The 56,726-nt window shown below is 44.9% G+C and carries 60 protein-coding genes, 1 pseudogene and 4 riboswitches (2 of these 65 cut by a window edge); of the genes and pseudogenes, 39 read left to right on the forward strand and 22 right to left on the reverse strand.

The features are described from left to right. A pseudogene (locus BLQ53_RS13895) lies at positions 1-187 on the forward strand (GNAT family N-acetyltransferase) (it extends 347 nt beyond the left edge of the window). A gap of 168 nt (positions 188-355) precedes the next feature. Further along, positions 356-769 (forward strand): hypothetical protein, encoded by a 414-nt coding sequence (locus tag BLQ53_RS13900; RefSeq protein ID WP_093727903.1) that lies wholly within the window; start codon positions 356-358, stop codon positions 767-769. Positions 770-779: 10 nt separating this feature from the next. On the opposite strand, the gene BLQ53_RS13905 is transcribed toward BLQ53_RS13900, so the two are convergent. Beyond that, positions 780-1,196, reverse strand: coding sequence for a DUF6508 domain-containing protein (locus tag BLQ53_RS13905; protein ID WP_093727904.1), 417 nt, complete (start codon positions 1,194-1,196; stop codon positions 780-782). Between the two features lie 341 nt (positions 1,197-1,537). Between BLQ53_RS13905 and abnB the strand changes: the two genes are divergently transcribed. Further along, complete coding sequence (gene abnB, locus BLQ53_RS13910; protein ID WP_093727905.1) at positions 1,538-3,883, forward strand: arabinan endo-1,5-alpha-L-arabinosidase AbnB; 2,346 nt, start codon at positions 1,538-1,540, stop codon at positions 3,881-3,883. Between the two features lie 204 nt (positions 3,884-4,087). Here abnB and BLQ53_RS18975 read toward each other — a convergent pair whose 3' ends face one another. Beyond that, positions 4,088-4,231, reverse strand: a complete 144-nt coding sequence (locus tag BLQ53_RS18975; protein WP_170829703.1) for a hypothetical protein — start codon at positions 4,229-4,231, stop codon at positions 4,088-4,090. A gap of 369 nt (positions 4,232-4,600) precedes the next feature. On the opposite strand from BLQ53_RS18975, the gene BLQ53_RS13915 reads away from it, so the two are divergent. Beyond that, entirely contained in the window at positions 4,601-5,062 is a 462-nt protein-coding gene (locus BLQ53_RS13915; protein WP_093727906.1) for a hypothetical protein, read from the forward strand. 99 nt (positions 5,063-5,161) lie between these two features. Here BLQ53_RS13915 and BLQ53_RS13920 read toward each other — a convergent pair whose 3' ends face one another. Further along, entirely contained in the window at positions 5,162-5,389 is a 228-nt protein-coding gene (locus BLQ53_RS13920; protein ID WP_139180882.1) for a hypothetical protein, read from the reverse strand. Between the two features lie 289 nt (positions 5,390-5,678). On the opposite strand from BLQ53_RS13920, the gene BLQ53_RS13925 reads away from it, so the two are divergent. Both BLQ53_RS13925 and BLQ53_RS13930 read left to right on the forward strand, forming a co-directional pair. Next, positions 5,679-6,047 carry an iron chaperone gene (locus BLQ53_RS13925; protein WP_093727908.1) on the forward strand — a complete coding sequence of 123 codons (369 nt, stop codon included), beginning with the start codon at positions 5,679-5,681 and terminating at the stop codon, positions 6,045-6,047. A 117-nt stretch (positions 6,048-6,164) separates the two neighbouring features. Further along, on the forward strand, positions 6,165-7,373 hold the full coding sequence (locus BLQ53_RS13930) for a CynX/NimT family MFS transporter (RefSeq protein ID WP_093727909.1): 1,209 nt from the start codon (positions 6,165-6,167) through the stop codon (positions 7,371-7,373). Positions 7,374-7,420: 47 nt separating this feature from the next. Here BLQ53_RS13930 and BLQ53_RS13935 read toward each other — a convergent pair whose 3' ends face one another. The 8 genes from BLQ53_RS13935 to BLQ53_RS13970 all read right to left on the reverse strand — a co-directional run bounded on the left by BLQ53_RS13935 (position 7,421) and on the right by BLQ53_RS13970 (position 15,788). Further along, a complete protein-coding gene (locus BLQ53_RS13935; RefSeq protein WP_093727910.1) occupies positions 7,421-8,407 on the reverse strand; it encodes an aldo/keto reductase in 987 nt (328 codons plus the stop codon). A gap of 97 nt (positions 8,408-8,504) precedes the next feature. Continuing rightward, entirely contained in the window at positions 8,505-8,852 is a 348-nt protein-coding gene (locus BLQ53_RS13940; RefSeq protein ID WP_093727911.1) for a hypothetical protein, read from the reverse strand. A 281-nt stretch (positions 8,853-9,133) separates the two neighbouring features. Further along, positions 9,134-10,021: a hypothetical protein gene (locus BLQ53_RS13945; RefSeq protein ID WP_093727912.1), complete on the reverse strand. Its 888-nt coding sequence runs from the start codon at positions 10,019-10,021 to the stop codon at positions 9,134-9,136. Between the two features lie 173 nt (positions 10,022-10,194). Next, positions 10,195-11,541 (reverse strand): MBL fold metallo-hydrolase, encoded by a 1,347-nt coding sequence (locus BLQ53_RS13950; RefSeq protein ID WP_093727913.1) that lies wholly within the window; start codon positions 11,539-11,541, stop codon positions 10,195-10,197. Positions 11,542-11,590: 49 nt separating this feature from the next. After that, positions 11,591-12,871, reverse strand: a complete 1,281-nt coding sequence (locus BLQ53_RS13955; protein ID WP_093727914.1) for an ABC transporter substrate-binding protein — start codon at positions 12,869-12,871, stop codon at positions 11,591-11,593. 102 nt (positions 12,872-12,973) lie between these two features. Further along, positions 12,974-13,798 carry a carbohydrate ABC transporter permease gene (locus BLQ53_RS13960; RefSeq protein ID WP_093727915.1) on the reverse strand — a complete coding sequence of 275 codons (825 nt, stop codon included), beginning with the start codon at positions 13,796-13,798 and terminating at the stop codon, positions 12,974-12,976. 12 nt (positions 13,799-13,810) lie between these two features. Next, positions 13,811-14,701: a carbohydrate ABC transporter permease gene (locus tag BLQ53_RS13965; protein ID WP_093727916.1), complete on the reverse strand. Its 891-nt coding sequence runs from the start codon at positions 14,699-14,701 to the stop codon at positions 13,811-13,813. Beyond that, complete coding sequence (locus tag BLQ53_RS13970; protein ID WP_093727917.1) at positions 14,670-15,788, reverse strand: ABC transporter ATP-binding protein; 1,119 nt, start codon at positions 15,786-15,788, stop codon at positions 14,670-14,672. Before BLQ53_RS13970 ends, BLQ53_RS13965 begins: the two co-directional genes overlap by 32 nt. A 749-nt stretch (positions 15,789-16,537) precedes the next feature. On the opposite strand from BLQ53_RS13970, the gene BLQ53_RS13975 reads away from it, so the two are divergent. The 4 genes from BLQ53_RS13975 to BLQ53_RS13990 all read left to right on the forward strand — a co-directional run bounded on the left by BLQ53_RS13975 (position 16,538) and on the right by BLQ53_RS13990 (position 19,912). Next, positions 16,538-17,323, forward strand: coding sequence for a putative bifunctional diguanylate cyclase/phosphodiesterase (locus tag BLQ53_RS13975; protein ID WP_093727918.1), 786 nt, complete (start codon positions 16,538-16,540; stop codon positions 17,321-17,323). Positions 17,324-17,388: 65 nt separating this feature from the next. Further along, positions 17,389-18,678 (forward strand): diguanylate cyclase domain-containing protein, encoded by a 1,290-nt coding sequence (locus tag BLQ53_RS13980; RefSeq protein WP_093727919.1) that lies wholly within the window; start codon positions 17,389-17,391, stop codon positions 18,676-18,678. A gap of 89 nt (positions 18,679-18,767) precedes the next feature. Continuing rightward, positions 18,768-19,067 (forward strand): DUF3139 domain-containing protein, encoded by a 300-nt coding sequence (locus BLQ53_RS13985; RefSeq protein WP_093727920.1) that lies wholly within the window; start codon positions 18,768-18,770, stop codon positions 19,065-19,067. Between the two features lie 275 nt (positions 19,068-19,342). Further along, positions 19,343-19,912 carry a GNAT family N-acetyltransferase gene (locus BLQ53_RS13990; RefSeq protein ID WP_093727921.1) on the forward strand — a complete coding sequence of 190 codons (570 nt, stop codon included), beginning with the start codon at positions 19,343-19,345 and terminating at the stop codon, positions 19,910-19,912. A 72-nt stretch (positions 19,913-19,984) separates the two neighbouring features. On the opposite strand, the gene BLQ53_RS13995 is transcribed toward BLQ53_RS13990, so the two are convergent. Both BLQ53_RS13995 and BLQ53_RS14000 read right to left on the reverse strand, forming a co-directional pair. Beyond that, positions 19,985-21,151 (reverse strand): MFS transporter, encoded by a 1,167-nt coding sequence (locus BLQ53_RS13995; protein ID WP_093727922.1) that lies wholly within the window; start codon positions 21,149-21,151, stop codon positions 19,985-19,987. A 98-nt stretch (positions 21,152-21,249) separates the two neighbouring features. Beyond that, positions 21,250-21,564, reverse strand: coding sequence for an ArsR/SmtB family transcription factor (locus tag BLQ53_RS14000; RefSeq protein ID WP_093728003.1), 315 nt, complete (start codon positions 21,562-21,564; stop codon positions 21,250-21,252). Between the two features lie 119 nt (positions 21,565-21,683). Here BLQ53_RS14000 and BLQ53_RS14005 point away from each other — a divergent pair, with 119 nt between their 5' ends. From BLQ53_RS14005 to BLQ53_RS14120, 24 genes are all read left to right on the forward strand, one after another. Continuing rightward, entirely contained in the window at positions 21,684-21,869 is a 186-nt protein-coding gene (locus tag BLQ53_RS14005) for a hypothetical protein (RefSeq protein WP_093727923.1), read from the forward strand. 65 nt (positions 21,870-21,934) lie between these two features. Beyond that, positions 21,935-22,034, forward strand: a riboswitch (purine riboswitch). Between the two features lie 54 nt (positions 22,035-22,088). Then, positions 22,089-23,252: an MFS transporter gene (locus BLQ53_RS14010; RefSeq protein WP_093727924.1), complete on the forward strand. Its 1,164-nt coding sequence runs from the start codon at positions 22,089-22,091 to the stop codon at positions 23,250-23,252. A gap of 150 nt (positions 23,253-23,402) precedes the next feature. Then, positions 23,403-23,717 carry a putative quinol monooxygenase gene (locus tag BLQ53_RS14015; protein WP_093727925.1) on the forward strand — a complete coding sequence of 105 codons (315 nt, stop codon included), beginning with the start codon at positions 23,403-23,405 and terminating at the stop codon, positions 23,715-23,717. A 214-nt stretch (positions 23,718-23,931) separates the two neighbouring features. Continuing rightward, complete coding sequence (locus BLQ53_RS14020) at positions 23,932-24,933, forward strand: serine hydrolase domain-containing protein (protein ID WP_425288307.1); 1,002 nt, start codon at positions 23,932-23,934, stop codon at positions 24,931-24,933. A gap of 54 nt (positions 24,934-24,987) precedes the next feature. After that, positions 24,988-25,455 carry an NUDIX hydrolase gene (locus BLQ53_RS14025; protein ID WP_093727927.1) on the forward strand — a complete coding sequence of 156 codons (468 nt, stop codon included), beginning with the start codon at positions 24,988-24,990 and terminating at the stop codon, positions 25,453-25,455. A gap of 224 nt (positions 25,456-25,679) precedes the next feature. Beyond that, the gene (locus BLQ53_RS14030; RefSeq protein WP_093727928.1) at positions 25,680-26,438 is read left to right on the forward strand and encodes an SDR family NAD(P)-dependent oxidoreductase; all 759 of its coding nucleotides are present in this window, start codon (positions 25,680-25,682) and stop codon (positions 26,436-26,438) included. Between the two features lie 22 nt (positions 26,439-26,460). Next, entirely contained in the window at positions 26,461-27,243 is a 783-nt protein-coding gene (locus BLQ53_RS14035) for an SDR family oxidoreductase (protein WP_093727929.1), read from the forward strand. A gap of 111 nt (positions 27,244-27,354) precedes the next feature. Continuing rightward, positions 27,355-27,466: riboswitch (TPP riboswitch) on the forward strand. A gap of 102 nt (positions 27,467-27,568) precedes the next feature. Further along, the gene (locus BLQ53_RS14040; RefSeq protein WP_170829704.1) at positions 27,569-28,183 is read left to right on the forward strand and encodes a thiamine phosphate synthase; all 615 of its coding nucleotides are present in this window, start codon (positions 27,569-27,571) and stop codon (positions 28,181-28,183) included. Then, on the forward strand, positions 28,167-29,288 hold the full coding sequence (thiO, locus tag BLQ53_RS14045; RefSeq protein ID WP_093727931.1) for a glycine oxidase ThiO: 1,122 nt from the start codon (positions 28,167-28,169) through the stop codon (positions 29,286-29,288). The genes BLQ53_RS14040 and thiO overlap by 17 nt, the downstream gene beginning before the upstream one ends. After that, on the forward strand, positions 29,285-29,488 hold the full coding sequence (thiS, locus tag BLQ53_RS14050) for a sulfur carrier protein ThiS (RefSeq protein ID WP_093727932.1): 204 nt from the start codon (positions 29,285-29,287) through the stop codon (positions 29,486-29,488). The genes thiO and thiS overlap by 4 nt, the downstream gene beginning before the upstream one ends. Positions 29,489-29,493: 5 nt before the next feature. Further along, the gene (locus tag BLQ53_RS14055; protein ID WP_093727933.1) at positions 29,494-30,258 is read left to right on the forward strand and encodes a thiazole synthase; all 765 of its coding nucleotides are present in this window, start codon (positions 29,494-29,496) and stop codon (positions 30,256-30,258) included. Next, the gene (locus tag BLQ53_RS14060; protein WP_093727934.1) at positions 30,258-31,268 is read left to right on the forward strand and encodes a ThiF family adenylyltransferase; all 1,011 of its coding nucleotides are present in this window, start codon (positions 30,258-30,260) and stop codon (positions 31,266-31,268) included. The genes BLQ53_RS14055 and BLQ53_RS14060 overlap by 1 nt, the downstream gene beginning before the upstream one ends. 71 nt (positions 31,269-31,339) lie before the next feature. Beyond that, a riboswitch (SAM riboswitch) is annotated at positions 31,340-31,435 on the forward strand. An 85-nt stretch (positions 31,436-31,520) separates the two neighbouring features. After that, the gene (locus BLQ53_RS14065) at positions 31,521-32,648 is read left to right on the forward strand and encodes a homoserine dehydrogenase (RefSeq protein ID WP_093727935.1); all 1,128 of its coding nucleotides are present in this window, start codon (positions 31,521-31,523) and stop codon (positions 32,646-32,648) included. 239 nt (positions 32,649-32,887) lie between these two features. After that, a riboswitch (SAM riboswitch) is annotated at positions 32,888-32,991 on the forward strand. 122 nt (positions 32,992-33,113) lie between these two features. Continuing rightward, positions 33,114-34,043, forward strand: coding sequence for an ABC transporter permease (locus BLQ53_RS14070; RefSeq protein ID WP_093727936.1), 930 nt, complete (start codon positions 33,114-33,116; stop codon positions 34,041-34,043). Positions 34,044-34,058: 15 nt separating this feature from the next. Then, a complete protein-coding gene (locus BLQ53_RS14075) occupies positions 34,059-34,910 on the forward strand; it encodes an ABC transporter permease (protein ID WP_093727937.1) in 852 nt (283 codons plus the stop codon). Between the two features lie 24 nt (positions 34,911-34,934). Further along, entirely contained in the window at positions 34,935-36,749 is a 1,815-nt protein-coding gene (locus tag BLQ53_RS14080) for an ABC transporter ATP-binding protein (RefSeq protein ID WP_093727938.1), read from the forward strand. Next, complete coding sequence (locus tag BLQ53_RS14085; protein WP_093727939.1) at positions 36,746-38,092, forward strand: LLM class flavin-dependent oxidoreductase; 1,347 nt, start codon at positions 36,746-36,748, stop codon at positions 38,090-38,092. The genes BLQ53_RS14080 and BLQ53_RS14085 overlap by 4 nt, the downstream gene beginning before the upstream one ends. An 8-nt stretch (positions 38,093-38,100) precedes the next feature. After that, positions 38,101-39,714, forward strand: a complete 1,614-nt coding sequence (locus BLQ53_RS14090) for an ABC transporter substrate-binding protein (RefSeq protein WP_093727940.1) — start codon at positions 38,101-38,103, stop codon at positions 39,712-39,714. A gap of 44 nt (positions 39,715-39,758) precedes the next feature. Then, positions 39,759-40,019, forward strand: coding sequence for a hypothetical protein (locus tag BLQ53_RS14095; RefSeq protein WP_093728004.1), 261 nt, complete (start codon positions 39,759-39,761; stop codon positions 40,017-40,019). Further along, positions 40,016-41,311 (forward strand): O-acetylhomoserine aminocarboxypropyltransferase/cysteine synthase family protein, encoded by a 1,296-nt coding sequence (locus BLQ53_RS14100; protein WP_093727941.1) that lies wholly within the window; start codon positions 40,016-40,018, stop codon positions 41,309-41,311. Before BLQ53_RS14095 ends, BLQ53_RS14100 begins: the two co-directional genes overlap by 4 nt. A gap of 14 nt (positions 41,312-41,325) precedes the next feature. Continuing rightward, positions 41,326-41,709, forward strand: coding sequence for a NifB/NifX family molybdenum-iron cluster-binding protein (locus tag BLQ53_RS14105; protein WP_093727942.1), 384 nt, complete (start codon positions 41,326-41,328; stop codon positions 41,707-41,709). A 13-nt stretch (positions 41,710-41,722) separates the two neighbouring features. Further along, positions 41,723-43,051, forward strand: a complete 1,329-nt coding sequence (locus BLQ53_RS14110) for an LLM class flavin-dependent oxidoreductase (protein WP_093727943.1) — start codon at positions 41,723-41,725, stop codon at positions 43,049-43,051. 17 nt (positions 43,052-43,068) lie between these two features. Continuing rightward, positions 43,069-43,206, forward strand: coding sequence for a YezD family protein (locus BLQ53_RS14115; RefSeq protein ID WP_093727944.1), 138 nt, complete (start codon positions 43,069-43,071; stop codon positions 43,204-43,206). Between the two features lie 109 nt (positions 43,207-43,315). Then, on the forward strand, positions 43,316-44,170 hold the full coding sequence (locus tag BLQ53_RS14120) for a zinc ribbon domain-containing protein (protein ID WP_093727945.1): 855 nt from the start codon (positions 43,316-43,318) through the stop codon (positions 44,168-44,170). 44 nt (positions 44,171-44,214) lie between these two features. Here the strand turns inward: BLQ53_RS14120 and BLQ53_RS14125 are convergent, their stop codons facing one another. From BLQ53_RS14125 to BLQ53_RS14140, 4 genes are all read right to left on the reverse strand, one after another. Next, positions 44,215-46,011 (reverse strand): zinc ribbon domain-containing protein, encoded by a 1,797-nt coding sequence (locus BLQ53_RS14125; RefSeq protein WP_093727946.1) that lies wholly within the window; start codon positions 46,009-46,011, stop codon positions 44,215-44,217. A 163-nt stretch (positions 46,012-46,174) separates the two neighbouring features. Next, positions 46,175-46,627 carry a GNAT family N-acetyltransferase gene (locus BLQ53_RS14130; RefSeq protein ID WP_093727947.1) on the reverse strand — a complete coding sequence of 151 codons (453 nt, stop codon included), beginning with the start codon at positions 46,625-46,627 and terminating at the stop codon, positions 46,175-46,177. Between the two features lie 62 nt (positions 46,628-46,689). Next, positions 46,690-47,106, reverse strand: a complete 417-nt coding sequence (locus tag BLQ53_RS14135) for a universal stress protein (RefSeq protein ID WP_093727948.1) — start codon at positions 47,104-47,106, stop codon at positions 46,690-46,692. Between the two features lie 14 nt (positions 47,107-47,120). Next, on the reverse strand, positions 47,121-48,593 hold the full coding sequence (locus tag BLQ53_RS14140) for a SulP family inorganic anion transporter (RefSeq protein ID WP_093727949.1): 1,473 nt from the start codon (positions 48,591-48,593) through the stop codon (positions 47,121-47,123). A 147-nt stretch (positions 48,594-48,740) separates the two neighbouring features. Between BLQ53_RS14140 and BLQ53_RS14145 the strand changes: the two genes are divergently transcribed. Next, complete coding sequence (locus BLQ53_RS14145) at positions 48,741-49,262, forward strand: recombinase family protein (RefSeq protein WP_093727950.1); 522 nt, start codon at positions 48,741-48,743, stop codon at positions 49,260-49,262. A gap of 159 nt (positions 49,263-49,421) precedes the next feature. On the opposite strand, the gene BLQ53_RS14150 is transcribed toward BLQ53_RS14145, so the two are convergent. Genes BLQ53_RS14150 through BLQ53_RS14165 form a run of 4 tightly spaced genes read right to left on the reverse strand, consistent with a single transcriptional unit; the run spans position 49,422 to position 52,080 of the window. Then, positions 49,422-50,294 carry an ABC transporter permease gene (locus BLQ53_RS14150; RefSeq protein WP_093727951.1) on the reverse strand — a complete coding sequence of 291 codons (873 nt, stop codon included), beginning with the start codon at positions 50,292-50,294 and terminating at the stop codon, positions 49,422-49,424. After that, on the reverse strand, positions 50,260-51,195 hold the full coding sequence (locus BLQ53_RS14155) for an ABC transporter ATP-binding protein (RefSeq protein ID WP_093727952.1): 936 nt from the start codon (positions 51,193-51,195) through the stop codon (positions 50,260-50,262). Before BLQ53_RS14155 ends, BLQ53_RS14150 begins: the two co-directional genes overlap by 35 nt. After that, on the reverse strand, positions 51,182-51,625 hold the full coding sequence (locus tag BLQ53_RS14160) for a DUF3021 family protein (RefSeq protein ID WP_093727953.1): 444 nt from the start codon (positions 51,623-51,625) through the stop codon (positions 51,182-51,184). Before BLQ53_RS14160 ends, BLQ53_RS14155 begins: the two co-directional genes overlap by 14 nt. Further along, the gene (locus tag BLQ53_RS14165; RefSeq protein ID WP_093727954.1) at positions 51,622-52,080 is read right to left on the reverse strand and encodes a LytTR family DNA-binding domain-containing protein; all 459 of its coding nucleotides are present in this window, start codon (positions 52,078-52,080) and stop codon (positions 51,622-51,624) included. The genes BLQ53_RS14160 and BLQ53_RS14165 overlap by 4 nt, the downstream gene beginning before the upstream one ends. Positions 52,081-52,255: 175 nt before the next feature. Between BLQ53_RS14165 and BLQ53_RS14170 the strand changes: the two genes are divergently transcribed. The 3 genes from BLQ53_RS14170 (at position 52,256) to BLQ53_RS14180 (ending at position 54,522) form a co-directional block, all read left to right on the forward strand. After that, positions 52,256-53,098 (forward strand): aldo/keto reductase, encoded by an 843-nt coding sequence (locus BLQ53_RS14170; RefSeq protein ID WP_280137075.1) that lies wholly within the window; start codon positions 52,256-52,258, stop codon positions 53,096-53,098. An 80-nt stretch (positions 53,099-53,178) separates the two neighbouring features. Further along, positions 53,179-54,003: an aldo/keto reductase gene (locus BLQ53_RS14175; protein ID WP_093727956.1), complete on the forward strand. Its 825-nt coding sequence runs from the start codon at positions 53,179-53,181 to the stop codon at positions 54,001-54,003. Positions 54,004-54,198: 195 nt separating this feature from the next. After that, positions 54,199-54,522, forward strand: a complete 324-nt coding sequence (locus BLQ53_RS14180) for a DUF4136 domain-containing protein (protein ID WP_139180883.1) — start codon at positions 54,199-54,201, stop codon at positions 54,520-54,522. Positions 54,523-54,611: 89 nt separating this feature from the next. Here the strand turns inward: BLQ53_RS14180 and BLQ53_RS14185 are convergent, their stop codons facing one another. Continuing rightward, positions 54,612-55,343 carry an excalibur calcium-binding domain-containing protein gene (locus BLQ53_RS14185; protein ID WP_093727958.1) on the reverse strand — a complete coding sequence of 244 codons (732 nt, stop codon included), beginning with the start codon at positions 55,341-55,343 and terminating at the stop codon, positions 54,612-54,614. A 454-nt stretch (positions 55,344-55,797) separates the two neighbouring features. Between BLQ53_RS14185 and BLQ53_RS14190 the strand changes: the two genes are divergently transcribed. After that, on the forward strand, positions 55,798-56,726 hold the 5' portion of the coding sequence (locus tag BLQ53_RS14190) for a GNAT family N-acetyltransferase (protein ID WP_170829705.1). 223 nt of this gene lie beyond the right edge of the window; 929 of the gene's 1,152 nt are visible here — the first part of the coding sequence; it begins with the start codon at positions 55,798-55,800; the stop codon falls past the right edge of the window.

Consider the following 56,726-nt stretch of genomic DNA (forward strand, 5'->3'; position numbering starts at 1 on the left):
GTTTTGTCAGTTAGATTTAAACAAGATTTGGTTAAGAGTAGAGATTGATAATCTAAAAGCTATTAAATCATATAAGTGTATTGGATATATTGAAGAAGGTATCTTAAGGCAAGACCGGTTGCGAAATGGAGAATATGTGGAACGGCTAAGGATGAGTATGCTTAGAAGTGAGTTTCTCTATAAATGACACTAAACTATAGCGTTGCAGTTTCTTTATGTTCGCAATAGGAAAACGCTTTGTGCCGGAAAATAAGTGAGCGTAAAGGCATTAATTAAATAGAGATTTAGAGCCTTTTTAGTGATCGTTGTCTGGTCATTAACAGAATCCTGTATACTTGTGAAAGGAGCAAGCCTTATGAAAGTGCATGGACCAAATCGTGCAGATCGAAGGCCACCCAAACCAAGTAGTACGCCATTCGATAGAAAATATGTGTCAGAAGCCTATCTAGTGGGATTACCAATGTGCTTAGTGAGTTTGGTGATTTTATATCTTACGGATGATCATGATTTGTCATCTGTGTTTATAATTTCATATGTGTTATATCCTTTTGCGAAGTTTTTTTACGATTTGGTTATGGGTTTTTGGTTGGGTCGTAAAATAAAGAATGCATCAAACTGGGCAATAGGAAGTTCATTAGATCAGATCCAGTATGCTGTGTATGGTTTTTTCGTGTTTTTCCTAAGTATATTGCTAGCGCCCCTTGGTATGCTGTTCTTGCTGGCAAGATATCTTTTGAGAGTTTATCGAGTTAAAAAGAAAAATTATTAAAGGGGTGTATTTATTCCATGTCATACCATTTAATCAAGCTATATAAAATGCTGTCGAGCAATCCAATCTTAGCAGCCCTTGCAATGGCTCCATCGCCAAATCGTTCGCTACGTACAATGTAAGTGGCAGCGCGAATGGCATCTGCAACACTTAATTCCATAGAAGGCGAATATTCTGGCAATCCGTTACGTCCCCAATTGTATAAAGGGGTTATGGCGCCAATAGTATATAGCAGACTCGTGGCTTTGTTTATACGTTCACTATAGGCTGGGTAGCTTAATGATTGCTCGTTTCCTCCATTCGTCCATACTACATTACGATCTTCAACTGTCATCTCTTCCCCTACAGAACGCAATTCCTCCCAGGCATCTGTTTTCGTCCTGTCTAGTTCGTTAATGAGTTGCGCATTATCTGGATTTTCGCTCATAAACACCCTCCTTTTTTAAGATTATATCGCATTCCCAGTAGACGTTGAATCGCAAACATGAGATCGGTAACGATGGTATTAGAATGCTCTCAAATTCTACTACTGGACTAAAGTAACCTTAAATCTAAACACGGCCCCAGTCTCTCAAATGACAACGCGGTATATTTTTTATTTGTACGTATAAGTGTAAATATCTACTGTGAAAGCATAAATATTCTTCTGGTGTTGATAAAGAATCTGTTTATAAAACAGGGATTTTATACTTATTGACAACTTTATCTATTCCTCTTAATCTAAAATCAGCAATATGAAAGCGTTATCAATTATAAAGGAGGAAAGAGATGAAAGCTAACAAACGTATACTCATAACGTCGATGCTGTCTGCTGTCTTACTTATACCTGCCTTGCCAGGGGCTGATATCCTGGCAAAGGAAAAAGGGAGTCAAGGGAAGACGCCTGTCTTTGAAAATGCCTCTGTCCATGACCCATCCTTTATTGAGGTGGACGACCAGTACTATGTCTTCGGCTCTCACCTAGCGGCAGCAAAAACAAACGACCTCATGAAATGGAAAATGATCGACTCAGGCGTGCGTGATGGCAATAAGCTGATTCCGAATGTAACGGAGGAACTAAAGGAGGCGTTGGAATGGGCGCAGTCGGATACGCTTTGGGCAGCGGATGTAATTCAGTTGGCAGATGGGAAGTTTTATATGTACTACAATGCGTGTAAAGGGGATTCGCCGCGGTCTGCAATGGGTGTGGCAGTGGCGGACGATATCGAAGGACCATATAAGGACACCGGAATCATCCTGAAGTCGGGCATGTGGGATGAGCCGAGTGAGGACGGTACGATTTATGATGCGACGAAGCATCCGAATGTAGTGGATCCGGATGTGTTTTACGATGAGGACGGCAAGCTGTGGATGGTATATGGTTCATACTCTGGCGGTATTTTCATCATGGAGATGGATGAGGAGACAGGCAAGCCGCTTCCAGGCCAAGGGTATGGGAAGAAGCTAATGGGCGGAAACCATAGCCGGATTGAAGGACCGGCAATGATGTACAGCCCGGAAACAGACTACTATTATATGTTCCTTTCATTCGGCGGACTGGATGCTGTTGGCGGATACAATATTCGTGTAGCGCGTTCCAAGTCGCCGGATGGTCCGTTTTATGATGCGGAAGGAAATGACATGATAGATGTGAAAGCTGATCCGAATCAGCCGCTGTTCGATGATAAGTCGATCGAGCCTTATGGGGTGAAACTGCTGGGGAATCACTTGTTTGAAAAGAAAGTCGGTGATCCAGGGGAGGAACCAGGTATTGGCTATGTGTCACCGGGACATAATACCGCTTTTTATGATGAGGATACGAAAAATCATTATTTGATTTTCCATTCTCGTTTCCCTGATCGCGGTGAAGAGCATGAGGTGCGGGTACATCAGATGCATATGAACGAAAAAGGCTGGCCGGTCGTCGCCCCGTCCCGTAATACAAATGAGAAAGAAGCGAAAATCAAACGGAAGGATATGACCGGAGACTATCAGTATGTGAACCATGGAAAAGATATATCTGCTGATGTGAAAACTTCCGAACAGATTACCCTGAAAGAGAATGGAAAAGTCGAAGGTGCTGTAAAAGGAAAGTGGAAACAGGGCAAGGATAATGAAGTCACCCTGACGATTGATGGCGAGAATTATAATGGTTTCTTTCTGAGGCAGTGGGATGAAGCGGCGCAGGAATATGATACGACGTTCACCGCTTTGTCTGACAAAGGCGTCGCAGTCTGGGGAAATCGAATGGAGGATATGAAAGATAAAGAAGTGGTTGCAGTTGTTAAGAAGGATCTTACTATCACGAATAGCGATAATTTGTATCAAAGTGTGGAGCTGCCGACAGAAGGTACTCGCGGATCTGTAATTAAATGGACTTCCTCCAATCCAAAAGTGATAGAAACTGATGGTACGATTCACCGGCCAAAGGCAGGGAGCGGAGACGGCAAAGCTACGTTGACCGCTAGTATTCAAGCAGGAAAAAAGAAAGATACGAAAACATTCCAAGTGACAGTGAAGCAGCAAGCCTCCGAGCCGGAAATTGCGCACTATAGTTTCGACAATCCTGGCAGTCAAGAAGCGGCGGATTCCTCCGCCGGCAATCTGCCAGCTCAGCTGAAAGGCGCTGCCATCCAAACAGATGAGGGCAAGCTGGCATTGGATGGCAAGGATGCTTATGTGGAACTTTCCCCGTTAGTTGCCGATGCGGAGGATTTCACCTTCTCTGCCTGGGTGAATTGGCAAGGCGGAAGTGCGTGGCAGCGAATCTTTGACATCGGTGAGAGCAACGGCAAGAATATGTTTTTCACCCCATATGACGGTAGCGGCAAGCTTCGTTTTACGATTCATGATGGTGTTGATCAGAACATAACGGCTGATGAAGCATTGGCCGCAGGTGAGTGGGTGCATCTTGCGGTGACACTTGAAGGTAATACAGGAAAGCTGTACGTGAATGGCGAACTAGCAGGGGCGAATGAAAATATTACTGCTAATCCAGCCGATATTCTCGGAGATACAAATTATTTAGGGCGAAGCAGATATGGCGCGGATCCGTTCTTTGGCGGACAGATGGATGATGTGCGCATTTATCGGAAGGCGTTGAGTGAATCAGAAGTTAAGGAATTAGCTCATTAAAAATGGGACCTGACAATTTTGTCGGGTCTTATTTTGTAAATCTCTTCTTGGATACTTGATCTATTTAATGATATTGAAATATGCTTAATGAGAAAGACTCGAATTGTTCGCCTTGATCAAAACTTACAGAAAACCCCGGTCTTTATGTTGAAAGGATAAAAAAAGAAGACCACCATTTGATGATCTTCATCCTTGTTCTCCGTTTTATTTATTTAGAATATTCAGGGATAAAACTGCGCTGCCAAGATCAGTTTGCTTTTCACTTGTACTGTCCTGATTAGCGAATCCGAGCAAGCCACTTACAACAATCACACCAACTAGCACCAATGAGTAGACGATTTTTTTCATAGAAAATCCCTCCCGTTTATATTAGAGCCAACAGATAATACTTTGTTGCAAGTTCATGCTGCTTATTTCTAGTATAGTACTGGGCGAGTTCTTTTGAAAAGAGTCTTATATTGTAAAAATCTTTAACTCTTTGAAAATAGTCTATTCCCTCTTGCCATACGCTTTCAAAGTTCAATTTATCTTCATATTTCTTCGTTACATTATCTCCTTTGATGCTGGTTTCAATCCTTCATAGACTTCGATGACTTTTGAAGATTGATTGTACAGGCTTCCTCTTCTCACGCATGTAAAAACTAGGTCTTAAGAGATAATAAAGGTTATGATAGAAGAAGGAATTGATTTTCGGCTACACATAAGGAGAGATTGCTAATGACGCAATATTATTACATATCCTCACCAAGAAAGCTTCCTGAGGGCGATTTTGGTGCAAAGCCTATATCAGAAGATAAGCCATATATATTCAGCAATGAATTGGATTTTACAAGTTTGTTTTTTGAAAATAACTATGACTCGGATGAGAAAAAAAGATTCAGCTATGTTCCTAGCTTCCATTATAAGCACCAAGTCGCTGTTTATCACAATTTCCTTCCTATCAAATCCGAGGAAAGAGGTAATAATCCCATAGAAAGAAAGTGTTTGAAATTGTTCTATGACTATATAAGCAACGCTGTAGAGGAAAGTGGCATGATAGAATATTGTACTTGCTGGAATGGAACGGAAGAGCGAGGGAATTGGACGAGGAAAACACTTTACTGGGGAGATGTCGAATCGCACGATGACCTTGTGTTGAACGATAGGGAAATTTGTGAGATTGTGACGTGGAAGGGCTAGCGAAGGCAGTGGCTATAGTGTGCAGAACTATTAATGATCTTCAGTAGTCCATCTAGAACACCGTTTTCACAAATTCTTTTTGCGTAGCAGGATAACCCATTAGCCGAACTCGGATTTTACGATTCGTTCTAATTCTGATTTATACTTTTGGAGGTTGATGTCTTCAGCATATTCCGTAATTTTGGCTCTCACAGCTAGATTCGTTAAAAATACAGATCTATGCTCTTTCATCAAGCTACGGAACCATTCTAGCTTTTTTAGTGTCTTTAGATTTTTTTTGTATCTTTTGCCTTTCCGGGAGGGGATTAAATTTTCAATAAATAACATTGCCAATTCCCCTAAAATCTCTAAGAGAAAATTCATTAATTCACATTCCTTTATACTTACTAGATAAAAAACCACTGCACTCATTTTAACATATTCGCGGATTTTCAAAAGGATAATATTACTTTATTGTATTAAATAACCAAATGGAGAAGAAGTGTTAGGATGAGGTCGGCTTTTCTTTTTTATCGCTTGTGGTTATAGTAGTGATAGACCAACCATCTATCTCCTCATGGAGGAGGGCGCCAACCGTATTGATATTAATAAACTGCTATTGATAGGGGGAGATGATATGGAAGTATTTGCAGACTATTTAGCCAAGATCGGTAACCCAGAGCATCGAGCTCGTACGGAAGAAGTGCTCACTTGGGTAGCTGGGGAATTTCCGGATTTAGAGCCGAAAATTGCATGGAATCAACCGATGTTCACTGATCATGGAACCTATATTATTGGCTTCAGTGTGTCCAAACAGCATTTGGCTGTTGCTCCGGAGAAGGCTGGGATAGATCGTTTTTCCGAGGAAATTGTCCAGTCTGGATATGAGCACACGAAGCAGCTGGTACGGATTCGCTGGGATGGTCCTGTTGATTACTCATTACTGAAACGCATGATCGAGTTCAATATCATGGACAAGGCTGACTGTTCTACCTTTTGGCGATAATGAAAGAAATTGATTCCTAGTACAAGAGCCGAGACACCTCTTTCAAAAAGGGTGTTTCTTTGTTTAGTATGGTAATTTAAGATACTTGACCTGCTCAAAGAAATAAGGAGAAAAAACATGGAACAATCCGATCAAATAAAACACCAATCGACTCGTGTCGGGGTCGTATTACTTGTATTAAGCATCTTGCTTGTCGGTGCTAATCTGCGTGCACCGATAACGGGGTTAAGCCCATTGATCGACAATATCCGTTCAGATACCGGAATCGGCAATGCTTCCACTGGTATGCTGACTACATTGCCTTTGATTGCATTTGCTGTTTTTGCACTCGTTGCGCCAAGAATTGCAAAGCGCATCGGTATTGAAAGAACTTTATTCGCGGGTTTATTTATTATTTCCCTTGGACTTATACTCCGCTCTTTCTCACCTGTATGGATGCTTTTTACTGGAACGGCATTGGCAGGAATCGGAATTGCTATGGGGAACGTACTGCTGCCAGGCTTGATTAAGCGGGAATTCCCCGAAAAAGTAGGCATGATGACAGGTGCTTATGCCATGACGATGAATGGGATGGCTGCACTTGCTTCGGGCATAAGTATCCCTCTATCTGAAGGACTAGGGCTAGGGTGGCATGGCTCTCTCGCTGTCTGGGTGCTGTTGGCACTTGCAGCCTTGATTGTATGGATTCCGCAGCTGCGCCTTCGCGTCACTCCATCGATTGCCATCCCTGAAAGGGGGAAAGGATTGTGGTCATCTGGTCTAGCTTGGAAGGTTACAGGTTTCATGGGATTACAATCTTTGCTGTATTATATAATGATTACGTGGCTGCCTACCATACTCCAAAGTCAAGGTTTCAGCGAGTCGACATCTGGCTGGCTTTTAGCACTCACGCAGCTTTGCAGTTTGCCGACTTCCTTTTTGTTGCCGATTTTAGCAGGACGTTTAGCGGGACAAAGGCTAATTGTAACCATGATAGCTGTGTGTTTCGCACTTTCTTTCTCAGGGTTGTTGACTGGCATTACATGGGTAAGTGTTATTAGTGTTTTGTTATTCGGACTTGCTGGAGGCGGCGTTTTTAGCCTCGCTACGATGTTCTTCGTGTTACGTACGAACACATCCCAAGAAGCAGCAGAATTATCAGGTATGGCGCAGTTTGTTGGGTATCTGTTAGCCGCTGTTGGACCAACTTTGTTTGGCTTGATACACGATATCACGTCGGGCTGGACAGTGCCCTTGGTATTATTGTTAGTGGTTGCTGCGTTACTGTGGAGCGTTGGTATGGGAGCAGGGAAAAATGTATCTATCAATCAGCGGCAAGAGAGTTGATCCAGTAGAAAAGGCAGCTAACATTAGTCGTTAGCTGCCTTTTTGAATCATTTCGGTAACGGTGCTTTAGCTGAAATCAGTTCTTTCTCAACCAACTCCTGCCAGAAATCGGCCGCAATTTCCTCTTTCATTGCTGCCATGTCTTCTTTCACCCGGCTCGGGCGAGTAGATCCGGGGATGACAGCTTGTACGACTGGATGAGCAGTCGAGAATTGAAGTGCGGCAGCTTTTAAGCTGACACCATGACGCTTGGCAATTTCTTCTAATTGTTTGACGCGCTGCTTGATCTGAGCAGGCGCTTCCGCATAGTCGAAATAGTCGCCGCCGAGCAGTGCGCCAGAGTTATAAGGTCCGCCAACAACAATGCCGACGCCTTTTTCCTGTGCAGTTGGCAGCATGCGCTGCAATGCCTGCTTGTGCTGCAATAGTGTATAGCGGGTCGCTGACAGATTTAGGTCAGGCTGAACTTCTTCTAATTCCATTGCCACTTCGATCGGCTGGGTCGTATTCACACCGAGCCCCCAAGATTGGATGACGCCTTCCTCGCGCAGTTGCGTTAATACACGAAAAGCCCCTTTTCTCGCTTCATCAAACTTGGAAATCCATTCATCACCATGGAAATCCGGGGAAAGGTCATGTACATAAACAATATCAAGTCGATTTGTCTGCAAACGCTCTAAGCTCTGTTCAATCGAACGTTTTGTCGCATCCGCGGAATAATCTGTAACCACTTTATTTTTGCGAGCTTGCTTGAATAGACCTTCCTTCTCTTCCTCTTCATCAAGAAGGTAGCGGCCTACTTTGGTGCTGATGACATAATCGACACGATTCTTTTGAGACAATACCTTACCCAGGCGAAGCTCTGCCAAACCTGCACCATAAAAAGGCGCTGTATCAAAGTAACGGATTCCTTCATCCCACGCCGTTTCAATAGTAGCTATTGCTTCAGCTTCCGGTACTTCACGGAACATATTGCCAAGCGGCGCCGTTCCCAGACCGATACGGTGGTTTAGTATTTTTTTAAAATCTGTCATATTGAAATCCTCCTTATTGCCGAAACTTGTTCTTATGTTACATTACCAATAGCTAAACTCGCTAAACAAAAGCTTGCAGGTACTGCTCACTAGTTAGTCAGTAATCACAGCTCTTCTCTTCACAAGCTTCCTTATATTCCGGAAACCCCTCTTCAAGACTCATCGAACCAACTGTAAAGTCGTTGTTTAAGCTTATGGAAAAACCGGATTGCCCGTCATTGACAGTTCCATCAACTTTCATGCTGCCCATTGGTGATTGATAGGGTTCTTCCAACTCAACAGATTCAATATTCCTGAAGTTATTTTCGACATAGCTTTTGGCTGCCGCTTCTGCCTTTGCGATTGTTTCTTCATCATAAGAATTATCACCCCGGATTGCCAGACATCCTCCTATTAGGGTAAAACAAATAAAGCAAGTTATTGCAAATACACGTGTTTTTCTCATATATAACACCTCGTAGATAATTGTACTAGTTGAGGAAGTGGGTTGTGAATCTATTATTTCTAAAGACCACTTCAGGTTCAGGGACATTTTATGGCGGCATTTATTCACAAATCTTATCTGCACATCCCTCTTTCTTTTCCGGAGAATATTTTATCTTCGGCCATTGTGGAAAATTCCAAAACCTCAGTTAAGTGGAAGGTGGTAAACAATGAAATGCGTGTTCTTAAACTAAAAAAGTGAGAATCCGCCCGAAAGGCTAGCGGTTTCTCTTTTTTATGTCACTACTCACTCGTAATCGGATACAGCTCATACTTCCACTTATGCGTACATTCCTCCAGCATGTAGTATTGCCGTTCTTCGTTGCGTACAATACGGGAGCATTGCTGTCTTGGAATTGGGGCTTGGTCGTTGGGATTCTGCACTTCAATCCAGTATTGACCTGATAACGTGTCGTATCGTGTAACGAATATGTTTCCATTGATGGATATTTCATCTCCGTCTGTTTTCTGTTCTGCCTTCTCGATAAATTGTTCAATTGTATTACTATCTATTAATTCGAAATCAGATGTGTTTCTATCTATTGAATCGGGCTCGGGTGAAGTTGACGATTTCTCATCTAAGCGGGACGGGTTTAAGTATAGTTCCTTGATTCCGTCATTAGTAGAAAAACGAACGATATCTTCCCCGACCCATTCGCTATTATTCATGCCTAGTATATCTTCCGCCTGTGAACGTCCGGGCTTACCTGCATGCCGTACAAGAATGCGAATGGATTGGTCTCTTAGTTCTCTGCCGATAATGCCGAACTTAGTTTTATAAAAATTATAAGAATAGGTTGTTTCGCCGAGTGTGAAATGTTGATATTCTACGACAAGTGCTTGCTGATTATTAGGAGAAGTTATTTTTTTATAACTTGATTCTCCTATCAAGATGAAGAAAGCATGTACTAACATGATCGCAGTTCCTAGCAATACACCTGCAACGACTAGTAAACCATTGATTCTAGGATGACGAAAACCGATTATTGCTAGTGTAACAATATTGAGTGCAATAGGTATGAGATAACCAGTCGGTTTCAAGAAGAGAAAATAATAACCAATCAGATGCATGATAATTAGTAACAAGTCTATGGAACCAATGATGATGAGAAACTTTTTCGTTTTTGTCATTGCGATTTCTCCAAACATAATTAGTCGATCTTTATGTATATTAACATAAATTTACATGTGTTAGGCTGGGGTCTTAAGATACATAGAGTAGGTGAGAAACCATGAGATGAATACAGCAGAAGAAGAAAAACAACCATCCTCATTGTGACAGATGGTTGTTTGGTCTCACATTATCAATCCGACGCGGGCACTAACGTAGGCTGCCATGTCTCCAGTTTCTCCGGGTAATACACTTCCTGTTTCGGATCAAGCGGCTTGATCAGTTCCGGATGATGGCTATGCCAAGGTATGAGTACGCCGGGTTTTATTCTATCGATGATATAAAGGATATCCTCGTTCTTGGCATGACCGGATACATTAAGAGATTGATAGGTGACGCCGAATCGATCTAGCAGCGCGTGCATCGTGCTGTGAGCAGGGTCAAACGATCCCAGCGGCATGCCGTTCGAATGCAGGTAAATGCTGCCCTTCAAATCTAGATCCAATAAGTTGTGGATAAGATGATAACTGTTTTGCAGCAAGTAGTTGGCAGGGTTCTGATTGATGTCTGCAGCAGTAACACCTTTGTATTGCGTCAGCAGCTGTTCGGCAATCTTGCTATGTTTGCTGCTGTCGTCCAAGTAGATTTCAAACTTTGCATCAGTCAGGAACTGCTTAGCTAAATAAGCAGTCGGTACTTCCAATACCGGAGTTCTGTCGGTCAATGCAGCCATCTGAAGGAATGTATTGATTCTATCGATATTCCGGTGATAGATGTTGAATAGGCCTAACCCGTTTTGTTTGGGCAGTGAATCAATTCCAGCTGTCAGGATATCCGCTTCTTCAGCTGTTTCTGCATCTTTTGTATCTGGTCTGAACGTCGTACCTTCGATAAGCAATACATCGATATCTCTGGATGCCATATTTGTCAGCCAGCCCTCTGTATATTGCGGGTTTGCGCCATGCATGCGCAAGTCGCCGGAGTTCACGATCGTTGCATCAGGTGTTTCGATCAAGAAGGAGGAAGCGCCGATGATATCATGATCGACTTGATACGGCGTAACAGAGATTTCTCCAATTTGTATCTTTTGCTCATACGACATTCCGATTGTCTCCCTATGCACTGATAATCCTTCGCCGACAATCTCCAGTGCGTCATAAAGCCGTTTCGAGCCTTCTGTCATGTGGATCGGAATATGGGGTGATAGTGTATCGATTGCTCCCATATGATCCAAATGCAGATGGGAAATGAATACAGCAGTTTGATAAGATGATTCTTCCACTGGAAGAGGCGTTTTAATGGAGAAGCCATCCCCTGTCAATACTTCTTTACTGTAAATACCATCAATTGCTGGTATTGCTCCTAATTTCAGCATATCCAGTACATAGGACTGCTTGCGTTCTTTTGTATCAATGATAGCGTTAGCGGGATTATAAACAAGTCCGAAATCAAAGATGATCCGGTCGTTTCCATAAGTCACTTCTGCAATATTGCCGCCGATCGTGCGCAGCCCGCCCCAAAATTTGATCGTTGTCTTCATGTCTGTCACCTCTGAAAAAAAAGCAGGGGATAACCCTGCCGTTCATTTATTATTGTAATTCAGCTTTCGCTCGGTCTTGTGCTTCTGTCAAACCTTCTTCGACAGACTTCATGCCTTGCAGGATGTAATCCATTTCTTCAAGTACAATGTTGCGCACTGCATCGCCGCCAGGAACACGGGCGATGAAGAAGCCGGCATCGAACTGTTCTGTACCTGCTTTATAAGCTGGGTTTTCTTCAAGGAATGTTTGATATTCTTCTGTATCCAATGCTGATTGACGAATAGGCAAGTAGCCGGAAAGCATGGACCATTCGGAAGTTACTTCCGGGCTAGTCAAATACTTCATGAATTCCCAAGCTGCTTTTTGTTCAGCTTCTTCGCTTTGGTTGAAAATCACGACGTCATTTCCGGCAAATGTTGTCGCTGCTTGACCGTCCAAAGTAGGAATCGGAGCAGTGGACCATTCAATGCCATCTTCCATAGCGCCATCAACATGCGGAATGCCTGCAGAGGAACCAATGTACATCGCAACATCCCCGCGGCCGAATGGGTTCGACATGTACTCATCTTCACCAGCTGTCCGCGCGATGCCGTCGTCAATCATGTCTTTGATGAAAGTCATTGCTTCCTGGCCTTCTTTGGAAGCAAATTGCGGTTCGCCAGTTTCCTCATCCATGTACGTACCGCCCATTTGTTTCAAGATGCCTTGGAACTCTGCTTCGTAGGAGTTCTCGAAGCCCATTCCGACAACGCCGTCCTTCGTTACCGTTTTTGCGACTTCCTGCAGTTCGTCCCATGTTTTCGGAACTTCCAGCCCATTTTCTTCAAGCAGTGTCTGGTTGTAGTAAAGCACGCGGGTACTCTTGCTGAAAGGCAGGCTGTAGTAAGTGTCATCCCATGTACTGGAATCACGGAATACCTCGATATAGTCATTCAATTCATCCTCAGACAAGCCGATTTCCGGATCTTCGATGAAGTCATTCAAGGAAGTGATGAACTTATTATCGATGTATTCTGGGATGACATTTGTTGTGGCTTGAGCCATGTCAGGCAGATTACCAGCTTTGGCTGCGGCCATGATTTTTTGCTGCAGATCATCATAGCTGCCTTGGTTGACGGGCTTGATGGTAATATCTTCATGCGCACTATTGAAATCATCCGCAAATTTTTTGATTGCTTCTTCATGCGGGCCGCTCATGGCATGCCAGAACTCAATTTCAACTGGTCCATTTGCGTCACTATCTCCATTGGCATTGGCACCGGAACTATTATTGCAGGCAGCTAAAAAGAGAACCAAAAATAAGGACAGGACAGCTATTACTTTTTTCATATTTGACTTCCTCCTTAAAGGGATTTGGTGTTTTTCACTAATGACTGTTACCGTGTTCTGCAGCAGTTTCCCTGTGCATCACCTCCAATAAGCGCTTCATGATCAGCCTTTCAATCCGCTTCGGGCAACACCGGAGATGACATATTTCTGCATGACGAAAAAGAGGAGCAGCATGGGCAGGATGACCATTGTCGAAGCCGCCATAAGCAATTCGTATTTGATGCCGGCCTCGGTTGTGAATGCAGATAGTCCGACAGGCAGCGTCCGGAGTTCTTGTGAATTGGTGACAATCAGCGGCCAGAGAAAAGCATTCCAGCTGCCGATGATCTTCAGTAAGGCAATGGTGATGAGCGCAGGCTTCGCTAAAGGCACCATCACATACCATAGGAACTTGAAATCACTGCATCCATCCACTTTTGCCGCGTAGGACAATTCTTGCGGTACTGAAAAGAAATACTGGCGCAATAGGAAGATGGAGAAGATGCTCGCAATCCATGGGATGACCAATCCCTCATAGGAGTCGATCCAGCCCAGGTTGGAGACGGTGACGAAATTCGGGATCAATAGCATCTCCCCAGGTACCATCATCGTTCCGAGCAACACAGCAAACACGACTCCCTTGCCATGGAAGTTGATCCGGGAAAAAGCATAAGCGGCAAGTATTGTCGTCAATAACTCACCAATCGTAGTCAGTACCGTGACAATGATACTGTTGAAGAAGTAGGTGCCAAATGGCGCTGCTTCACTTGCACTACTATAATTTTCGAACTGCCACTCAGAAGGAATCCAAACGGGCGGCATCGCCATCACTTCATTGGGAGCCTTCAGTGAGGTGCTGATCATCCAGACAAATGGCAGCAGCATGAGGATGGCGCCTAATGATAAAAGTACATAGATTGTTCCTTTGGATAAAGCTTCCTTACGCATCCCGATTCCTCCTTAGTTGTAATGGACAAATTTCTTGCCGACTATCAATTGGATGATAGTGAACAGGAAGATGATAATGAAGAGAACAAAGGCGGCGGCAGACGCCAAACCGAATTCCCATTCCTCATAGAATTTCTGATACACATAATAGACAACGGTCAGGGCGCTATTAGCTGGTCCGGGTCTGCCATTGAATAGGGCGAATATTTCATCAAAGACCTTGAAGGCATTGATGATGGAGATGATCGAGACAAAGAACATCGTCGGTGACAGCAATGGCAAGGTAATATGCTTGAACCGATACCAGGCTGATGCCCCGTCCACTTTCGCTGCTAAGTAGTATTGATTTCCAATATTCTGCAGTCCGGCCAAAAAGATGATGATATTGAATCCAAGGCCCTTCCAGATGCTTAAAATGATCAACGCAGGCATTGCGTAAGTCGGATTCGTCAGCCAATTGATCGGGTCGATGCCGAACAAGCCCAGCGCATAGTTCAAAAGCCCATAATCCGAATGGAAAATCCAGCTCCAGACAATCGCTACAGCTACAACGGAAGTGACGAATGGCAGGAAGTAGATGGTACGGAAAAATCCGCTGAGCTTGATTTTGCTATTCAGTAATACAGCAATTGCCAAGGAAATGATGATCGACAGCGGCACGACACCAATGACGAAAATACCTGTATTTTTCAGGGCAGTGATGAAGTTGGGATCTTGGAATAATTTTGTGAAGTTCTCGAACCCATAAGCATTGACTGTGTCATTGAAGAAGTCGTAATCCGTATAAAAGCTCATCAGGAATGATTTGATGATCGGGTAAATGCTGAACACAATCAAGATAAGCAGAGCAGGCAGCAGATAAAGATAGCCTTTAAGCGTGCTCTTCCACGTGGGCTTTTGCATGCCGCATCCCGCCTCTCTTTTGGAGTGGAAGTCGCTTCCCATGTTCCCGGTGGAAGTAATGGATGCTTTCAGGATGTACTCCCAAGCCGTGGATGTCGCCAATTTGAAGCTGCTGATTGGGATCGACTAGGGCTCGTACTGTAATGCCACCGACCTGCATGCGAATTAACGTATCGCGGCCGATTGTTTCAATGTGTATGATTTTCCCGTGGAAAATCGGATTATCTTCAGAGATGTATAAATCCTCCGCTCGAATGCCCAAACGGACTGTTTGCAGCTCTGTTGGTGGCAACGCAGGTAAATTAATCGTTTGATCCATATCTTCCAGTCGATAAGAATCTGCAACTTTTGATTTGGTTATGGTCATGAGATTGATAGGGGGGTTACCGAGAAATGATGCAACAAACTCATTTTCCGGCTTTTTGTACATATTCTGTGGAGCGGATTCTTGCTGGATGATGCCGTCCTTCATCAGCATGACTCGATCGGAAATGCTCAGTGCTTCCTCCTGATCATGTGTTACGAAGATGGCAGTAATGCCGATTTCCTGCTGAATCCGGCGAATCTCTTCCCGCATTTCCAGTCGCAGCCGCGCATCAAGATTGGAGAGGGGTTCATCAAGTAATAGAACATTCGGTTTTTTGACCAGCGCCCTGGCAATGGCAACACGCTGCTGCTGGCCGCCGGACAATTGACCAGGTTTCCGGTCAAGCAGATGGCCGATTTGGACGAGATCAGCCATTTCTTTCGCCCGTATTTCGGCTTCTTTTTTAGGTACTTTCTGCATCTTCAGTGGAAACATAATATTTTTAAGGACGGATAAATGCGGATACAAGGCATAATTCTGGAATACCATGCCGATCCCGCGCTTTTGTGCATCTAGCTTCGTCACATCTTTATCGCCGAAATAGATAGTGCCAGAAGTGGGCTTGTACAAACCTGAGAGCAGCATCAGGGTCGTACTCTTCCCGCAGCCGCTTGGTCCCAGTAAAGATACAAGTTCCCCATCCTGGATGGTTGTCGTCATTTCACGAACGGCTGTCGTTTTATCAAAAACCATTGAAAGCTGATCAATACGGATATCCATGTTTTTATCCTCCAAGGTTGTCTATTTGAAAATGTCAGTACGTGCTAATTTCAAGTAAATACTATCAGACTAGTATCAAATTACTATTAAGGTATTGTAAAAATAAACTTAACAGCGGAAAGCTGGCAGAATCGTGTGTTATTCTGTAATCTTGGGTGATTTTCGGCCATCGGAAATGCACAGTAAACAATGCATATTTAACACCTTCCATAAAATTAACGGCAGTTTTTTTGTGTAGACTAGTTGTCTGTATGGTAACTACACTGTTTATGCCATTGCCGTAAGGGGAGGAGAGGGCATGCATGTCCTATTGACTGAAAGAGATGGGAAATGTTGATTCGGATGAAACGGAGAGTATAACCAGCTGTTAACGGAATTAAAAACCATGGAAAGGGTCGGCCGCTCTATGCTCAACCCAGCCTTACCCGAATCGCAAACCATGATATTCTTAAGTGCCATCCTCGCCTCAAAAAGTTAGACTATTGTAAGGAACCGTCAGCCGCTACTGCTGGCGGTTTTTTGGTTCATGGCATCTGATTATATCTAACAGGGTATAGATACAGTAGTGGGTTTGTCCATTAAGGATCGATTAAGCGTCAACCCTGATGAATTCCCTGGAATTGGTATGTTGGAAAGTATCGTATACAGCAGTCTTTGGTTGTATAATCATGATGCATATAGCAAAAGGAGCTATCACTAAGCAGCCCAGCAACCATGCGTATAGACCTTAAATAACGAGGTGCAGTGATATGAACCAAAATATTATGAATCAACATATAGGAAAAGAAGACTTACTTCATGCACTTGATCGAGAGGAATTTCGTCTAGTTTATCAGCCGAAGCTCAGCTTGAAGACGGGCAGATTGATTGGGGCAGAGGCGTTGATCCGCTGGGAGCACCCTGAGCATGGGATGATTTCGCCGTTATCATTCATCCCCGCGGCTGAAGAAACAGGAATGATTTTGCCAATCGGGGAATGGGTGCTCCAGTCAGCTTGTGAACAGAACAAGGCGTGGCAGGAAATGGGGCTGGCACCTATGATCATGGCGGTCAATCTTTCTGCCTGCCAGCTGTATCAAGAAGATCTGGCAGAGAAGGTGCAATCCATTCTGGACACATCGAGACTTGCCCCTGAGTTTTTGGAGCTGGAAATCACCGAATCAATGACGATGAATGTCGATCATGTACTGCCTGTTTTGCAGAAGCTGAAACGGATTGGTGTCCGGATCAGCATGGACGACTTTGGGACCGGATATAGTTCCCTTTATCATTTAAAGGAATTTCCGATAGACATCGTCAAAATAGATCGATCATTTGTACAAAATTGTACGATTGATTCGAAGGATGCCACTATCGTCAAAACGATCATCGCGATGGCGCATCAATTGAAGCTTGAAGTCAATGCCGAGGGCGTGGAATTCAAGGATCACCTTGTTTTTCTCCAGCAAAATCTATGTGATGAAGCACAAGGATATTTCTTCAGTAAGCCTATTCCGCCGGATGAATTAGTGGCGAGTCGAGTATTCCGCATTTAGAAGAGATCATTCCGAATGAAGGCATTTCATCGGAGTCATGCAGGCAGTCATGGCTGCAATGGGATGTGGAAAAATCATATCAGGACTTGAAAGAAACTGTACGGAAACAGCAAGGGATGATTTTCAAATATAAGAAAGAAGCCGGAAAATTCATCCATGGCTTCAGTGATGGTGAACTGATTTATCGAATGCAGCTTACTCCGGAACAAATTATCGGTAAGGAATTGAAAGATTTTCTTCCGGAAGCAGAAGCAGATAGAAAAAGGAAGTACTACGAGCGCGCGTGGAATGGGGAAGGAAATGTCATATACCAATCGATTGTAAATGGATTAAGATATGTTACCTCCCTTCGTCCTATCATTAGGGGCGGAAAGGTCGTCGAAGTAATTGGATGTTCTGTTGATATCACAGCTAAAGAAGAATCGGCACTCCATTTGGATGATCCAGGAAAGGTAAATACAGAAGAAGCATTGCGGCAGAGCGAGGCGCGATACAGGCTGATTGCAGAGAACATGACTGATTTGGTCTGCATCATTGACTGGGAGGGCTATTTTAAATATGCTTCGCCATCGCATGTAACCGTGCTCGGGTTTCCATCAGTGGCGTATGAGGGGAAGCATGCAGGAGGTTTCATGCATGGTGATGACCGGAAAAAGGTACGGAAACAGCTGGATGCAATGGTTGCTGCCAAGGAAGGCTGTGAGCTGAAATTCCGCTTCAAAAATATCAGGGGTGAATGGATCTGGCTGGAAGGAAAAGCAAGTCCTATCTTCGATGAAAACGATTTGTTTGAGCATTTTCTTATTGTCTCCAGGGATATCACCGAAAGGTTGGTTTATGAAGAGAAACTGACGTATATGGCTTATCACGATACATTGACGGGGCTGCCAAACCGGAGGCTGTTCAAGGAAAAGCTTGAGCAAGCACTGGAAGAAGCGAAGCAGACGAAGGAGAAAGCAGCTGTCATGTATCTGGACCTCGATAATTTCAAGTATATCAATGATACACTCGGGCATGATGTAGGCGACGAATTGTTGAAGCAATTCGCTCGCAGAGTCAAGGGATGCCTGCGGGATCGTGATGTAATTTCGAGGCAAGGCGGAGATGAATTCACAATTCTGTTGTCAGAAATCGAGGAAGAGCAGGATGCTATTCAAATTGCAGAGAATATCCGGGCCTCGTTTCAGAAAGTTTGGAATATAGGCAGGAATTTGTTTAACACGACATCCAGTATCGGAATAGCCTTTTACCCTGCAAATGGGGCGAAGGGATATGAGCTGATGCGGAGTGCAGATACCGCTTTGTACCAGGCGAAAAAGGACGGCAAGAATATGTATCGGGTGTTTTTGGGGTAAGAACTTATTTTAATGTATAAAAAGTTAGCGACCTTCTTTCACTAATTATGTTAAATTAAATTATATTAGTTGAGATGGTGGATATAAAAATGAAAAAGAAGATAATGATTTCTTTTGTTCTGTTACTTCTAATTGCTTCTGGAATATGGGGGTTCTTCGCATATAAGAAAAATAGTGTTGCAAATGCTGTGCATGAGTATTTAATTGACAGCGGAAAACAGGAAAGCGACATCGTTAGCCTTGAGCCATTTATCGCAAATTTAAGCGGCAATGAAAATTATATGGTAGCTGTTAAGCTTAAAGACGATGCGAGAACTTACTATTATTATAAAAGTGATGATGGAAAGGTAATGCTGGAATCAACTAGAATAGGCAGTACAGTATATTAGCTGGACTAAGATAAATGCTAGAAAACAAATTATGAATCCCATGAAGTAGGATTGCTCTTTATACATTATTAGAATCATAAGGGTGCCACGCGCTTCGAGTGTACTTAATATCATTGAGAACTTCCTGTGTACAGTTATTGTATCCGGGGAGTTTTTTTATGGCATAACAAAGGAAATACAGGAGAATGTGTCGAATAGTAGGGGATAATGACAGTGAGGATGCCTTTTTTCATTAGCCATACATAATGAGTGCCTAGCAGTTTAGGAGGTTAGTTATGCAAAAAGAACACATACTTGAGAATCATCCAACCCTGGAAACGGAGCGGCTTCTTCTTCGTAAAGTGACACCATCGGATGCAGAGGCGATATATGCCTATGGATCTGATCCAGATGTATCGCAATTCGTTTTCTGGTCCGCGTATCAATCGATGGTGGATACCCAGCAATTCCTGGATAACGTGTTGAGTTTATATGAAAGTAATCAAGCCATTTTTTGGGGGATAGAGCTTAAAGAAGAGAAGCGTCTGATTGGCACGATCAATTACGTGTCCTGGCAGCAGAAGCACTACATCGGTGAAATCGGTTATGTACTTGCGCAGCCGTATTGGCATAAGGGCTATATGTCGGAGGCGGCCAAGGAAGTGATCCGCTTTGGTTTCGATCGGATGGAGCTTGAACGGATTGAGGCGAAATGCTTGGCTGATAATGAAGGTTCAGAGCGTGTCATGCAGAAAGCGGGAATGCAGTATGAAGGAACTTTGCGGAAGAGAATGTACTTAAAAGGAAAGCAGCATGACGTGAAACAGTACTCAATCATCAGAGAAGAGTTTAATAACAACAAATAACGTTTCACTACTTATAAATGGAAAAGAAAAGACAGGTTCCTTGGCCTGTCTTTTCCAATGATATAACCGAGTTCAATCTTCCATGCGATAACTTACAAACGACAGCGCAGAGGCAATAAGGGCACAAATTCCACCAACAATAGCGAGATTCGGCAGATTCCCATAGGCGACAACCAAACCTCCTAAAGCCGAACCGAGTGTAATCCCAATATTGACTGACACAGGCGTAAGGGAGGAAGCGAAATCCCTGGCTGCTGTCGAGTAGGCTGCTGCCTGGTCCATCAAGTAGATTTGGATGGTAGCATTCATGACGTAAATCATGACGGCCATGAGCATGATGCTGATTAGTCCAGCTATGGTAATATCCATTGTCACGTAAAGGGAACCAATGATGATCGCTTGGATGATGAATGCGTAACGCAAATCACCGATTCCATTCCGGCCGGCGATTTTACCCGCCAGGAAGTTGCTGCCGATGGAGAAGGCGCCATATGCGAGCAGTACGATCCCAACAGAACTGGAGGCAATGCCTAATTCTTCTTCGATGATCGGCGTGATATACGTGTAAATCGTATACGTTCCTGCAATACTGAATGTCGGGATAAAGAAGCCGACAAGGATTTTTGGATTTTTAAATAGGACAAGCTGTTTCAGCATGGAACTTTTCTCACCGGCAGCTGTTTTCGGTAAAATAAACAGACTGATGATGAAGGCAATCAACCCAAGCAGTGCTGTTGCCCAGAATGTCAGGTGCCAGGAACCTAATTGACCGATAAAGGTGCCAAGGGGCACGCCGAGGACATTGGCAATCGTGAAACCGGCAAAAATGAGTGCAATGACAGAAGAACGTTTTGCTGCCGGCATGGTATCACTTGCTATTGTCATCGCTAAAGCGGTGAGGACACCACTTGCTGCTGCAGTCACGATACGTGCTGTGAGCAGGATGCCAAAAGATGATGTCAATGCGCTGACGATATTACCTAGAATGAAAACAATAATCAGAGTCAGCATAAGTGGGTATTTCCCAAACCTGCTTACCCATCCAGTCAATAGAGGGGTACCGATTGCGTAGGCAATGGCAAAGCCGGAAACGAGTGTGCCAGCTGTCGCAACGGTTACGTTCAAATCAGCAGCCACTTCCGTCAATAAGCCGACAATGACGAATTCGCTTGTTCCCATGACGAACGTTAGTAATGTTAAGGTGAATGCTAAGAATGTTTGTCTTTTTGTTAAAGTCATCGTGTCACTCCATTTTATTGGTATATCTGTATATCGGGATAAATCGATATTAAATGTTGAAAGAAAAGAAATCCCTGAAAGGATCTCCCGCAATTCAATTACAACTCTTTATCTAAATATGCTGCGAGCTTCTGCAGCGTCTCTTCATTTCTGCGGTAATACGTCCATTGATTATGACGGATAGATTCCAGCAATCCAGCGCGCTGCATCATGGCCAAATATTGAGATACCGTGGATTGAGAAGCTTGGACTTTTTCCTGAATATCTCCGACACAGACACCGCCTTTATAATGAACCTCCTTCGGCAGATGTGCCTGCTGCTTGGGGAAATGCTTCTCTGGTTCTTTCAGCCAATGCAGGATTTGCAGTCGTTTCTCATTCGACAAAGCTTTGAATAGTTCGATTGTATTCATGAGTCCATTGTATATCGAGGTTTCTCGATAAAGCAATCATAAAAACTTAAATTTACTAAAATCCTTTATTTAGAATAGCTGATTAATAAGTTAAACGGCTTGATAAGAGGAGGTAATCTATGAATAAATATCTTGCGAATATGATTGCTATTACCGCCATCGTTGCTTTATTGCTAATAGTAGTTAAGAATTGGATAGACGTTAACCTATATGGATACGCAAGTATCATCGCGGCGGGAATCTATGGCATTTGTATAAACCTTCATGCTCTGATAAAAGGGTGGAAACAAAATAAATCTAGTTAGTAAATAGTGGGATCCGTTCGAATCTTGCAGATATGCCAGTATCTTGCTATAATGCTCTAAGAAAATGGAATACGTTCGTTTTACACTGTATAACCTCAATAATTTGGTTTGAGGGTCTCTACCAGGAGCCATAACTCCCTGATTACAGATATTCATCTGTAATCAGGGGGTTTTTTATGTTGCCATTTTCGAATATAGGATATAGAAAGGAAATGGAAATTGAATTTCAGAGTCTTTATATTAGCTATTTCTGTTATATCGGTAGGGTTAGTAGAATTGATCGTTGGGGGTATATTGCCGACAATCGCAGATGATTTACAAGTTTCAATCGGCCAGGCTGGCCAGCTCATTACTGTGTTTGCCTTGGTTTACGCGCTGTCCGGTCCGGTTTTATATACACTGACGGCGAATATCGAGCGAAAGAAGCTCTTGCTGTTGACGCTAGGCGTGTTCGTTTTGGGGAATGTCGTTACTTATGTGAGTCCATCATTTCTTTTTGTCATGATTGCTCGTGTCATTACAGCCATGAGTACCGCATTGATCATTGTTCTTTCTTTGACTATCGCGGCAAAGATTGTCCAGCCACAGCACCGGGCAAAAGCAATCGGTCTTATTTATATGGGGATCAGTTCCTCGCTTGTGCTCGGGGTGCCAATCGGTATTATCATCAGTGATGCTTTCGGCTGGAGAATGCTGTTTCTGTTCATTGGCTTGATGGCTTTGTTGTCCATGATTTTGATTGCTATCACGCTCGATCGCATCGAAGTCGAACAGGTCCAGTCCTTGAAATCCCAGCTGAAAGCACTGCGGAACAAAAAGATGCTGACAGCCCATTTGACGATGCTGTTCCTGCTTGCAGGTCACTATACGATTTACGCGTATTTCACGCCTTTCCTGGAATCTGAATTGAATCTGAATACACAATGGATCAGTATTTGCTACTTCATTTTTGGTATTGCAGCAGTTGCTGGCGGGGCCTTCGGGGGAAGCCTGGCGGATAAATTCGGTTCTAAAGTGAGTATCATCCTTGTAGTCGTATCGTTTGCCATCATTTTATTCCTGCTGCCGTTCTCGACGGCTTCCTTCCCATTGTTCCTAGTGGTAATGGTAATCTGGGCTGCTTTAAGCTGGAGTCTGGCACCGCCGTTGCAGAATTATATCGTCGAAACAGATGCGGAGACAGCTGGCATTCATCAAAGCTTCAACAACTCAGCACTGCAGATTGGTATTTCATTAGGATCATTAGTAGGCGGTGTGGTGAATGGAGCGACGTCTTCGATGCAAACGACAGCGCATGTCGGCAGTCTCTTGGTCATTATATCTTTCATTTTCGCAGTATTATCTTTGCGGAGTTCAGTTCGGAGGGTAGTTCAGAATCACTAATAGTTAAAGCGGACAAGTCAGATTGTCCGCTTTTTTGTTTTCCTCTTGATAATATTGTCATGATGGCCGCTCGTGATGGATAAAGGTTTTTGCTTAAGGCGTGTCGTATTTCTCATTTAAACTACTTCTTACAAGGAAAGGTTGGATCGGATGCAGAAGTTCGGCTTGTTTGGCAGATTCCTAGTAGATAACGAAGATAGAGAAGAATTGAGTGAGATTCTTTTGGAGGCAGCAAAGGCTATGGAGGATGTAGATGGATGCGAAGTATATCAGGTCAGTGTGTCCAATGAAGAACCGCGAGCAGTATACGTATATGAGGTATGGAAAGATGAAGCAGCTCACCAAGCCTCACTTGCCCTGGAAGTGACACAAACATTAATCCATCGGGCAAAGCCTCTTATAACTGGAATGGAACGAATGAATACCTTGCAAACATTAGGCGGATTGGGTATTGATACTAATTGAAAGGCGGACCATTCAATTGTCCGTCTTTATCTTTTTCTGCAGCTTTTTTATACAACCCCATTCATCATTTCTATATCCATTCTATATTTCCAATTATGATACCATGGAGTGAGGGACAGGAATAGAGTTGTTTCCGAGAATATGAATGGTTCAGGATTTGTAGGGTTAAGTTGTACTCCGAGTATTTTGAAGATTCGAAAGATGGGGAGGTTTTATGATGAATGGTTTGAAAAACAGATTGAAAAAGATAGCAGAGGAAATAGATTTCTCTGGTGTAGCTTATATCGAAGAAGGTCAGGAAAGCTATTTCTTCCAAAATGGGTATGCCAATAAGCAAGAAAAGCTGGCATTCGATAAGCAGACAAGATTCGGAATAGCATCAGGAGCAAAGATCTTTACAGCTGTGGCGATTGCCAAGTTGGTAGAACAAAAGAAATTGGATTTTCATACGAAATTGAAAGATTGTCTGTCGATCACGTTTCCTTATTTCCATCAGGACGTCACGATACATCATCTACTGACGCACACATCGGGCATTCCCGATTATTTCGATGAAGAGGAAATGGATGACTTCGAGGAACTATGGGAAACTTTGCCGATGTATCGGGTGAAATCTGGTGCGGATCTTCTGCCTTTATTCCAAAATAAGGAGATGAAACTCTCGCCAGGTGAAAAATTCCATTATAACAATGCAGCATTCATCGTTTTGGGATTAGTAGTAGAAGAGCTGGCTGGTCAGCCTTTTACAGCATTTGTCCAAAGACATATTTTCGAACCTGCTGGAATGACAGAAGCTGGCTACTTTACTTTTGATAAATTACCTGGGAACACAGCGATCGGCTACATAAAAGAGGAAGAAGGATATCGTTCCAATATTTATGCACTACCGGTAAAAGGGGGCGCTGATGGTGGCGTATACGTGAGTGCGTCCGATATGGCGCGTTTCTGGGATGCGTTGTTCCAGTATGAGCTCTTAAGCACTGAACTTACGGGCGAGCTGTTGAAGCCACATGTTCAGGTGGATGAAGAAACATGTTATGGCTACGGTATCTGGATAAAAAAAGTAGCGAATGAGATCAAGAAATATTATGTTATCGGTTTTGATCCTGGTGTGAGTTTCCATGCAGCGTATTACCCGGAGAGTGGACGCAAGATAGTGGTGCCTTCCAATCATGGGGCTGGCCCATATTACATTGTCCAGGCAATGGAAGCCTAAAAGGAGTGGCAGGATGCAGGATTTAACTATCGATCTGGGAGAGCGAATACTGAATTGCCGGACGGCTGGCATTATCATAAAAGATTGCATAAGAATAAAAAAGACCCATTTTGGACGCTGATTGGAGGCAGGGTCCAGCTGGGAGAAGATTCAGCACAAGCTTGGGAACGGGAATTCGAGGAGGAACTTGGCATTCCTGCTAGGGCAGAGAGGCTGCTGTGGATAGTGGAGAATTTCTTCATCTTTCGGAATCGGCCTTTTCATGAATACAGTTTTATTTATCTGATGATGGATGCTGAAAATAAACTTCAAGCAACCGGTGAGGTCACTGCTTTCGAAGACGACAATTTTCTTTACGAATGGATTTCTATCGACAACATCAAAGCGCTCTCCTTAAGACCTGCTTTTTTAAAAGAGACACTTGCTGCCCTGCCATCTGCACCAGTACACCTGATTCATAAAGAAAAGCTTACGGCGGTGTCGGAGAGAAGCAGGTGCAGGCGGGACCACTTATCTTCATAGAGAGGACTTGCACATTCCCCGCCAAGCTTCAAGATATACACTTAATAGATATTCATGAAAATATCTCCTCCGACTTTGTGGAAAATACTATCACTTGAGTTAGAAACATGGGTTGTAAAAATAGCTTCTGGCAGTTGCAAATTGCTTGACCGCTTTTTCATAAAAAGTATAAGCTCTTATTATAGTAGGTAAATTAACCTATTTCATTTATGATTTGGGGGTATATGCTGGTGGATAGGTACAAAGTAGCGGTAATTACAGGAGGCGGAAGCGGTCTTGGACAAGCTGTCGCATTGAGATTAGCAGAAGAAGGCGTTGCAATCAGTGTTGTTGACGTATCTGAAGCCGCTGGTCAGGAAACGGTTCGCTTAGTGGAAGAAAAAGGGTCGAAAGCGATTTTTATCAAAGCGGATGTCAGCAAGGCGGAAGAAGTAAAGTATTACGTGGATAAAACGGTCGAGGAATTTGGTACTATTGATATGTTCTATAATAATGCAGGAATCTCTGGACCGGGCGTCAATTTTGTAGACAATACGATTGAACAGATTGATTTGGTTTTAGGTATCAACTTACATGGAGCTCTTTATGGTTTGAAATATGTTTTGGAAGTGATGCTTGCCAATGGCGGCGGGCGCATCGTCAACACATCATCCACAGCGGGTGTTGTCGGTCAGGCAACAGTTGGTACATATTCCGCGACAAAGCATGCAATGGTCGGCATCACGAAAACATTGGCTGCTGAGTATGCAGCGCAAGGCGTCGTAGTGAATGCAATTGCACCAGGTACGACAGAAACGCCAATGGTGCGGGAGTACAAAGAAAAAAATCCTGAGGCATTCGTGAATGCAACTGAACCAATCCCGCAGAAACGTCTTGGCCAGCCGGAGGAAGTGGCGGAGCTTGTTGCTTTCTTGTTGACTGGAAAAGCACCTTATATCAATGGTGTGGTTGTGCCAATCGATGGTGGATTCACTGCAATCTAAAACCTTAAAGGGAGCGATTCACATGAAACGTTTTGAAGATAAAGTGGTTTTGATCACAGGCGGCGGTTCCGGGTTGGGTCGTGCAGCAGCGCTCCAAGTAGCAAAAGAGGGTGCAAAGCTTTCCCTTGTCGACTTAAGCGAGAAGGGTTTGGAAGAGACAAAGCAGGAAATTCTTGCAGCAGCACCTGAAGCTGCGGTTCTTACCATTGTTGCAAACTGCGCGAATGAGCCTGAAGTGGAAGTTTATGTGAAGCAAACAGTAGATAAGTTCGGTAAAATCGACAGTTTCTTCAATAACGCAGGTGTGGAAGGAAAACAGAATCTTACAGAAGAATATGGTGTTGAAGAATTTGATCACGTTGTAAACATCAATTTGAATGGTGTCTTTTATGGCATGCGGCATGTGTTGAAAGTCATGAAAGAGCAAGGTTTCGGCTCTGTTGTCAACACAGCTTCTGTCGGCGGAATCCGCGGTGTCGGCAACCAGTCCGGCTATGCAGCGAGCAAGCATGGCGTGGTCGGATTGACACGCAACTCTGGTATTGAATACGGTCAATACGGTGTCAGTATCAAGGCAATTGCACCTGGCGCAATTATGACGCCAATGGTTGAGGGATCGCTCCGTCAGCTGGGCGGAGATAATTGGGAAGAGGCAGGTAAGGAATTCGTCAGCGTCAACCCGATGAAGCGATTCGGCAAGCCGGAAGAAGTAGGCTTTTTGGTTGCATTCCTGCTTTCTGATCAAGCGAATTTCATCAATGCAGCGGTTGTGCCAATTGACGGCGGACAATCTTATAAATACTGATCTATGTTTTCTCGGGAGACCATCTGGCTGATTCAGATGGTCTTTTTATTGCTTAAAAATTCTTGCATATTATGTTATTTATGCTACGATATGGATAAGTTCATAGTTAGTTTTTCACACTAGGGGATCCCTTCATAAGGGCTGAGATGAAGAGTGGCGACTCTTTAAACCCTCATAACCTGAACAGGTTCGGACCTGCGTAGGAAAGTGTAGACACTCGAGTTTACATGCTCTTTTGTATGTATTTTTCGCAGATCACACACCACTTTCCTCTGGGGGAGTGGTGTTTTTGTGCTTCCGGCCTGTTCACATGAAGAAGGTGATAATGATCAAATTGATGGCAGTGACAGATGACAGGCATGATACTCCTGACTTGCTCCGTATTTTGCTGGAGATTCATCCTTATGTCGATCGTGTACAGATTCGGGAGAAGAAAAAGCCAGCTGGGGTAGTGCATAAGCTGTGCCGGGAGTTAATAAAGGAAGGGTTGCCAGCGGAGAAGCTTTGGATCAATGACCGGGTTGATGCAGCATTGTTGCTTGGTTTGAAACAAGTGCATGTACCGGGGCATGGACTTCCGTTGAAAGAGTTGAAAAGGCAGTATCCTGAGTTAAAGATCGGGGCTCCTGTCCATTCGTTTGAGGAAGCTGTGCAGGCGGAAGCAGCTGGTGCAGCGTATGTGCTGTATGGTCATTGTTTTCCGACAGCAAGTAAGCAAAGGAAGGCTCCTCAGCCACTATCGAATCTAGGGAGAATCCGTCAAAACATCCAGGTTCCAATGTTCGGTATAGGAGGAATCACTAAAGAGAGATTAGCTGTATTGAAAGCGTTTGAATTGGATGGTGCTGCTGTGATGAGCGGCATTTTTTCAGCAAAACAACCGCTTGAAGCTGTGAAGGAATTAAGGAAGGAGTGTTTACGTCTTGAAGCAGTTCAGTGAGGTAGCTGTCGTTGGGGGAGGTATTATCGGCAGTGCTATTGCTTATTATTTGGCGAAGGCAGGTCACCAGGTTGATCTATTCGAAGCGGGTCAAGTCGGATCAGGCTCGACGCAGGCTGCGGCGGGTATGCTAGGTGCTCATTCGGAATATAAAGCTTTCGGTGCTTCGCTTCATTCCTTTGCCCGCACTAGTCAAAAGCTTTACGAAGAAGCGGAAACGGATATTCGTAGGCTTGTGGGAATAGATATCGAGCGGCGCACTGGCGGATTATTGCAGCTTGTGTTTACGGCGGAAGAAAAAGCAAGGGTATCCGAGATTTGTTCTTTGGAAGGTGTGACATGGCTTGACCAAACTAGTGCGGAAAAAGAAGTGCCCGGGCTGACAAAGTCAATACTAGGGGCTGTCCATATAGCTGATGACGTGCATGTCACCCCTGCCATTGCCTGCAGAGGATTCCATTCTGCTGCCCAAATGCTTGGGGCACGTATACATGCATTTACTAGAGTTGATGATGTCGTGAACGAAGCTGGGTGGTATCGGATACAGACTTCCAAGGGAGAATGGCAGGCTGACTATGCAGTCATTGCCGGCGGCGTATGGAGTAATGTCCTTTTGGAGCGTCTGGGCTTGGGAACACCGTTTTATCCGGTAAAGGGTGAATGCATCGCTGTCACCAATACACAGATGCCACTCTCATGCAGTTTATTCCATGATCAGCATTATATTGTTCCGCGGAACAATAACGAGCTGATCATCGGTGCGACGAAGGTCAGGGATGATTGGAGTACAGAGCCGACATTTGGAGGCATACAGACAGTCATGGAGAAAGCGAGACAGATGCTGCCGGAGATCGAGAAGATGCCACTCCTCAGAAGCTGGGCCGGTCTCAGACCTCAGACGATCGATGGCAAGCCGCTGATTGGGGAGCATCCCGAGAAGAAGGGGTTATTCATTGCTGCTGGCCATCAGCGCAATGGCATTCTGCTTGCTCCAGTTACAGGTAAGATGATTTGTGACTTGATTGACGGGAATGCTGTTCCTGAAGTTTGGACGAAAGCATTTCGAGTCAACCGATTGAATATCGGTGAGGAGGTATGGATATGAGCATTAAACTGAATGGCAGAGAGCATGAATTATCCGCAGATATTCAAAATGTTGCGCAGCTGCTGGGATCACTTTCTTTGGAAAACAGGATTGTGATTGTCGAACTGAACAAGGAAATCATCAGCAAATCTGCATATGCAGATCAACCTGTAAGAGATGGCGATAAAGTCGAACTGGTCCATTTTGTAGGAGGAGGATGAACGAGATGTTACAAATTGCGGATAAGATATTTGCTTCCCGTTTGTTATTGGGAACAGGTAAATACCCGACCTTTGAGGTACAAAAAGAGGCCGTGGCTATATCAGAAGCGGAGATACTGACGTTTGCGGTGCGCCGGATGGATATTTTCGAACCGTCCCAGCCTAATTTCCTTGAACAGCTTGATTTGAAACGGCATACCTTGCTGCCGAATACGGCGGGGGCTAAAACGGCAGAGGAAGCTGTCCGTATCGCCAAGCTGGCAAAAGCTTCGGGATTATGCGATATGGTGAAGGTGGAGGTGATCGGCTGTGATAGGACATTGCTTCCCGATCCAGTCGAAACACTGCGAGCATCCGAGATGTTATTGGAGGAGGGTTTCATTGTCCTTCCTTACACGTCGGATGATGTTGTGTTGGCCAAGCGGCTCGAAGATTTGGGTGTCCACGCTATCATGCCGGGTGCATCGCCAATTGGTTCAGGAAAAGGAATCATCAATCCTTTCAATCTTCGTATGATCATCGAGCAGAGCGGTGTGCCAGTGATTGTCGATGCGGGAATTGGCTCTCCGAAGGATGCTGCTTATGCAATGGAACTTGGTGCTGATGGTGTTTTGCTGAATACAGCAGTTTCCGGTGCTCGGGATCCTGTTAAAATGGCGCATGCAATGAAGCTGGCAGTTGATGCGGGCAGAATGGGGTTTGAAGCAGGCAGGATGCCTGAGAAGAACTATGCCGCAGCAAGCAGTCCGACGGAAGGGTTGTTTATTTGATGCAGGATCGTTATCGGAAGCAGGAACTGTTTATCGGCAAGGAAGGGCAGTCGAGGATGGAGAAAAGTAAAATTGTCTTGATCGGTATGGGGGCATTGGGCTCTGCTTCTGCAGAGATGCTTGTGCGTGCAGGGATCGGGGAGCTGGTGCTCATCGATCGGGATTATGTTGAACTTCATAACCTCCAGCGTCAGCAATTGTATACGGAAGAAGACGCTGCTGCCTATTTGCCGAAAGCATCTGCTGCGGCAAAGCGGCTAAAGGCAATAAACCAGCATGTAAAGCTGCAATCGGTGATTGAAAATGTCGATCATCATAATATCGAACAGCTGATGGAAGGTGCAGATGTGATTCTGGATGCTACAGACAATTTTGAGACACGCTTGCTTGTCAATGATGCAGCGTTGAAGCATGGTATTCCTTACTTATATGGGGCTTGTGTCGGAAGCTATGGGGTGACGTGTCCGATACTTGCCAACGGAGATGCCCCGTGTTTGCATTGTCTCTTGGAGCAGCTGCCGCAGCAAAGCGAAACATGTGATACGGCAGGGATCATCGGTCCGATTGTCCAATGGGTGGCAGCTGTGCAAGTCACGCAGGCTTTGCGGCTTTTATCCGGTCAAAAACTTAAAGCGGAGTTATGTGCGTTTGATATTTGGACGGGTGATTATTCAAGGGTGGATGTACGGGGTCTTCGAGATGCAAGCTGTCCCAGCTGCGGCATGGATGCAGTGCTGCCCTTTTTGAATGGAGCCGAACAGACGAGACTTGATGTTTTATGCGGCAGGGAGGCTGTTCACATCCGGCCCGGTGCCAAGAAATCACTTAATCTGCCGGCTTTAGCAGAAGAATGGGCTTTTGCGGTCGATCATGTCACTGCAAATGAGCACTTGCTGGCGTTTCGATACAGGGAGCATCGGATTGTGTTATTTACTGATGGACGGGCAATTATTCATGGCATAGACGATATTGTCCGAGCGCGTTCCCTATATGACAGTCTTGTCGGCTAATATTGTTAGAATTTTCAGTTGACTACTTTTCTTATTCATGCTAAACTCCTTCATAACAAACGAATACAAAACTCTTATCAAGAGCGGCGGAGGGACTGGCCCGATGATGCCCGGCAACCTGCAAGTTATCTTTGACTTGTATAGGTGCTAATTCCTGTAGATGAGAGAAGACACAGTACGGTTACATTCGTCTCCCTGTCCTCTCAGGGGGACTTTTTTTATGCGGAAAATCATTCGAAGGAGGCAGTATAGATGACAGCAGTTAAGATTGGATTGATAGGATACGGTACAGTGGGCAGTGCAGTGGAGCGGACGATCCGCTCCCATCAGGAGAATCTGCAGACCATTTTCGGGAAAGAAGTACAGGTGGCTGGAGTATTGGTACGGAATAAACAAAAATACACGCAGCAAGTCACAGACACACTGCTCACAGAAGAAGCAGCGGAGCTTTTCGCAATCGAAAATCTTGATGTTATCATCGAAGCAAGTGTGGGTATCGAGCCTGCCTTCCGTTACTTGACGGAGGCGATCCATCGCGGCTGCCACATCATCACGGCGAATAAAGAGCTGATTGCGTCCCGGGGCGCGGAGCTGAAGCAATTGGCCAAGGAGAAAGGTGTAAGGCTTGAATACGAAGCGGCAGTAGCAGGCGGTGTCCCGGTAATTGGCACGCTGAAGCAGCTTCTCCATATCAATCGAGTTGTCAAAGTGGAGGCAATTTTGAATGGGACCTCCAATTTCATTTTGACGGAAATGGCTGACAAAGGATTTGTATTTGAAGACGCACTGCGTCTGGCACAGGAAGCAGGATTTGCAGAGGCAGATCCGGCCAATGATGTGGATGGCTGGGATGCGTTTTATAAATTGATGGTCCTGAGCGATTTATTATTCGAGGCACAGCCGGACTGGGAAAAAGTGAGGCGCAGGGGAATCCGTTCGGTTTCCGCAGAGGATATCCAGGCAGCGGCAGAACAAGGATGGAAAATAAAGCATGTTGCCACACTTGAGAATGCAGAGGGTGAGGTTACTGCAACTGTCGAACCGGTGGTTTTATCCGCTGCCCATCCGCTCTACAGTGTCGATGGAGTGGATAATGCGGTATGTATTGAAGGAGACCTTGTTGGGAAACTGAAACTGCAAGGTCCAGGTGCCGGTGCCCTACCGACAGCAAGCGCCATCGTGGAAGATTTGGCAAATCTTGTTCATCAGCGGAAAGAAATCAATGTAAAACGGGAAATCCGCTTCACCGAGAAAAGCGGAACAGTCCCGTTCGTGCATTTACCGACGGGTGAGACTGTTTATTTACATGCAGACCACGTCGAATCTGACGGCCGCTATTACCGGATTGCCGCCAGGACACCGGCAAAAGCAGAGGCTTGAAAAGCTCGATTTTAGATGGCTGTTGGAACAGGCTGGGGACTGTTCCGCAGTCTATCTGTGTATCCTCTTCCTTGGATTAGGGTGCTGCCGAATATTATTAATATTGTGAAAATATGTTGACGAGTACAAGGATTGCGTTTATTCTAATTACCATAAGTTGTATAAATGCTGACTGGACCACCAGAAGCTTTTATTCCCGATCTGTAGGAGTAAAAGCGTTTTTTTATATAATCGAATATTCCTTATCAAGAGAAGTGGAGGGAAATGGCCCTGTGAAGCTTCGGCAGCGGGTTCCGCCGGGAATACTGTGCCAAATCCATCGGGTGATCCCGAAAGATAAGCAGGAATGACTCTCCGCTTATCTTTGTGGAGAGTCATTTTAATGTAAGTGCATTTTTATACTTTTAATTCCTACTATATTGATTGGATAAGTGTAATTAATGAATAGCGGAGGAGGATACAGCAATGCTGTATATATTGTCTCGTTTAGGGATGGCCATCGGTGTCATATGGGGGTCCATCACACTCGTATTTTTCATCGTGAATGTCCTTCCCGGGGATGTCGCAACGTTATTAGCCGGAGATGATGTACCGACAGAGACAGAGACGATACATCAGCTGCGGGAGGAACTCGGTCTGGATAGACCGCTTCTTGTGCAATACATGGATTACATAGCTGGACTGTTCCAAGGGGATCTGGGAACTTCTTATGCAAATAGCGAACCAGTGCTGGACCGGCTGCTTGATAATCTAGGTCCGACTTTGGCCTTGACCTTATCGAGTATGTTTGTTGCTGTTATACTTGGTCTGATTTTAGGGATCTTATCCGCGGTATATCAAAACAAATTGCTGGATGGAATCATCAGGGTGCTGAGTTTGATCGGGGTTTCGACGCCTAATTTCTGGATTGGCATTCTTCTTATTTGGATTTTTTCCGTACAGCTGCACTTGCTTCCATCCATTGGAAATGGATCTTTCGAACAATTGATTCTGCCGTCGATCGGTCTTGGAATCACGGGTGCCGGAGTAATTACAAGGCTTATTCGGAACAGTATCCTGGAGGCATCAAATGAGCCATTCATCCGCTCTTTGCGCGGGAAAGGCATCGGGCAGCGCGCGATTTTGCTGAAACACATCCTGCGTCATGCCCTGATCCCAGCTGTTACGATGCTTGGAATGATTTTCGGGGAGATGCTCGCAGGTTCGGTTGTAACGGAAACCGTCTTCTCCAGACAAGGATTAGGAAGACTTATAGTAGATGCAATCGACCAAAAAGATATACCAATCATTCAAGGTTCGATTTTATTCACTGCTGTGTTTTATGTCTGTATCAATATGCTGGTCGATATTTCTTACAGATTCATTGATCCAAGAATCAGGCTGAATGAAAAATGAGAGGAGGATCAGCGTATGATTGCTGGTTTGAAAAAGAAAAACCGCCGTAATAGCTTGTGGTCAGTTAGTCTGCTGCTGCTGTCAGCGGCCTTTATCTTGTTCATTGTGATTTGTTCCATCTTCCCTGACCAGATTGCCAGACATTCGCCGGAAAGGATGAATCCAAGTGATGCATTATTGGCTCCATCTCTTGATCATTTGCTGGGAACCGATCAGTTCGGCAGGGATATTTTCAGTTTGATTGTACATGGCAGTCAGCAATCCCTGGTCATCGGTGTCCTTTCCGTTTTGATTGGCGGGGGGATGGGCGGGTTGATCGGACTGGTGTCAGGCTATTGCAATCATGCATGGGATAGCGCATTCATGAGGATCATGGACATTATCATGACGATTCCGGGAATCATGATGGCCATTCTAGTTTCAGCAATCTTGGGCCCAAGTACGCTGAACCTGATTCTTGCTGTGTCCATCGCTTCATTACCCGGATATGCCAGGGTGATGCGGGGGCAAGTCCTGCACATAAAGGATGCCGGATATGTTCACGCTTCCAAATCGATTGGATCGGGGCATGCGGGAAGGATTCTTTTCCACATTCTCCCGAACAGCCTTCCGCCAATGCTTGTCATGGCTACAATCGGAGTTGGGAATAGCATCTTGATGGCAACGGGTTTGAGTTTCTTGGGATTAGGCACTGTCCATGAGATACCGGATTGGGGCTATTTGCTATCACTGGGCAGGGACTATCTTACCGTGGCGTGGTGGATCGGTTTCTTCCCGGGATTGTTCATTTCCTTATTCGTCATCTCCGTCAACATTCTTGGCGATGCCTATCGAAACTATCTCGATCCGCGGTCAGCCGCGTCTTAAAAGTAAGAGGGAGGAGTTGTATCGATGTCTGTATTACTGGAGATCAAGAACTTATCTGTTAGCGTAGAGCGAGGGAAAGAAATCCTTCCAGCGGTTCGTGATGTGAATCTGGGAATCGGGAGCGGGGAAATAGTCTGTCTTGTTGGCGAATCAGGAAGTGGGAAAACAGTAACGTCATTGGCTGTCTTGCGATTGATTGATTATGAAGGAGGACGGATTACCGGAGGAGAGATCATTTTTCATGAACAAGATATTGCATCGTTGGCGCAAAAGGAAATGAACGGTATACGAGGAAGAAAGATTGCTATGGTGACGCAAGATCCGATGACTGCATTGAATCCTGTTTTCACGATTGGCAACCAATTCGTTGAGGTAATCCGCCAGCATAAATCGGTCAGTCGTATGGAAGCATGGGAAGAAGCGATCCGATTATTGGAAAAGGTGCATATCCCGGAGCCTGCCTCGAGGATGAAGCAGTATCCATTCGAACTGTCAGGAGGCATGCTGCAGCGAGTAGCCATCGCACTTGCGCTGGCTTGTCAGCCGGAGCTGTTGATTGTGGATGAACCGACGACAGCATTGGATGTGACTATTCAAGCCCAGATTTTGAATCTGCTTCTTGAACTTCGAGAACAAGAGAGTATGTCGATTTTATTCATCACCCATGACTTAGCCGTAGCTGCCGAGATTGCCGATAAGGTAGCTGTGATGCATGAGGGGACCATTGTGGAGCAAGGAACGGTTCGTGAGATTTTTGCTTTTCCGGGTCATTGGTATACGAAAACCTTGGTGCAATCCAAGCGTGGTTTGCTTATGGGTTCGGCATCTGTGTACGACTGTCAGGATGACGAAATCATTCTGGAAGCTGAGGGACTGAGCAAATTTTATCCGCTGAAGAGCAAGCCGTTCCAACAGAAGAGATATGTCCAGGCTGTCGATCAAGTGAGCTTATCCATCCGGAAAGGAGAGACACTTGGGCTTGTCGGGGAGTCTGGCAGTGGAAAATCGACACTTGGTAAGCTGCTTGTTTCTCTTCAAAAAAGTGACAGTGGGCGTATTCTGTATCGAGGCAAGGATGTCACCGGAGGAACAAAGCGAACACAGAAGGAACTTCGGAAGAATACCCAAGTTGTCTTTCAAGATACCTTTTCTGCCTTGAATCCACGCTGGAAGGTAGAAGACATCATCGGGGAACCGCTCCGAGTCCATACAAAGCTTTCGAAGGATGGTATCAGGGAGCGAGTGGAGGAAGTCTTGCGGCTTGTCGATTTGGATCCGGCTTTTCGTACACGATATCCACACGAGATTTCCGGCGGACAGCGGCAGCGGATCAATATCGCGCGTGCCATCATCCTGCATCCGGAGTTCCTGCTATTGGATGAGGCGGTATCGGCATTGGATTTGGCTGTTCAATCCAAAGTAATCGATCTGCTGAAAAAGTTGCAGCAGGACATGGGGCTTTCTTATGTCTTCATCGCACATGGACTCGATGTGGTACGTGATATTTCACATCGGATTGGGGTCATGTATCTGGGTAGGATCGTGGAGATTGCGCCAGCTGAAGAGCTGTTCACGAAGCCAGCGCATCCTTATACGAAAGCTTTGTTTGAGGCAAATCCTACAATTGACTTGGATCGCAGGCGTAAGCGTCATGTGCTGCATGGAGAAATACCATCCCCTGTTAGTCCGCCTTCTGGCTGCCATTTTCATACCAGATGTCCGCTGGCAACAGAGAAATGCCGGTCAAAAGCGCCGGTTATGGATGTTCTGTCGGAGGAACGAACCGTTGCTTGTCATTATCCATTGGAGGAAAAAGAAAGGGTGGAATTGCTGAGATGACAGAAAGACGTTTGAAATTAGGAGCTATGCTGCATGGTGTCGGAACGGGCTGGGACAACTGGAAACATCCGGATGCAGTAGCCGACGCCGGAACGAACCTGGAATTTTATCTGGAACAGGCGAGGCAGGCGGAGGATGCAAAATTCGATTTCGGCTTCGTTGCCGACAGTGTTTACATCACTCCGGAATCCACGCCTCATTATTTGAATCGATTCGAACCACTCACGATTCTCTCTGCACTGGCGATGGCGACGAAGCATCTTGGGTTGGTCGCAACGATTACTGTCAGCTATACACAGCCCTATACCGTTGCCAGACAGCTGGCGTCGCTTGACCATATCAGCAAAGGACGCGCTGGATGGAATGTCGTAACGTCCTTCTTGGAAGGGACGGCGGATAACTATAGCCAAGCAGAACATTATCCGCATGACCTTAGGTATCAAATCGCAGATGAATTCTTGGAAGTGACGAAAGGATTGTGGGACTCGTGGGAAGATGATGCGTTCGTCCGTAATAAACAGACTGGAACATTTTATGAACGTGGCAAGCTGCACACGTTGAATCACAAGGGTGCATTTTTCTCTGTGAAAGGACCGCTTAATATTTCCCGTTCGAAGCAAGGACAGCCGGTCATCTTCCAGGCCGGGATGTCGGAAGCGGGCAGGGATTATGCTGCACGACATGCGGAAGGAATCTTCTGCGGGGTCGGCGGTATCGACAATGCTAAAGCTTTTTTCGGGGATATCAAGCAGCGCGCGGCTGCTTATGGCAGGGATCCGAACCATATCTCCGTCATGCCGGGCATCAATCCGATCATTGCCCCGACAGAGGAAGAGGCAGAAGAGAAATACCAGCAGCGTCTTCGTTTGATTACATTGGAAAATGCACTTACTTCCTTAGGGAGACCATTCAATTATTATGACTTTTCCAAGCATGATTTGGATGCCCCATTTCCGGATTTGGGGCAAATTGGCAAAGAATCGATCCGGAGTACGACAGAGAAAGTCGTGCAAATGGCCAAAGAGCGGAAGATGACGCTGCGTGAAGTAGCTTTGGAAAGCGCCATCCCGCGGACGCCGTTCATCGGTACGCCGGAGAAAGTGGCAGACCTTGTCCAGCAATGGTTCGAGGAAGAAGCAGCAGATGGCTTCATCATCGGCCCGGAAGCATCTCCTTCAAGCTTGCATGATTTTACGGCCTATGTGGTGCCGATCCTTCAGGAAAGAGGAGTCTTCCGCAAGGATTATACTTCGGATGCGACATTGCGTGATAATCTGGGGCTGCCAGTTCCTCTGAATCGAAATACCGGAAAGAGGATTGTTAAAGCGGAAATAGGGAGGTAAATCAGCTGATGAAGAGATTGTACCTCGTGATCCTCCTGCTTGGCATGTTCTGCCTGACAGCTTGTCGCGATGCAGAGCAGACAATCAATGCGGCGGATGTTTCCGAGAATGACAGGTATGGCGGCACGCTGACATTTGGGATCAGTGTTCCGATCGTTGGGGATCTGCTCGATCCGCATCGTTCAGCCAGTCCGGGCAACTCCAGGATTCAAAGGAGCATGTTTGACAGTCTCGTGGCCCAAAATGAAGACGGCAGCTTTGATCCTTGGCTGGCAACAAAGTGGGAGATATCCGAAGACCAAAAATCCTACACCTTTCATTTGCGTGATGATGTGACTTTCACGGATGGTACGCCATTTGACGCTGAAGCAGTGAAGTTTAATTTCGAGCGGATAAAAAAATTGGATTCTCCAGGGTTGTCGCTCAGTTTCCTTGGACCTTATGAATCGACGGAAATCATTGATGATCATACAGTCCGGATTCATTTTCAGGAAGCTTTCTCTCCATTCCTGAGCAATCTGGCAACCGAGAATCTGGCCATGGTGTCACCTGTGGCAGTAAAAGAAAGGGGAGATTCATTCGCAGTCAATCCGGTAGGTTCGGGGCCGTTCAAGGTAAAGGATTACACGCTTGGAACCGAATATGTGCTGGAGCGGAATGAGGATTATAACTGGGGACCGGCGAATGCGGGACACACGGGCAAAGCCTATCTGGATGAATTGGTCATTAAAATCATCACGGAGGATTCCACGCGGGTCAGCAGTCTGCATAGTGGTGACGTCGATGCCATCGATACGATTCCGCCGCAGCATGTCAAGGTTTTGAAAAACGATAACGACTTGAACATATCGGAAGTCGAGCTGCTGAACTATAATGCGGCGATTCAGTTCAATGCGACAAAGGGAATTCTACAGGATAAAAATCTGCGAGAGGCACTTCGGCTTGGTGTAGATTGGGATGCAATCGTTCGGACGGTCTATCTTGGGACGTATGATCGTGCATACACGGCATTATCTCCTTCCTTGATCGGAGCAGATGCAGATTTGGAGGAGAAATGGGAATTTGATGCGGACGAAGCAGAAGACATGCTTGATGAACTCGGGTGGAAAAAGGGGGGAGATGGCATCCGTGTGAAGGACGGCAAGCGACTTTCCTTGGAAATGATCGATTTCTATGCCAATCGTGAAAAGCGGATGGATGTCATGACAATGGTGCAGAACTCCTGGAAGAGTATCGGCGTCGAGCTGAATATCCATACCATTTCCCGCGGCGAATATACAGACAGAAGAATGGCCGGGGATTATGACATGTGGATCGGAAGCCAGTATGGCCCGGATCCTGATGGTGTCCTGCGGGCTTATCTGGTTGCCAAGGAAGGTTATCATGACGAATATCAGGATCCAAAAGTAACGGAAATGCTCGATGCAGCCAGGGACGAACAAGATTCCGCGAAGCGGGCAGTCCTTTATCGGAAATTGCTGGAGCATCTTTTCGAAGAAGTCTATTCGATTCCAGTCTATGTGCTGCCGTATACCGTTGCAGCCAATAAGCAAGTATTTGATATCGGCTTTGATATAAAAGGATCGCCTTATTTTTATGATACATGGATCGTTTCAGAGTGATGGGAGAGCAATGTGAAAAGGAGAAGAGTCACACAGTGGTGAGTATGGAGCAAGTACAGCTGCAATGGCCCGACCTTCAGTTCATCAATTGGTGCAGAGGCAAGTATGGTATCAATCGCGGCATTTATAACACGATCGATGCCTGGCTGTATGAGTACGGCATCCTTGATTTGAACGAAAGAAGAAAAGTGATGATCCAATTCCTGAAGCACGTTGGTCAGAGAGAAGGAGATAAATTTGGCAAAGGCGGACTTACGAGGAATCTGGAACAGTTCATCACAACATGCGAAGGGGTGGGGATATGACAGAAAAAAAGACCGCGAGTAAAAAGTTGGGTTTCGATACAGCTGCTCTCCACGCTGGTCAGCAGCCGGACCCAGTCAATGGTGCAAGAGCAGTACCGCTATTTCAGACGAGTTCCTATGTATTCGAGTCGACAGAGAAAGCAGCTGCGCTATTCCGGATGCAGGAGCCAGGTTACATCTATTCCCGGAACGGCAACCCTACCAATGCGGTGCTGGAGGAGCGTTTAGCCGAATTGGAAGGCGGTATCGGCGGCTTTGCTGTCTCTTCCGGGCAGGCCGCAGTCTCCGTTGCATTGCTGACATTGGCGAAAACTGGGGATGAGATCATCACGACGAATGCCCTTTATGGCGGGACTTATAATTTGTTCGCAGAAACGTTCAAAGGTTTCGGCGTTACGGTGAGGTTCGTTGATGGACATGATTTGGGCGAAGTGGAACAGGCAGTCAATGAACGGACAAAGGCCATTTTCACCGAATCGATCGGGAACCCGAATCTTGAAATTGCCGACCTGCACAAGTTGTCTGCTATTGCGAAAAGACATCATCTGCCCTTGGTTGTGGACAATACATTCGCTACACCGTATTTGCAGAGGCCGATTGATTTTGGAGCGGATATCGTCGTCTTTTCTACGACAAAATTCATCGGCGGCCACGGGACATCCATTGGCGGAGCCATCGTGGATGCTGGTACATTCGACTGGAATGACGGCAGGTTTCCTGATTTCAACCGGGATAAGCCGAGTATCGGAAATACATCATTTACAAAACTGGCCGGTAATCGGGCGTTCATTGCCAAAGCCCGTTTTGAGCTGGGGCATGATCTTGGTACAAGTTTATCTCCGTTTAATAGCTGGCTTTTCATCCAAGGTTTGGAGACCTTGTCATTCCGCATGAAGCAGCATGTCCATAATGCACAAGAAACGGCGGCGTTCCTGCGCAAGCACCCGGCTGTTGAATGGGTGAACTACCCGGATGCGCCGGAAGATCCGCAGTATGAGCTGGCACAGACATATTTGCCAAAAGGCGCAAGCTCCATTTTTACATTCGGTATCAAAGGCGGTCGCACAGCAGCGGAGGAATTCATTGATTCTCTGTCCCTCATCTCCCACTTAGCTAATGTAGGAGATTCGAAGACTTTGGCTATCCATCCAGCGAGCACGACACATGCCCGGATGACAGCAGAGCAGCAGCTGCAGGCTGGTGTCTTTCCAGACCAGATCAGATTATCGATTGGTTTGGAAGATATTGATGACATTCTCGCAGATCTTGAGCAAGCGTTGAAAGCAAAATAAGGGAGGCAGTGCAGATGAAACTAGCAGCAGTCATCAACGAGGATAATTTTATCGTCCCGATTGTAGAAGGAGCTACCTTGAGAATTTATGAAACACAAACTAAGCAGATTTCCGATCTGGAAAATCCTGCTCCAAAGTTAAAGGAAGGCAGGAGAGGGGCGGCGCTGGCACTGGCCAGACAGCATGGTGCGGAAGCCTTCGCAGCACCGCCGCAGACTTTTTGTGAGCTTTCCTATGAAAAAGCGCAGCAGGAGGAAATTGTATTCTACAATTTGGAGTCGCCGCAGCCTTTCGATGCATTTCTTGTCCTCCTGGAACAGGGAGCTGCTGTTGGGGAAAGAGAGATTGCTTCTGAACACGTAGCACCTAGCGCTCCTTCGACATCGGAACCAAAATAAAGGAGGAACAAGCATGGAAAAAAAGCAGTTGCACCTAGGGCTCTTCCTGATGGGAAGCGGCCATCATATTGCATCATGGCGCCATCCGGATGTGGAACCGGAACAAGTGACATCTTTCCGTTATTTCGCTGAAATCGCCAAAAAGGCAGAGGAAGGCAAGCTGGATATGCTGTTCCTTAGTGATGGCTTATCATTTCACGAGCTGTCCCATCCAGCCGAGCTGAGCAGATTCGAGCCGATTTCCCTGTTGAGTGCCCTTGCTGCTGTCACAAATAAAATCGGACTCGCTTCGACGGTCACGACTACTTATAATGAGCCCTTTCATGTGGCAAGGAAGTTCCTTTCCCTTGATCATCTGAGCGGCGGGAGAGCTGGCTGGAATGTGGTCACTTCCTATTATGAATCTGAAGCGAAAAACTTCAGCAAGAAAGAACACCTTGCCCATCAGGATCGGTACATACGGGCACAGGAGTTCCTTGAGGTAGTGGATGGACTATGGGGGAGCTGGGAACCGGATGCATTGGTGCGGGATAAGGAAAGCGGAGTTTATTTCGAAAAAGATAAGCTTCATCAGCTCAACCACGATGGTGCATTTTTTTCTGTGGAAGGTCCGCTGAATATTGAAAGGTCGCCTCAGGGGAAGCCTGTTATCATCCAAGCTGGTTCATCCAATGCAGGAGTGAATCTTGCTGCCAGATCCGCTGACATCATTTTCACCGCTCAGGATAATCTGGCTGATGCCAGAGCCTTCTATCGGAGCGTGAAAGACAAAGTTCAGGCATATGGCCGCAACCCAGAACATGTGAAAATCATGCCGGGTGTTTCTGTCTATGTCGGTAAGACATATGAAGAAGCTGTGCAGAAGTATGAACAATTACAGCAGTTGATCACACCGGAAGTTGGCCAGAATCTATTATCCGAATATCTGGGGGGCTTTGCTATCAGTCCTTATGATGTGGACGGACCGCTTCCTGAAAATATACCAGAAACGAATGGCAATAAAAGCCGCCGGGCGTTATTGATTAAGCTGGCAGAAGAGAAGCAGCTGACGATACGGGAACTCTATCAGTATGTGGCAGGTTCCAGAGGACATCGGCTTCTATTTGGAACGGCTGAACAGATTGCAGATGATCTGGAAAACTGGCTAATGGAAGGAGGGGCAGACGGATTCAATCTGATGCTGCCAACATTTCCGAGCAGTTTGGATGAATTCGTGGATCAAGTGGTGCCAGTCCTGCAGCAGAGAGGGATTTACCGCGAGGATTATTCCGGCAGCACATTACGAGCGCATCTTGGGCTGCTGGAACCAGTATATAAGCGTCCAATCCTAAATAATCCGTGATGAAAGGATGATAGATTGTGAGTAAGGAAAATGGAGAGAAATGGGAAGAAATCATCAAGAAAGTGGACGATCTGCAATATGGCACGGTCTTGATCACTGTGCATGATAATGAAATCAAGCAGGTGGATATTACGGAAAAGAAACGTTTCGTTTGAAGGTATACGAGTAAAAGGGCATACGTGGCGTATGCCTTTTTTTATGGATTTGTAAGAAGCACTGCCTCTTTTGTCCTATTTTCTGTATACTGAGGAAGTACATAGAGAAATGTGCAATTATTTGGTTAAGGGAGTAGATTTTATGGTAACTTGTCCGTCATGTGGACACGAGAATGCAGAGGGGAGTAAGTTTTGCGAAAAATGCGGTGCAGCTTTGCAGGGACAATCCATACAAAGTACCCAAAATACAGCTGCCGCATCTGCAGATAACGCCAAAGCTAATGAATATCTAGAAGCTACAAAACAGGTTTCGTTATCATTCTTCCATTATTTTTCGGATGTGATCAAACATCCATTTAGCTCGGGCAAACGTTATGGTGCAAGCAATCTTACAAATAGTATCATCACAATGGTGCTTTTTGCAGTCTTCTTGGGTTTAACGGTTTATTTCGGAATCAAAAACTTGATAAAAGAATTAGGAACGCTGAGCTATATCGGAGAGATTATACGTTCTGAAGAAATGAATATCCAAGTTTCTTTTGTTGAATTTGGCATCAAACCATTCCTATTTTTTGCTATTTTTGTCTTCATCATTGCAGCCTTAGTGTTTGCAGCAAGTAAACTGTCCAAGATGGACGCTGACTTTAAATCCATTCTTGTAAGATACGGAAGTTACCTGGTACCGTTTCTCGGTTTGGTAGCAATTGGCTTCCTTTTATCCTTGTTGAATATCGATATTTTCACATGGTTCTCTGCAATTGGGTTTATAGGGACATTCTTTATCGTACCAGTATTGGTATTGGTGAGTTTGTATCGGGAAAATAAAAATGGCTTGGATATCGCTTATAGTTCTTTGTTTGTTGTCGTATGTACGATGATTGTGCTTTATATTGCACAACGCATGTATATTGCTGGTCTTGTCGAAAAATTAGAGGAAATTATGGGTCAGGGACTATTCTTCTGATAATAGAAAAGAAGGGAGATGGGCTCGCCTGTCTCCCTTTCTATTTATTCCAGCTTAGTAAGTTTCCAATCATCACCGGATTTCTTCGCTGTATAGGTCCAGTCATATTGCTGTGACTCGGAAGTTCCATCGCTATAGGAGATGGTGATCGACTCTATTGTTGTGATGGTAGCGGAGTCTCCATCTTCACTGTATCCGGTAATGTCATAAGCATCGAGATTTTCTGTGATGCCCTTGGATGTCAAATTATCAACTAATGCAACTTGTGCTTCATACAGTTCAGAGTCTTCTTCCATGTAGGGTGCTACCGAGTCAAAGCTATCATTGTTGATTGCATCGATTAAACCATTCAAATAGTTATCCATCAATGCAGAAGCAGTCTCGGGTACATCAGCTTTACTTGTTGTTGCCGCCTCTGTTTTGGCAGATCCATCTGGTTTGTATAAAGTCGCTTCTTCATTCACTACTTCTTTCGTATTATCTCCCAAGGACCATACGGAGCCAACCTCATTAACGAGCCATTTCTTTGCTTTTTCGTCATAGATAAGCGTATAGCTGTTGTCCGAAGTATTCTCAGTCAGTTCGGGTTGTTCTTCTTTTCCATACCAGTCTTCCTTATAGGTGACACTTGCGTCTACTTGGGCGTACCACTTTCCATCTTTATAATCTAACAGGAATGAATCCATATCAAATAATGTGGATTGAAGGGAACCTTGGTAAGACTCGTCCCATGTGGTGTAAGTGTCGATTATGTCTTTAGCGTCATCCTGGTAATTGGCTGTTGCGTCCTTCAATTTACCTTTGTCAGCCAGTGCTTGGGCCTCTGCATATTGATCATTTACAGCAACCACGCGATCGATCAGCTGCTGTTTCATGTCTTCACTCGGCGCCGGCATGCTCATATAAGAGGAATCGATTGAAACATCCTCTGTTTTTGCGGTTCCCCATGGATATTCTGTTTCTACTGCCATCGTCATGGATCCGTCTACCAGGACTGGACCGAATGAGCGATCCTTATAAGGGTCGATTTCTGTTTCTTTCCCATTTACGTATAGCTTCCCTTTTACATCTGGCATTTCTTCCAAACCAAGAGAAAGTTCTACTTCTTCTCCATCCAATTGCAGATAAGCTGATGTGTCAGTCGATGTCCCCATCAGATCGATGGATGCATCCTTGGCTAATTCCGTGAAGTCCGTTGCCAGTGCGGCCGATAACTTGTGTGTTCCAGGAACGTAAGGGCCGAACGTCTTCTCAAACCCATCCGAATCAGCGGTACCCACTTCTTCCCCGTCCACTTTCAGTACAGTGTCTTTGTAATCAGTGGATAAAGTGATGTAATAAGGAGTGACATCTATTTGGTAGTTGTCGTAAAACAGAAGCTTTTTCCCATCCATCTTCAGATTGATTGGTCCTTCGGTACTTCTATCCGTACCAGACTGGTTATGGAGATCATCAACCAGCATGTCGAATTCTTCCGGATTCTCATCATAGTATGTAATTAGACCTTTGACCGTTTTATCGTTTACCTTGAGTTTGTTATCATCTGTGGAAATGACTTTTGCTAGTGCTTTTGCGTCCTTTTTGTCCACAGCTGTTTCGAATTTTTCAAGTAATCTTTCTTTGGAGGTAAAAGCTTCCCCTGTTTTATATCCGGCCAATAGGATGACAACGGCAGCGATGGCACTCGCTAGGATGATCTTGTTTTTCTTGCTCATCTTTTTCTGTGGTGCGGTCTGCTGCTGACGCTGTGGGACAGGGCTGCCGTTGACGCTTGTGCCGCAGTCATTACAGAATTGAGCACTGGGCTTCAACTCTTTACCGCATTCTTTACAATACTTCATAAATTCTCCTCTCTCTGTCTCGTCGGAATAATAATATAAGGATAAATAAAGACAGCATAACTTATTATAATATTATCCTACTAAATATCTAGACGGATGAGGGAATTAATTTGGAAAATTGGAAGTTTATTATAAAAAATGCGAAAGGTAAGATTGGCTGTACTTATAGATTACAGGAAAAACGAATCATGTCTCGGCACTGGATGCCATTTTCATAAATCGGCTTCTCATAATGCCGGAGGAAATAATCCTGGTCAATTGCTGTCATACGTAAACCGCATTTCTGGTAGAAAGCAATTTGATTGATACTGGAGTTGCCCGTTCCCACTTCCAAGGAGGCAAAGCCTTGTTCTCGGGCCTGTTCGATGGCATGGTGAATGAGTTTTTTCCCGATACCCTTTCCTTGATCGGCTTCCCTTACTGAAATATTGATTACTTCAGCGGTGTTTTCACTGATTCCCGCCAGGACATAGATACCAAGAATATGATTCTCTCTTTCTGCAACAAAGCAGCTGCTTTTGACAAGGTAGGACTTTATCCTGATTTTAGAGGGATCAGCTTCCAGGAGAAGGTCCATAGGGGGCGTTTCTGATGGGTGAAGTTTTCGTATCTTCATCGGATCACTCCAATTTTCGGTTATGTAAAAGGCTGCCGATGTATGACGGCAGCCGTTGTTGTTCATTTGACGATCATCACGGAACATTTGGCGCGTTTTGCGACACGGCTGCTGACGCTGCCGAGTACGACTTCCTGGAGAGGATTCAACCCGCGGCTGCCGATGATGATGAGATCGGCTTTCGTGTCACGGGCGTGCTCAAGGATCATCGGAGCAGGTTCACCTTGCTTCATGATTAATTTGTAAGGAATGGATGCAGCTTCGAATGCATCGCGGAAGCGCTGGAGCTTTTCGTCGTTGCTTTGCAGCTGAATGGAGTCGCTGCTGTGCAGGACATCTGCTTTTGTCTTCTCATAATCCAGGACTTGAATTCCTTCAATATGTGTTTCGGGCTGCAGCTTTGCCAGCTGGATTGCGTGCTCTGCAGCGAGAAAAGAATGGTCAGATCCGTCGATTGCCACTACGATCTTCTTATACATGGATGCACCGCCTTTTAATGGTTTGATACTTTCACATATGCCGAATCACTAGTTGTCAATCTGCGAATAAGCGCCTGACTGTCATTATTCAAGCCTTCCAAAGTGACAGTCGTACCTTTCTCCCTGAATTTTAGCATGATTTTATCGATTGCTGCCACTGCGGAGTCATCCCAGATATGGGTATTGGTAAAATCAAGAGTCACTTGCTTCAGATTGCCTTCATAAGAAAAGCTATTCGTAAAATCGGTGACCGAGGCAAAGAACAGCTGGCCTGTGATGGCGTATCGGATATGGTCTTTTGTTGATCCGGGACTTTTTTCTACCTTCACTTTTGAAATCTTGGCAACGAAGAAAATGGCACTTAGCAGGATGCCGATGAACACGCCGATGGATAAGTTATGAGTTGCTACTACCGCGATGACGGTCACAACCATGACAGCCGAATCTGATAAAGGAACACGTGTCAGGCTGCGCAGTGAATACCAATCGAATGTACCGATGGAAACCATGATCATGACACCGACAAGCGCAGGCATTGGAATCATGACGACCCAGTCTCCTAAAACAAGGATGAGGAATATCAGGAAGATTCCTGCAACAAGAGTGGAAAGACGGCCTCGGCCCCCGGATTTAACATTGATGACGGACTGTCCGATCATCGCACAGCCCGCCATGCCGCCGAAAAAGCCTGTCACGATATTGGCGATACCCTGTCCGCGAGCTTCTTTGTTCTTGTTGCTATCCGTATCCGTCATGTCATCAACAATCGATGCAGTCAGCAAGGACTCCAGCAACCCGACGATCGATAGTGCCAATGCCGTTGGGAAGATGATTTGCAAAGTCTCCCAATTGAGCGGGATATCAGGAATCAAGAAGGAAGGTAAAGCCTGTTTGATTTCTCCCAAATCACCTACAGTCCGGACATCAATATGCAATGTGATGGACAGAATTGTCACAGCCAAAATTGCTACAAGCGGTGCTGGTACGGATTTCGTGACGTAAGGGATCAGATAGATGATGGCAAGTGTGACTCCAACTACGATGTAAGTGGTCGTATTGATTCCGATGAAATGCGGAACTTGTGCCATGAAAATGAGGATGGCAAGTGCGTTCACAAATCCGATCATGACCGAACGCGGAATGAATTTCATGAATCGGGCAATACCCAAGACGCCGAATAAGAGCTGGAGGACACCTGTAAGGATAGTGGTGGCAAATAAATACTGCAAGCCGTGTTCTTTAACCAATGTCACCATCAATAATGCCATTGCGCCTGTTGCAGCAGAGATCATGGCGGGCCTTCCACCGACAATGGCAATGATGACGGCCATGGAAAATGATGCATATAATCCGACCATCGGGTCCACACCTGCGATGATGGAAAAGGCGATTGCTTCCGGAATCAAAGCCAAGGCAACGACAATCCCGGACAGGAGATCACCACGGATATTGCCAAACCATTGTTTATTCAGTTTTGTTTCTGACAATCTAATACACCCCGTTTTTATATATTTTGTTGACTTCCAAGTCTCATAGAAGTCGGGTCCGAATTTTGATAAGCTTACTGTAACATGATTGAAGTATTTTGTGAACCAAAACTAACGTTTTTGGTACATTGTTTGGAGTGATTTGGAATGAAAATCGCATATATAAGGGAATTTGTACAAGAAAAATGGAGACAGCAGCCACCAGAAATCCGGGGCTGTGAAACCGTGATAGAGGAAAGGGAAGACGTACAAGGACAGCCTTTGTTGGAGGAACTATTGGAGGAGCTGCAGCCAGGGGATGTGCTGGTTGTACGCAAATTGTACAGTTTAGCCAATTCGACAAAACATCTAATCGAAATTTGTCGAAATCTGAAGGAAAAGCAAGCAGCTCTAATATCGATTGAAGACAGCATTGATACTAGGGGAGATTCGTTTTTTCAGCACCTGGAACAGATTGCAAATTTCCGGAAAGAAGTAGTCGGAGAGAGAACTAAGGCAGGTTTGTCTGCAGCTAAATCAAGGAACCGGACAGGCGGCAGGCCGCGCAAGCCTGATAGGAATGTTCAAAAGGCGATTGACATGTATCGCAGCAAGAAATATACGATTGCGGACATTACCATCGAGACTGGCATAAGTAAGACGACATTATATCGATACCTGCAAGAGTAGATTTTTATCGAAAAGGGAAGTCAAACAAGCGTTTGAATTAATATGAAATAAGCTAATAGAGAAGGCTTGAATACAAAAAAGACAGTACACATCTTTAACGTGTGTACTGTCTTTTTTGTGGTGCCCTGGAAAATATACTAGCAGCTGATTATGCTCAACTCACATCCGAACGGAACGCATCCAAATGCCAAGGCTTAGAAAAATGATGCCTGTCATAGCCAGGATGCCTAGAATGACAGGGAGCTGCGTAACAGAATCGAATAAAGTGATTTGCAAGCCGAATGTTTCTTTGAATCCATCTAAAGTGGTGCTTGGAGCTTGGGCAAAAGTGATTTCCATTGCGGGCTGCATCAGGACGTCGCGAAGTGCCGCGACGCCATATGTCGGCGGGAAGAACTTCGTGATTTCCTGGACGAATGCAGGCAGCTGGCCAATCGGGATGTAAATGCCGAGCAGAAACCCGGATAAGGTTCCGACCAACGTGCCCATGGATGAAAAAGATTTTCGGGATTGGATTGGAACAGTTATTGCAAATAGAAACGCCGCGGAAGAAAAGGTGATCAGCATGATCAGTCCGATTGCTGTGATTAGGCTGCTCAAAGTAATGGTGGGCTTATCACTTAGCCAAAAATAGCCTTGGGAGATAAGCAGGGCACCAACAGAAAACACGACAGCAATGAGCCACGCAGATAATAGATATCCAATAACCAATTGCGTTCTCGTGATTGGTGTAATGAGCAATGCGTGCAACTGATTACTGGCAGCATCCTCGATCATCGTACCCAATACCGATAGCGTGACGGTCAGTGAGATGACGACGATGATCCCAGCCAATAGCCAGCTTTGCATCAAGGCATTCATGCCAGTTGCTCCTTGGGCTGCTTGCTGGGCTGAATCAGTTGTTACATCGGCCAGGAAAAGCAAGTAAAGCACAATGATGATCCCGGTCGTCAGTAAAGACATGAAAACAGCAGTCTTGTCGCGAAAATACAGTCGGTTAGAACGTGTTGTCAGCTGCCAAATTGTTTGCATGGGTATGCTCCTTTACTAAATTAATGAAAACATCGTCAAGGCTGCCTTTGATTAATTCGAAATCCGTTACACTACCCTCCAGCTGTCGGAGGATGTGATAAGCTGTCAGGCTATTGGGTACAGAAATCTGAAAGTAGCCTTGTTTCCGGATATAGTGATAGGATAGTTCATCCAATAATGCATTTGCATATGCGGGTTCATCCACTTGGAGGCGCAGTGTATCTTTGGCATATTCCCGCTTTAATTCAGCTGGCGTTCCTTGTGCTTTGATCTTTCCCTTATCGATTACAACAATCTGATCCGCTTCAGCGGCTTCTTCCATGTAATGCGTCGTCAGGAACACAGTCATTTGAAGCTGCTGCAGGCTGGAAACTGTTTTCCATACGTCCATCCTGGTTTGGGGGTCCAAACCGGTCGTCGGTTCATCCAAAAACAGGATTGCTGGTCGATGAAGCAGTGCCCTGGCAATTTCTGCCCGCCGTTTCTGCCCTCCGGACAGATGACGGAATTGCTTTTTCAAGATTGGGGCAAGCTGCAAGGTATCGGTGACCCATGAAATGCTGGTTTGCGTATCTGTTTTCGTCATGCCATAAAATCGTCCCCACATCTCGAGATTTTCCTTGATGGTAAGAACATCATCCAGTACGTTGTCTTGAAAAACGAGACCGATACGCTTGCGGATTTCTGCATCGTCTTTACCCGCATGGAACCCGTCTACGAGGATTGATCCTGCTGATTGCCGCAGACGGGTAGCAATCATGTGGATTGTGGTTGATTTACCTGCACCATTTACGCCCAGGAATGCGAATAGATGGCCTTTCTCTACATTAAATGTTAAATCATCTACAGCTTTTGACTTGCCATAGGATTTTGTCAGATTCTTGATTTCAATGATTTTCATCCATTCCACGCTTCTTCCTTTTATAATTAGCGAGTTCTTCATTTAACTGCTTTGTCTCAACGGTTTGAATTAGATGGTAAATGCCCCACAGGATGATATAAATAAAGATAACAAGAGCAAATAATAATCCGAGCAACTTCCAGTTGCCTGTATCAAACCAGTCGAAAAAGAAAGCAGCCCCTGTGAAGGCACTTAAGACGACTAAGAGGTATAGGAAGGTACGGATTAAGAAGTTTGATTCATTCGCACGGCGGCTAAAGATTAGTTTTTGTATCCAAGTCAGTACGAAAGTGATTAGTGCAGTTTGAGGTACGAAAGAAATAGCCATTTCCTTATTTCCAATAAACACATAGATATATATGCTGGTTGCAAAAATGGAAAACATGAACATGATGCCCCAACTTTGAATGAAATTTACGAATGTTTTCATGATTTATTCCTCCCTCCTATTCCGAGTTTACGTTTGAGTTGCGGTACGTATTGTCGGGAAATCACTAACTTTTCTCCGTTTGTCAGGGTGGCGGTCAGCTTGCGGCCAAGCGCGGGCTTCAGTTTCTCCACCTTCGCGAGGTTTACAATGACAGATTTGGAAACACGTATCAGATCGGGGCTGTAGTTCGCATCCTCGATTTGGTACAGCTTTAACGAGGATTGATAAACAGCATCCTTGTCATAGAGAAATACCGTATTATCTACGGACTCGATATAATAAAGGCTTTCCGGCTGGAGGAGATGCAGTTCGCCATTCCGCTCGCCAGACAATCTTTCTTGGCTGGATACCGATAGCATTCTGACCAATTCAAGAATTCGCGAATTGGCTTGGCGACAGGTGATCTGCACTTCTGTTTCCTTGCAATTATCGTCCTCCTGGATTGTGATTTTCATGGCACACCTCCTGTTTTTTTATTGATGTTATTTTCAGTGTAACGGTCGATCGAGGAAAAACAATAGCAGATGGTGTATCCTGCCAATAGGAACTAGTAAGATGCCATTGCAATTGGACAAACGTTTGATAAAGAATGCTTGGAGGGAAAAAATAAGTAATTAGGAGGAGAAGATGATGAAGATGATTAAGCTGCCGGATGGAACGGAAATACCTGCGATTGGACAAGGTACATGGAACATGGGGGATGATGAGTCGAGGCGTCATGATGAAATCCAAGCTTTGCGCACTGGTATCGATCAAGGACTTTTTGTGATCGACACAGCGGAAATGTACGGAAAGGGCCGATCGGAGTGTCTTGTGAGGGAAGCTATTATTAATAGAAGAGATGAAGTCTTCCTCGTTTCAAAAGTGCTGCCTTCCAATGCAGCATATGAAGATGTACTGGAGGCATGTAATCGTTCCCTAGAGCGCTTGGGCACTGATTATTTGGATATGTATCTGCTGCACTGGCGCGGAGCAGTACCTCTTGCAGAAACGGTAGCTGCTTTTGAACAGTTGAAGGAAGTTGGGAAAATCAAGCGCTGGGGCGTATCGAATTTCGATACAGATGATATGGAAGAGTTGTGGAATGTCGAAAACGGAAAAAATTGCGCAACCAATCAAGTGCTCTATAATCTCACAGCTAGAGGGATCGAATATGATTTGATTCCTTGGCATCAAGAAAAAAGGGTCCCAATCATGGCATATTGCCCACTGGCACAGGGCGACCGGCAGGAAATCTTGCAAAATGGCGCAGTAAGGGATTTGGCAAAAAAATACGAAGTGTCTGTATCCCAAATCGCTTTAGCGTGGACTGTGCAGACAGGACAAGTTCTCAGTATTCCAAAGGCAGGACAAGCTGCTCATGTGATAGAAAATGCTGAAGCGGGCAATCTTATATTGAGTAAAGAAGATCTTGCAAAATTGAACAAGGAATTCCCGCCGCCAACGTCGAAAGTACCGTTGGAGGTCGTGTGACCGCATAGGCATTTTACATGACAGCCTATGCAGGCAACGCTATACTAAATACGATAAAAACCGCTAAAGGAGTGCTTTCAATGAATTATGTAACACTAAACAATGGCTTGAAAATGCCACAGCTTGGCTTTGGAGTATGGCAAGTAGGAAACGAAGAAGCAACTGCTGCAGTAGCAAAAGCACTTGAAGTTGGTTATACAAGCATCGACACAGCCATGATTTATCAAAATGAAGAAGGCGTCGGCAAAGCGATCAAGGAAGCGAACGTGAACAGAGAAGATTTGTTCATCACGACAAAAGTGTGGAACTCCGATCAAGGATATGACAACACAATCGCAGCATTTGAAGCGAGCCTGGAGCGTCTTGGTCTGGATTATGTGGATCTTTATCTTATCCACTGGCCGACACCGCAATATGATGAGTATGTTGATACTTACAAAGCATTGGAGAAGCTTTATAAAGATGGCCGCGTGAAAGCAATCGGCGTATGTAACTTTGAAATTGAGCATCTCGAACGCCTGATGAAAGAAACAGAAATCACTCCAGTATTGAACCAAGTCGAATGCCACCCGTACTTGGCGCAAAACGAACTAAAAGAGTTCTGCAAGAAACATGATATCTTCTTGGAAGCGTGGAGCCCGCTGGATCAGGGCGGCGATGTACTGAAGGATGAAGTCGTGACAGCAATCGCTGAAAAGCTTGGCAAAACAGCAGCGCAAGTCGTGCTTCGCTGGCATCTACAGAATGACACAATCGTCATTCCGAAATCCGTTACACCATCCCGTATCGAAGAAAACTTCCAAGTATTCGACTTCGAGCTTTCTGCTGAAGATATGGATGCGATCAACAAATTGGATGCAGGTCGCCGCAAAGGTGCACATCCGAATGATATGAACAAGCGATAAGAAAGACGAAAAGAGCGCCGCATCGGCGCTCTTTTTTCATACATTGACGATCATGGGGAAGCAGAATCATTTATATTGGTATAGTCTGGACTGATTGTATTGAAAGGACGGAACTAATTGCTCTCAAATGTTATCGCTATTATCATTTTCTTGATATTAATTGGCTTATTGATAAAACTTCGGGTAGTAAAAATAGTGAGTAAGAAGGACTTTACATATAAGCAATTCAAACAGCAGTTAAGTATCACTTATGGTAAATTCAATGGTTTTGATTATTATTATTTTAAATTTAAGCCAGATCAGATGGTGACACTCTCTTATGAAGTGGAAGTAAAAGAAGGGGAATTGATGTTGGAATGGCGTGACCGTAAACAGGTGATCTGGCGGGAAACATTCTGTGAAGACGCGCAAGGAACGGTTACAGCTAAAACGAAACACTGTCGTTACTCCATCAGGGTCGAGGGAAAGCATACGAAAGGCGAATGTCGCATTCATTTTGCACAAGAGGAAGCAGCATAGCAATTAGGAGCAAGTAAGAAAGAGGGATAAGGCATATTGTAGTGTCATGGAAAAGAAGGCTGCCTGATAATCAGACAGCCTTATGCTTCCTACTCGCAGCCTACTCCATCACCATCACGATCCAAATGGCTGGCGTATCCTGGATCCCCTTTACGAACAGGTGCTGCTCCGGCTGCTTTAGCAGCGCTGCAATTTTTAAAATAAACGCTAGCCGCAGCGGGGGAATCATTCGAATTATCTCCGTGGGAAGTACTGGATGCTACGGATGAAGCAGATTCTGTCGATGTCGCCTCAGATCGTAAGGTTTCAATTTTCCCTTCGGCATCTGTGAGCTGAGTCGATAAGGTACTATTTTTCTCTTTCTCGGAATCCAAATCTGCTATGAGTGAATTTTTCTCTTCCTCTAATTTCTCTAACTTGTCTTCTAAAGATTCCTTTTCTGAACTACTTTTCTTTATGTCCTGAGTTAATTGTTCATTTTCCTCAGTAAGAGTCGATACAGTGGAGTCCAGTTCTTTCACTTTCTTTTCAAAGACATTTAACTCTTCTTGTAAAACGTCCTTCTTTTCTGATAGGTCTTGTATTTCTTGCTTCGCATTCGCGTTACTTTGGGCTGTAAGCCTTGAGGTATCACTTGTCAATGACCAACTTATAGTGAAGATAAGCATGCAAAGGAAGAAAAGAATAGTTACTCCCGGATAGAAGTAGAGTACATGTCTACGCTTTCTAAAAAAAGCGAACCTTGGATTGATTAATCCAAGTACTAAAAGTATAAAGGCTGCTAAAAATAAAGCTAAAAACATTAGTGCAAGAAACAACATAAATGAGACACTCCTTATATCTAAAAATTGAAAAACGAGGATGTGTATAGTGGTGAAATTTGTTTTTCTTGAGGATTATATACTATTTTTGGATTATTTGGTATATAGATTTACCTACTATATTATGAAAGTTAATTAAAATAGACCCTATGGTTGCTTAGTGAAATTTTAGTAAGGGAGAAATTCGAGGAGAGAAAGGGTCAGGTCATAACTACAACTACATTTCCATCGTAAAGATAGTTGTAGATCCATTACTAGCAAAGTTCAGTGTCCTGCAATTAAGCCCAGCGCTGGCTATCAATGTGCTGGTCATTTGCTCGAACTTTATAGTCTATCTTCCATTTCAAAACCTATAAAAAAACAGCCAACAATAAATCGATCCAATCATAGATCAATGGTAATCTTCTGGAATACGTATGCTATAGTAAAAAGGAAAAACAGAGGAGGGATCAGGATGAAGACAGAACGGTTACAAATGCACGATTTGGAAGCGGCAATGCAAATGTCGGAGTATGCCTTCCGGTATCGCATCGCGGAAGATGCGCGGGCTGAAAGACTGGGGCAGATGGATCAGTATCAGCAGCTTTACGGAATCAAGGAAGATGGGAAACTGGCGGCTAAGCTGCATTTGCTGCCGCTAGCGATCAGACTCGGTGAGCAGACGATTCCAATGGGCGGTATTGCGGGTGTAGCTACCTATCCTGAATACCGTCGTAATGGCTATATCAAGCAGCTTTTGACTGATACGCTTTATCACATGCGAAAGCAAGGGATGCCTGTTTCCATGCTGCATCCTTTCTATGTCGATTTTTATCGTCGGTTTGGCTATGAGCTATTCACAGATCGTACGATTTACACACTGAAGAAAAAAGATCTCGTACGGATGGCGCCGGTTGATGGAAAAATCGAACGTGTGAAGAAGGAAGAACATTCACAGGAAATCGAGGATATCTATACGGATTATGCAGCTACATACAGCGGCATGCTTGCACGGGATGCTTCCTGGTGGAAACAGCATTTTTACGGTGATCATGATTTCATCGCCCTTTATCGGGATGCTGATGAAAAGGCGCAGGGATACATCATTTATGAGATTGCATCTCGTGACAAACTAGCTATCTCAGAATTTGTTGCACTTACGGCAGATGCACGCATTGGTTTGTGGAACTTCATTGCGCAGCATGATTCCATGTTCGAAGAAGTTACGCTGGATTTGCCGCCGCATGATCCACTCATTTTCATGCTGCCGGATCCCGAACTTGCAGTGAAGCATTATCCATACTTTATGGCTCGAATTGTTGATATTCCTGCTTTCTTCCATACGTATGATTGGCAGGAGGATCCAGCAGGTGTTGTGCTTCAAGTGGAAGATCCCATCATCAA

It is taken from the genome of Terribacillus halophilus (assembly GCF_900101385.1).
Taxonomy (GTDB): Bacteria; Bacillota; Bacilli; order Bacillales; family Amphibacillaceae; genus Terribacillus; species Terribacillus halophilus.

Bases quoted from the DNA above. Each gene is read 5' to 3' on its own strand.
- BLQ53_RS13900 (WP_093727903.1), top strand. From the start codon at position 356: ATGAAAGTGCATGGACCAAATCGTGCAGATCGAAGGCCACCCAAACCA.
- BLQ53_RS13905 (WP_093727904.1), bottom strand. From the start codon at position 1,196: ATGAGCGAAAATCCAGATAATGCGCAACTCATTAACGAACTAGACAGG.
- abnB (WP_093727905.1), top strand. From the start codon at position 1,538: ATGAAAGCTAACAAACGTATACTCATAACGTCGATGCTGTCTGCTGTC.
- BLQ53_RS18975 (WP_170829703.1), bottom strand. From the start codon at position 4,231: ATGAAAAAAATCGTCTACTCATTGGTGCTAGTTGGTGTGATTGTTGTA.
- BLQ53_RS13915 (WP_093727906.1), top strand. From the start codon at position 4,601: ATGACGCAATATTATTACATATCCTCACCAAGAAAGCTTCCTGAGGGC.
- BLQ53_RS13920 (WP_139180882.1), bottom strand. From the start codon at position 5,389: ATGTTATTTATTGAAAATTTAATCCCCTCCCGGAAAGGCAAAAGATAC.
- BLQ53_RS13925 (WP_093727908.1), top strand. From the start codon at position 5,679: ATGGAAGTATTTGCAGACTATTTAGCCAAGATCGGTAACCCAGAGCAT.
- BLQ53_RS13930 (WP_093727909.1), top strand. From the start codon at position 6,165: ATGGAACAATCCGATCAAATAAAACACCAATCGACTCGTGTCGGGGTC.
- BLQ53_RS13935 (WP_093727910.1), bottom strand. From the start codon at position 8,407: ATGACAGATTTTAAAAAAATACTAAACCACCGTATCGGTCTGGGAACG.
- BLQ53_RS13940 (WP_093727911.1), bottom strand. From the start codon at position 8,852: ATGAGAAAAACACGTGTATTTGCAATAACTTGCTTTATTTGTTTTACC.
- BLQ53_RS13945 (WP_093727912.1), bottom strand. From the start codon at position 10,021: ATGACAAAAACGAAAAAGTTTCTCATCATCATTGGTTCCATAGACTTG.
- BLQ53_RS13950 (WP_093727913.1), bottom strand. From the start codon at position 11,541: ATGAAGACAACGATCAAATTTTGGGGCGGGCTGCGCACGATCGGCGGC.
- BLQ53_RS13955 (WP_093727914.1), bottom strand. From the start codon at position 12,871: ATGAAAAAAGTAATAGCTGTCCTGTCCTTATTTTTGGTTCTCTTTTTA.
- BLQ53_RS13960 (WP_093727915.1), bottom strand. From the start codon at position 13,798: ATGCGTAAGGAAGCTTTATCCAAAGGAACAATCTATGTACTTTTATCA.
- BLQ53_RS13965 (WP_093727916.1), bottom strand. From the start codon at position 14,701: ATGCAAAAGCCCACGTGGAAGAGCACGCTTAAAGGCTATCTTTATCTG.
- BLQ53_RS13970 (WP_093727917.1), bottom strand. From the start codon at position 15,788: ATGGATATCCGTATTGATCAGCTTTCAATGGTTTTTGATAAAACGACA.
- BLQ53_RS13975 (WP_093727918.1), top strand. From the start codon at position 16,538: ATGAACCAAAATATTATGAATCAACATATAGGAAAAGAAGACTTACTT.
- BLQ53_RS13985 (WP_093727920.1), top strand. From the start codon at position 18,768: ATGAAAAAGAAGATAATGATTTCTTTTGTTCTGTTACTTCTAATTGCT.
- BLQ53_RS13990 (WP_093727921.1), top strand. From the start codon at position 19,343: ATGCAAAAAGAACACATACTTGAGAATCATCCAACCCTGGAAACGGAG.
- BLQ53_RS13995 (WP_093727922.1), bottom strand. From the start codon at position 21,151: ATGACTTTAACAAAAAGACAAACATTCTTAGCATTCACCTTAACATTA.
- BLQ53_RS14000 (WP_093728003.1), bottom strand. From the start codon at position 21,564: ATGAATACAATCGAACTATTCAAAGCTTTGTCGAATGAGAAACGACTG.
- BLQ53_RS14005 (WP_093727923.1), top strand. From the start codon at position 21,684: ATGAATAAATATCTTGCGAATATGATTGCTATTACCGCCATCGTTGCT.
- BLQ53_RS14015 (WP_093727925.1), top strand. From the start codon at position 23,403: ATGCAGAAGTTCGGCTTGTTTGGCAGATTCCTAGTAGATAACGAAGAT.
- BLQ53_RS14020 (WP_425288307.1), top strand. From the start codon at position 23,932: ATGATGAATGGTTTGAAAAACAGATTGAAAAAGATAGCAGAGGAAATA.
- BLQ53_RS14030 (WP_093727928.1), top strand. From the start codon at position 25,680: ATGCTGGTGGATAGGTACAAAGTAGCGGTAATTACAGGAGGCGGAAGC.
- BLQ53_RS14035 (WP_093727929.1), top strand. From the start codon at position 26,461: ATGAAACGTTTTGAAGATAAAGTGGTTTTGATCACAGGCGGCGGTTCC.
- BLQ53_RS14040 (WP_170829704.1), top strand. From the start codon at position 27,569: ATGATCAAATTGATGGCAGTGACAGATGACAGGCATGATACTCCTGAC.
- thiS (WP_093727932.1), top strand. From the start codon at position 29,285: ATGAGCATTAAACTGAATGGCAGAGAGCATGAATTATCCGCAGATATT.
- BLQ53_RS14055 (WP_093727933.1), top strand. From the start codon at position 29,494: ATGTTACAAATTGCGGATAAGATATTTGCTTCCCGTTTGTTATTGGGA.
- BLQ53_RS14060 (WP_093727934.1), top strand. From the start codon at position 30,258: ATGCAGGATCGTTATCGGAAGCAGGAACTGTTTATCGGCAAGGAAGGG.
- BLQ53_RS14065 (WP_093727935.1), top strand. From the start codon at position 31,521: ATGACAGCAGTTAAGATTGGATTGATAGGATACGGTACAGTGGGCAGT.
- BLQ53_RS14070 (WP_093727936.1), top strand. From the start codon at position 33,114: ATGCTGTATATATTGTCTCGTTTAGGGATGGCCATCGGTGTCATATGG.
- BLQ53_RS14075 (WP_093727937.1), top strand. From the start codon at position 34,059: ATGATTGCTGGTTTGAAAAAGAAAAACCGCCGTAATAGCTTGTGGTCA.
- BLQ53_RS14080 (WP_093727938.1), top strand. From the start codon at position 34,935: ATGTCTGTATTACTGGAGATCAAGAACTTATCTGTTAGCGTAGAGCGA.
- BLQ53_RS14085 (WP_093727939.1), top strand. From the start codon at position 36,746: ATGACAGAAAGACGTTTGAAATTAGGAGCTATGCTGCATGGTGTCGGA.
- BLQ53_RS14090 (WP_093727940.1), top strand. From the start codon at position 38,101: ATGAAGAGATTGTACCTCGTGATCCTCCTGCTTGGCATGTTCTGCCTG.
- BLQ53_RS14095 (WP_093728004.1), top strand. From the start codon at position 39,759: ATGGAGCAAGTACAGCTGCAATGGCCCGACCTTCAGTTCATCAATTGG.
- BLQ53_RS14100 (WP_093727941.1), top strand. From the start codon at position 40,016: ATGACAGAAAAAAAGACCGCGAGTAAAAAGTTGGGTTTCGATACAGCT.
- BLQ53_RS14105 (WP_093727942.1), top strand. From the start codon at position 41,326: ATGAAACTAGCAGCAGTCATCAACGAGGATAATTTTATCGTCCCGATT.
- BLQ53_RS14110 (WP_093727943.1), top strand. From the start codon at position 41,723: ATGGAAAAAAAGCAGTTGCACCTAGGGCTCTTCCTGATGGGAAGCGGC.
- BLQ53_RS14120 (WP_093727945.1), top strand. From the start codon at position 43,316: ATGTGCAATTATTTGGTTAAGGGAGTAGATTTTATGGTAACTTGTCCG.
- BLQ53_RS14125 (WP_093727946.1), bottom strand. From the start codon at position 46,011: ATGAAGTATTGTAAAGAATGCGGTAAAGAGTTGAAGCCCAGTGCTCAA.
- BLQ53_RS14130 (WP_093727947.1), bottom strand. From the start codon at position 46,627: ATGAAGATACGAAAACTTCACCCATCAGAAACGCCCCCTATGGACCTT.
- BLQ53_RS14135 (WP_093727948.1), bottom strand. From the start codon at position 47,106: ATGTATAAGAAGATCGTAGTGGCAATCGACGGATCTGACCATTCTTTT.
- BLQ53_RS14145 (WP_093727950.1), top strand. From the start codon at position 48,741: ATGAAAATCGCATATATAAGGGAATTTGTACAAGAAAAATGGAGACAG.
- BLQ53_RS14150 (WP_093727951.1), bottom strand. From the start codon at position 50,294: ATGCAAACAATTTGGCAGCTGACAACACGTTCTAACCGACTGTATTTT.
- BLQ53_RS14155 (WP_093727952.1), bottom strand. From the start codon at position 51,195: ATGAAAATCATTGAAATCAAGAATCTGACAAAATCCTATGGCAAGTCA.
- BLQ53_RS14160 (WP_093727953.1), bottom strand. From the start codon at position 51,625: ATGAAAACATTCGTAAATTTCATTCAAAGTTGGGGCATCATGTTCATG.
- BLQ53_RS14165 (WP_093727954.1), bottom strand. From the start codon at position 52,080: ATGAAAATCACAATCCAGGAGGACGATAATTGCAAGGAAACAGAAGTG.
- BLQ53_RS14170 (WP_280137075.1), top strand. From the start codon at position 52,256: ATGAAGATGATTAAGCTGCCGGATGGAACGGAAATACCTGCGATTGGA.
- BLQ53_RS14175 (WP_093727956.1), top strand. From the start codon at position 53,179: ATGAATTATGTAACACTAAACAATGGCTTGAAAATGCCACAGCTTGGC.
- BLQ53_RS14185 (WP_093727958.1), bottom strand. From the start codon at position 55,343: ATGTTGTTTCTTGCACTAATGTTTTTAGCTTTATTTTTAGCAGCCTTT.